Source organism: Lysobacter gummosus (assembly GCF_001442805.1).
Classification (GTDB): domain Bacteria; phylum Pseudomonadota; class Gammaproteobacteria; order Xanthomonadales; family Xanthomonadaceae; genus Lysobacter; species Lysobacter gummosus.
Genome location: NZ_CP011131.1, coordinates 2579577 through 2637247, shown reverse-complemented (window position 1 = coordinate 2637247; position 57671 = coordinate 2579577). Strand labels below are relative to the sequence as shown.

Below are 57671 nucleotides of genomic sequence, written 5' to 3'. Positions count from 1 at the left end.
GGTCGCGGGCACCGAGGTGTCGGCGTTGATCGATGCGGTCGAACGCGCCGGCTATGCGGCGGCCTTGGCCGATTCCGCACAGGCGGACGTCGAGCCTGCGGACGTCGCGGCCGCTGGCGACACCCACATCGCTGCGAGCGCGAATGCAGCCGCGACCTCGCCCGTCGCCCGCGAAACCCGCCACCTGTTGATCGCCGCATTGCTGACCGCACCGCTGATCGCGCCGATGCTGGCGCTGCCGTTCGGCCAGCACTGGATGCTGCCGGGCTGGCTGCAGTTCGCCCTGGCCACGCCGGTGCAGTTCTGGCTGGGCGCGCGCTTCTATCGCGCCGCCTGGGGCGCGTTGCGCGCGCGCAGCGGCAACATGGACCTGCTGGTCGCGCTCGGCACCAGCGCCGGTTACGGCCTGAGCCTGTATCACCTGCTGCGCGGCGACAGCGCCGCGCTGTACTTCGAAACCTCGGCCGCCATCGTCACCTTGATTCTGCTCGGCCGCTGGCTGGAAGCGCGCGCCAAGCGCCAGACCACCGCCGCCATCCGCGCCCTGCAGGCGCTGCGCCCGGCCAGTGCGCGGGTGCTGCGCGACGGGGTCGAACACGAGGTGGCGATCGCGCAACTGCGCGTCGGCGACCATGTCGTCGTACGTCCCGGCGAACGCATCGCCGCCGACGGCCGCATCGTCGAAGGCCGCACCCATGCCGACGAATCGCTGATCACCGGCGAATCGCTGCCGGTCGCGCGCGGCGAAGGCGATCGGGTGACCGGCGGCGCGGTCAACGGCGAAGGCCGGATCGTGGTGGAAACCCTCGCGGTCGGTGCGGAAAGCGCGCTGGCGCGGATCATCCGCCTGGTCGAGGACGCGCAGGCGCGCAAGGCGCCGATCCAGCATCTGGTGGACCGGGTCAGCGCGGTGTTCGTGCCGGTGGTGATCGCGCTGGCCGTGCTCACCCTGCTCGGCTGGGGCCTGTCCACCGGCGACTGGAACCGCGCCATCCTCAACGCCGTCGCGGTGCTGGTGATCGCCTGCCCCTGCGCGCTCGGGCTGGCGACGCCGACCGCGATCATGGCCGGCACCGGCGTCGCCGCGCGCCACGGCATCCTGATCAAGGACGCGCAGGCGCTGGAACTCGCCCATCGCATCGAGCGGGTCGCGTTCGACAAGACCGGCACGCTGACCGAAGGCAAGCCGGTGCTGAGCGAGTCGATCGCCATCGACGGCGATCGCGATGCGCTGCTGCGCGCGGCGGCTGCCCTGCAATCGGGCAGCGAGCATCCGCTGGCGAAAGCGGTGCTGAGCGCGTTCGACGGCGGCGCGGTCCCGGCCGCCACCTCCGTGCGCGCGGTGCCCGGACGCGGGCTGCGCGGCGAGGTCGAAGGCCGTTCGCTGCTGCTCGGCAGCACCCGCATGCTGGAGGAAGCCGGCGCCGATCTGTCGCCGCTGCGCGCCCAGGCGCAAGCGCTGCGCGAACGCGGCCACAGCCTGTCGTGGCTGGCCTGGCAGGACGGCGCCGCACCGCGCGTGCTGGGCCTGCTGGCCTTCGCCGACACGCCGCGCCCCGACGCCAAGGCCGCGATCGAGCGCCTGCACGCGATGGGCCTGCGCACCGCGATGATCTCCGGCGACCACGCCGGCGCCGCGCAGGCCATCGCCGCGCAACTGGGCATCGACGACGTGCGCGCCGATGTGCTGCCCGAACACAAGGCTGAAGCGGTGGCCGAATTCGCCCGCGAGGGCCGCGTGGCGATGGTCGGCGACGGCGTCAACGACGCGCCGGCGCTGGCCGCGGCCGATGTCGGCATCGCCATGGGCAGCGGCACCGACGTCGCCATGCAGGCGGCCGGCATTACTCTGATGCGTGCGCAGTTGGGCTTGATCGCCGATGCCATCGCCATTTCGCGCCGCACCACCGGCAAGATCCGCCAGAATCTGTTCTGGGCCTTCGGCTACAACATCGTCGGCATCGTGCTGGCGATGCTGGGTCTGCTGGACCCGGTGGTCGCGGCCGCGGCGATGGCCTTCTCCAGCGTCAGCGTGCTCGCCAACACCCTGCTGCTGCGCCGCTGGAGGCCGGCATGAACCCGATCAAGAGGAAGCCGCCCGTGAACCACAGCGCCATCGCCCCCGAACTCGCCCAGGCCAAGGCCGACGGCCTGCACAACATCGGCGAAGCCGCGCAGCTCAGCGGCGTGAGCGCGAAGATGATCCGCCACTACGAAGGCATCGGCCTGATCCCGGCGGCCCATCGCAGCGTCGCCGGCTATCGTCTGTACAGCGACAGCGATCTGCACCGGCTGCGTTTCGTCAAACGCTCGCGCTCGCTGGGGTTTTCGATCAAGCAGATCGAGACCTTGCTGGGCCTGTGGGACAACCGCTCGCGCGAGAGCGCCGAGGTCAAGCGCATGGCCCTGGATCACGCGGCGGAGCTGGCGGCGAAGATCCGCGAGATGCAGACGATGCAGCGCACCTTGGAAGAACTGGCGCGGCGCTGCCATGGCGACGATCGGCCGGAGTGTCCGATTTTGGAAGATCTGGCGCAGAAGCATTGATGCGCTTGGGCAGAATCGTGGCCGCCTCTTAACGCAGCTAAAAAAACAGCTTCTTCTCCCTCTCCCGCTTGCGGGAGAGGGCTGGGGTGAGGGGATGAGCGCCGAAGGCGCGATTGCTCTTGCTTGGAGTTCTGCTACTTCGCGTGCCCTCACTCCCCCCCCTCTCCTGCAAGCGGGAGAGGGGCTCAAGCACCGATCAGTTGAGCTTAGCCACCCAAGCCAACGGCATCCGCTTCATCAACCAGCCCAGCAGCGCCCACGGCCACCACGGCACGTAGGCCTTGGCCTTCTCGCGCTCGATCGCCCGCACCAGCAAACGGCAGCCGGTGGCTTCGTCGATGATGTACGGCGTCTGCTTGGCCGGGGCGCCGTCGTTCATTTCGGTACGGATGTAACCGGGGAAGATCGTGCTGACCTTGATCGCCGGCTTGCGCAGCATGTCGGTGCGGATGCCCTCGGCCAGCGAGGCCACGCCGGCCTTGCTGGCGGCGTAGGCGGTCAGGCCGCCACGCATGCCGCGCATCGCGCTCATCGAGGAAATCAGCACCAGATGCCCCTGCGACACCTCGCGGAAGATCTCCATCGCCGCCTCGCACTGCGCCAGCGCGGCGAGGAAGTTGGTTTCCACGATGCTGCGGTTCAAGGCGAACTGGCCCTTGCCGATCGGCGCGCCCTGGCCGATGCCGGCGTTGACCACGACCCGGTCGAGACCGCCGAACTCATCGCGCAGCGAACGGAACACGCGGAAGACTTCGTCGTACTGAGTGACGTCCAGACTGCGGATGGCGACGCGGATGCCCGGATGCGCGGTTTCCAGTTCCGCCTTCAGCGCCTGCAGGCGGTCGATGCGCCGCGCGCACAAGGCCAGGTCGCTGCCGGCGCGGGCGAATTCGCGGGCCATGCCGCGACCAAGTCCGGAACTGGCGCCGGTGATGAGGATGCGCTTGCGCATGAAAGGTCTCCGGCTCAGCGGTAAGTGACGAGGCCGTCGCGCCCATACAGATGGGCGTGGCCGTTGAAGGTGGACAGGCGCACGCCGCCGCGGGCGAGGTGCAATTGGGTGATGCCGGTGTTGACCAGGGTCCAGCTCAGGCGCATGGCCTGGGCATCGGACACGTCCAGCAGTTGTTGTACCACCGCCGCGATCGCGCCGCCGGAGGTGAACACCCATACGTTGTCCGCGCCGCCGGCGGCTTCAGCGGCGGCGTGCACCGCGGCCAGGCAGCGCTGCTGGAACGCGGACCAGGTTTCGTCGTAATCGGCATCGAAGTCGCCCGAGCACCAGCGTGTCATCGCCGCGGCGAACAGCGACTGGAAGGCACGGCGCGGATCGGGTTGGGCGCTCAGGTGGGCGACCAGGTGTTCGTGATCGGCGTAGTCGGGGGCGTGGCGGGCGATGATTTGCGCGTGGTCGAATTCGTTCCAGCGTTCATCGATGCGTGGGCTTGATCCGGATGACGCGGCGATCTGTGATGCCCTCACCCCAACCCTTCCCCGGCCCAAACGCGTTGTGTTTGGGCGTTCGTGGACGCGCGAGCCAATGGCTCGCAAGCCGCGTCCGCTCACCCCGCTCGCGGGAGAGGGGCTCTGTTCTGCTTGATCGGGTGAGGTTGCCGGCGAATGCGAGGACTTGGCTTCGCGCATCGCACTCAAACATTCCTCCGCCGTCTGCCGATGCCGCCGCATCCCGCCGCAGATCGCGACATCGCCCTCGCCCGCCAACGGCGCCAGCGCCGCGCCGAGCAAGCGCGATTGCTCACGGCCGCGCGCGCTGAGTTCGTCGTAATCGGCGGCGCCGAACGCGGCCTGGCCGTGGCGGATCAAATGGATCGTCGTCGCCATCTCAGCCGCGCTCGCGTGCGATCGCGCGCCGGCAACGCCAGTGCAGGTAATTCACCGACAGCCAGAAGCGCTTGAACGCAGGGTTGCGGGTCTGGCCGTGGTGATAGCGGTAATAGATCTGCTGCGCGATCGCCGACAGCCGGAACAGGCCGTAGACCTCGTAGAACGTCCAGCTGCGCGGACGCAGGCCGGTGCGCTCGCTGTAGTAGTCCATGACCTCGCGGCGAGTGAACATGCCGGGAAGATGGGTGGGTTGACGACGCGTGTCGCGGGCCAGGAAGTCGTCGTCGGCCTGGACCCAGTACGCGAGCAGATTGCCCACGTCCATCAAAGGATCGCCCAGCGTCGCCAGTTCCCAGTCGAGCACGCCTACCACCCGGGTCGGATCGTTGGCGTCGAGCACCACGTTGTCGAAGCGGAAGTCGTTGTGGGTCAGGCAGATGGTTTCGTCCTGCGGCAGGTTCGCCTGCAGCCAGTCGATGATCTTGCCGCCGGAGGGTACGTTCCAGGTGCGCGCGTCGCGATAGCGCTTGTTCCAGCCTTCGATCTGCCGCTGGGTGTAACCGGCGCCGGGCGCGAGCTGCTCCAGGCCGGCGGCGCGGTGATCGACCTGATGCAGCGCGATCAGGGTGTCGAGCACGCGCGTGCACAAGCCGCGTACCTGCTCTGACGACAACTCCAGCCCGCGCGGCAGGTTCTTGCGCAGGATCAGCCCGTCCAGGCGCTGCATGACGTAGAACTCCGCGCCGATGACCGACTCGTCCTCGCAGTGCGCGTACATCTCCGGCACGAACGGATACACCGGCATCAGCGCGCGCTGGATGCGGAATTCGCGGCCCATGTCGTGCGCGGACTTGGCTTTCTTTCCGGCCGGCGGGCGGCGCAGGATCAGGTCGTCGTTGTCGTACAGCAGCCGATACGTCCAGTTGGACGCGCCGCCGGTGTACTGCGTGACCTGCGGCGCGCCGCGCAGATGCGGCATGCGCGCCTTGAGCCAGGCATCCACCGCGGCGGCGTCGAGTTCCTCGCCGCTGCGGGCGGCGCGCGCATCCTCGCGCGACCCGTTGCCACCGGCGATCGCACTCATCCTTTGCTGCTCGCCGATTGCGGCTGCTTCCTGCCCGACCCGCCCTTGCCGGCGCGGCGCATCGCCGCTTCATACAGGCTGTAAGGCAGCAATCGTTTGAGCATCCAGAAACGCCGCGCCGAGGCGTGGGTGAGAATGCGGAACTCGCCCTTGGCGACACCGGCGCGGATCTTGGCCGCGATCTCTTCCGCACCGACCGAGGACTCATCGACCAGCTTGCGCATCCAGCGCGCGTAACGCGGATCACGGCTGCGCAGGCTTTCGCTCAGGTTGGTGCGGAAGAACGCCGGACAGGCCACGCTCACGCGGATGCCGGCCGATTCCAGTTCCGCCTTCAGCGTTTCCGACAAGGCCACCACCGCGGCCTTGGTCGCGTTGTAGGCGCCGGCGTAGGGAGGGTGGATCAGCCCGGCCATCGAGGCGATGTTGAGCAAGCTGCCCTGCCCCTGCTTGCGCATCAGCGGCGCGAACACCTTGCAGCCGCGCACCACGCCGAGCAGGTTGATGTCGATCATCCACTGCCAGTCGGCGATCGGCATCGCCTCGACCGGGCCCATGTCGGCCACACCGGCGTTGTTGACCACCAGGTCCACGCCGTTCCAGTTCGCCTGCAGCCAACCGGCGGCGGCCTGCAGGTCTTCTTCGCGGGTCACGTCGCAATGCAGGTAGTGCGCTTGCGCGCCGGCCTCGTGCAACGCCGCCAGGGTTTCCTCGCCGCGTGCGGCGTTGACATCGCCGATGCACACGCGCGCGCCTTCGCGCGCATAGCCTTCGGCGAGCGCGCGGCCCAGGCCGGAGGCGCCGCCGGTGATGAAGACTCGCGGTCCTTGGCCCGCGGCGCTCATGCGGCCTCCTTGCGGCTGCGGCCGAGGCCGTACTTCGCCAATTCCATGCGCGCGACCATCGCGCTGTGCACCTCGTCGGGACCGTCGGCGATGCGCAGCGCGCGCGCGATCATGAACAATCCTGTCAGCGGCACGTCGTGCGATACGCCGGCGCCGCCGTGGATCTGGATCGCCTGATCGACGATCGTCTGCAGCATGTTCGGCGCGATCACCTTGATCGCGGAAATTTCCGTCATCGCGTTCTTGACTCCGAAGTTCTGGATCTTCCACGCCGCGTACAGAGTCAGCAGCCGCGCCTGATCGATTGCCATGCGCGCTTGCGCCACGCGCTCCAGATTACCGCCCAGGCGCAGGATCGGCTGGCCGAAGGCTTCGCGCGAACTGCCGCGGCGGATCATCAACTCCAGCGCGCGCTCGGCCGCGCCGATCGCGCGCATGCAGTGATGGATGCGGCCCGGCCCGAGCCGGCCCTGGGCGATGGCGAAACCCTGGCCCAGGCCGAGAATCAGCTGATCGCGCGGCACCCGCACGTTGTCGAACACGACCTCGCCGTGGCCGTAGGGCGGATCGTATTCGCCGAAGGTCGGCAGCATGCGTTCGATCCGCACTCCCGGCGCGTCCAGCGGCACCAGCACCATGCTGTGGCGCGCGTGCGGCGCGGCCTGCGGGTCGGACAGGCCCATGAAGATCGCCAGCCTGGCCTCGGGATGGCCGATGCCGGTGGACCACCATTTGCGTCCGTTCAACAGCAACCAGTCGCCGTCCTCTTTGACCTCGGCCTGCATGTTGGTAGCGTCGGACGACGCCACATCGGGCTCGGTCATGCAGAACACCGAGCGGATCTGTCCGTCCAACAGCGGCCGCAGCCACTGCGCTTTCTGCGCGTCGCTGCCGAAGTGGTACAGCACTTCCATGTTGCCGGTATCGGGCGCGTTGCAGTTGAAGATTTCCGCGGCGAATTCGTAATGCCCCATCGCCTCGGCCAGCGGCGCGTATTCCAGCACCGACAGGCCGGCGCCTAGCTCGGCGTCGGGCAGGAACAGATTCCACAGCCCGGCTTCGCGCGCCAGCGCCTTGAGCTGGGCGATGCGCGGGTGCACCCGCCACTGTCGCCAGTCGGCGCCGGCGTTGGTCTGCGCGTTCTCGCGCCGGTACTGGGCATCGAAGGGGGCCACGTGCTCGGCGATGAAGGCTTGCAGGCGTTGCAGATACTCCTGAGTGCGCGCACTGGGTGCGAAGTCCATCACGGAAATCCCGAACGCCGGAACGGCCCGGCTGCGGACCATCCTAGGCGCCGGATCGGCATGAATGAAGTGATATTTGCTAACGTCCGGCTATGAACCAGATTCACAGCCGAACCGACCAGCTCGACCTCAACCTGCTCAAGGTGTTCGAGGCCGTGCACCGCGAGCAGAACCTCAGCCGCGCCGCGCAGTCGCTGTACCTGACGCCGTCGGCGGTGAGCCACGCGCTGACCCGGCTGCGCCAGCACTTCGGCGACCCGCTGTTCGTGCGCGACGGCCGGCGCATGAGTCCGACCCCGTCCTGCCAGCGCATCGCCCCGCAATTGATCGACACTCTGACCCGGCTGCGCGAACTGCTGCAGCATTGGGACCGCTTCGACCCGGCGCACACGCGCCAGGCCTTCCGCGTCGGCATGCCCGATGCGACCGAGAGCGCGTTGCTGCCGGCGCTGGCGCAGACCCTGCACGCGCACGCCCCGGGCGCGACCTTGGCGAGCGTGGCGGTGGCGCGGCGCGAGTTGGGCCGCGAACTCGCCGCCGGCCAGGTCGATCTGGCCGTGGACGTAGCCTTGCCGATCAGCGAACCGGTACGGCACCGGCCGCTGTTCCAGGACGGTTTCTGCGTGGTGATGCGCGAAGGCCATGCGTTGTCGAAGCGCCTGAGCCTGAAGCAGTATCTGCAGGCGCGGCATGTGGCGGTGTCCACGCGCGCCAGCGGACAGGTGATCGAAGACATCGCTCTGCTCAACCTGGGCCTGCAGCGGGTGATCGCGTTGCGCTGTCAGAACTACCACTCGGCGTGCGAAGTCGTCGCTCAATCCGACGCCTTGCTGACGATGCCGGCGGGCTTGGCCGGACGCATCGCGGCTAACGCGCATCTGCGGCGGGTGGCGGTGCCGTTCGCGCTGCCGGCGGCGCAGTTGCATTTGTACTGGCATGCCAACAGCGAGTTCGAACCGGCGAATCGGTGGTTGCGCGAGGTGGTGATCGGGGTGTGCGAGCGGGGGTTGTTTGGGTGAGGTGGATGAGCTTTTTTGATCTCTTGCTTTTGAAAGCACAACTTCAACCCGCCGACCATCGGCCGCATGCTTGGCAAGCAGCACCGCTACATTTTCGGACCACGACTGGGATCGTCCGGCCCGCGTTGTATAGCCTCCTGCGCCAGTTGTTGATTGAACACCTGGGTCTCACGCAAGGTGTCTTGCATCGCAGGTGCCGGCTGGTTCACCGAAACACCCGCCTGATAGCCGGGTGTCACTCCAGCCACCCACAATTTACCGTCCACGACTGCGGCTTTGTCGATTCGATCGGCATCTGGAATACCGTTGCGCTTGGCTTGCAACATCGCGTTCGCCACCGTTTCGTCCGGCACATATGCCGGCACGCTTCCACGGATTTTGGCGAACATGGCCTGGTCGCTTGGAGATAACTGGGACGAGCCGACTACCGGTTCGGGCCGAGCCGGCGCGGCGATTGGCTCCGCTGTCGGCACAATGGAACCAGGCTCGGCCGCGTGCGGCACGCGTTGCCCCGGAGCCGGCGCAGCCACTCCCGTCGGCGGCGAGCCTACATCTCGCGAATCAGCCGCCGTGCCCGGATCCAGGGGTGCACCGATATTGACGTTGGCAACAAAGTCACGCGAGGGCGCCCCCTGCGCCTGATCCATCGTTCGCTGGATAATCGCCAAACCCGCCTGAGTATTGATCGCAGCCAGCGTTTGTCGATCCGCTATGCCATTAACGTGATCCGCCCCGTGCCAGAGTTGAAATGCCTGCACTGCGCGCTGCGTGTCAGGGCCGAATACTCCGTCTGCCTTGATCGGCTGCTTGACATGACCGTTGATGCCCAGGTGGATCAGACTCTCCTGCAACCTGGCTACCTCGGGGCCGCGCTCGCCGATCTTTAGAGCGCCGTCCTCCAATGCACCTCGACCGTGTCGCGCTTCGTCGCGACCGGGATGCTTGCCAGGCGCATCGACCGCAGCACGCAGATAGTTCGGCAATCCCTGTTCATTCGTCTGCATCCAGTCGTCGCGGTGGCCCGGGGCCTGGTAGGGACGCGTGGACTTCTGAAGATCCGAAGCCACTTGCGCCGCCGATGCATGCATATGGATCGCCGTCAATGTGGGCCCGTCGGCGTTGCCTGTCATCGGCAGGTTGTGTTCACGTTGAAACGCTTCAATCGCATCCCTGGTGTTCTGGCCGTAGTCACCATCGGTAACCAACCTTTCGCCACGGTTGTTGGTGACGCCGATGTTGTTGAGATCCTTCTGCAGGTCTTCGACAGCCTGCCCCTTGGCCCCAGCGGCCAACGGCCGAGGCTCCGGAACTGCGTACGGCACCCCTTTGAACTCAAGAGACTCCTGGGCAGAAACACCGGTAGCAGCTATCCATGCGTCTTGCGGTGACAGCCCATTTGCGATGCTCTCGGCATACTCACGATGCATGTCTGTCAGGACCTGAACCACCTCGGCGTTGGATATGTGCGCGGCATTCGGCTTTCCGTAATAAGAGACATCCCCGGGCTTACTCGGGTCCGGAAAACTCGCCCATTCGAATGCCATCTGCCGGCGGGCGTTGTACAACGAGTATCGCTCGTCTCCCGTCACGTAGCCGTAAACCGCCTTCTGCTTCTCAACAAGAAGGTATCCAGTGAAAATCTTATCCTGCAGTTGCGGCGTAAATTTCTCATCCGGCTGAATGCCAAGATGATCAACCGCCGCCTGCAAGGTATCTGGAATGACTTGATACTTTCCGATCGCGAACACACGCTCGGTGGAGAAGTTTCCCGGCGTTCCCAGCGGCAAGCTCTGACGACGCTGAATCTCGGCGACCGTCAACTCGGAAAAATCAATCTCCTCCCGCCCGCCAATCGTGTCCTTGCCGTAAGTACCGCGGTTATAGGCGTTATAGCCCCTGGCACCCGACTCGCCCTTCTTCATCAGGTCAAGCAAAGTTACATCCATTTATGTCTCCCAGTCGTCCTGACTACCGCCCTTGTCCGTTCTCAAACGACCAAGCCTGCACGTAAAACTCTAGTTGGGGAGGCGCTTTGTTCCATGTAGTGACATTGCCGATGCCTGTGACGTTCAATTTCTCGCCTGAGCTTGCCTCAAAGACAAGCATGCATAGCCCACCCGCTCCGCAAGCCGACAACTCCGGCAATTCGGCACAAACATTGCAACGCGCGTCGCGCCCGTTCTTGCAACGTTCTTCAAAGTCCCCGCCGATGACTTGAGCCTTGCATTCGGGATCAACGACAGGCTTCCATCCATCGGACAAAACGATGGCCCTGAGCTGCTGGTAGGGCATCCCCTCCTTCAACTTTTCCTCAACCGACAGCGGCAGCGGTTTTTGACTGGCCGCGTTCGTGGAAATCGAAACCTCCGGTGTTGCCGGGCTGGTCGATGACTTACAGGCCGGGGTGATCGCAGCGAGCGTTAACGCTGCTACGACGGTCTTGATATCCATGGATTCCGCCTCTTGAGAGGTCTGTTGCGATTGGGGAACATACTGGCTCGGGGGCATCGTAGAGCGCGGCTTTCTCTTTGCCTGGGTCGGAATGCCTCTCTGCGGCAGTGGTCCTAGCAGGCGCGCCGTGTCTTGATTGATGCGGTATAGATCACGGTACAGCGCGGCGGCGCCGGCTTGCGCGATCAAATCACCGACTGACTTTGGACTGGGCTGGATATCGCTCATCAACCATCCTTGTTCAAATAGGCTTCCGCGCTTCGTCGTCTAGCGAGGACGATGGCTGACCTAGTGGAGCGCTCTCATAGTTAGCATCCATCAGAGCTCAAGGTCAGTCAATATCACATGCGCATGAGCAATTCGAACTGAGTACGCAAAAATTCCGTGCAAATGACGTTTAACCACTTCGACTGTCGCTTCGCGTCGCAGTTGATCAACACCACGGCACAATTGCGCAAATCAACCACGGCCAACATCGGGTCATCGCGTTACGCTGTCAGAACTACCACTCGGCGTGCGAAGTCGTCGCTCAATCCGACGCCTTGCTGACGATGCCGGCGGGATTGGCCGGGCGCATCGCGGCGAACGCGCACTTGCGTCGGGTGGCGGTGCCGTTCGCGCTGCCGGCGGCGCAGTTGCATTTTTACTGGCATGCCAACAGCGAATTCGAACCGGCGAATCGATGGTTGCGCGAGGTGGTGATCGGGGTGTGCGAGCGGGGCTTGTTTGGGTGAGGTGGGCGGGCGCGCTTGCGGCGAGGCGCCTGTCGGACCCATCTTTCGATGGCCGCTTGCGGAAAGCCACACTTGAAGTTGCGGAGCGGATTGCGGCTGCAGCGCGGCTCGTTGCCGTTGCCAGGAATGTGCTTCGCTTCGACTTTGCTGTTGCCGGGCGCCGCTTGTTACTCGCGGGACCAAGGACACCGCAGGGCGGCGCCGGCAAGAGCTAAAGCACGAGCGAAGGCAAGGCAAAGGCGGCAGCAACAGCAGAGCAAGGCGGTTGCGACGTTACGAAACTCATCAACGCCGCCCCCCCCTTTAAAACTTCCACCCCACCGTCACCGCCAACCTCCCATCCGCCAACTTCGCGTCGTCCAACGCCTCCGCCAACTCAGGCCCATAGCTGGATGTGTCCGTGTACTGCAACTCCGCATGCACCGGCCCGAAATCCTTCGTCAATGCCAGCAGGTAATCGTTGTAGCTGTCGCCCGCCGCATCCTCCAGATCGTAGTAGCCAACCTGCACCTTGAGCCCGAAACCGCTTCCGCCCAGCGGCCACTCGCCACCAACGTTCCAGTAGTAGCCCCTGCCGCCCAGACCGAAGATGTCCGGCGAGTACGCAAGCCCCACGTGGTAGTGCTCGGCGAAACTCAACGTGCCTTCCAGCTCGGTGTAGTCGTAGTCGAACCCCGAACGCGCGCCAGGATAGGCGGCGTGGGTCAGGACCACGTCCAACTCAAGGCCCGGGCGCAGTTCGCCGGCCCAGCCGATGTAGCCGTCGAGTTCGTAATCGATGCCGTCGTCCTCTTCGTCGGCGGCGGTGAAATCGATGCTCGAACCCCACAGGCCGACGTAGAAACCGCTGCGATGTTCCAGGTTGATCTCCGCCTGCAACGCCGGGTCTTCCTGGGTCTGCGATACGCCGCGCCAGACATAGTCGCTGAGCACGCTGACTCCTCCGCGCACCGCCCACGGCCGCGCCTCGCCGGTTTCGGCGGCGTCCTGCGCCGCGGCCCACGACGGCGCCAGAGCGAGGGCCGCGGCCATCAGCACGGTGAACACCTGCCGGCGCGGTCGCGGCGAACGGCGTTGCAAGACGATCGGCATCACGTTTTCTCCCTTCAACGCCGCCAACGGACGGCAGCCGATGACGATACTGCACATCAAACTCGCGCAAGGGAACGCGCCGGCGCAGCCTGCGAACGAAAATGAGGAGCCCGCTTGCGCAAGATCGTCCGCGGGTAACCCACCGGCCCGGCCCGGGCGCTCGCCGCCCCGCGATCGCCCCCTTCGCGTTGACACCGCGCGGACAGGCTCCGAACATCCTCGCCAGTACCCGGCCGCCCGTGCCTGCTTCCAGGAGATTCACCGTGAACCTGCGCCTCGTCCCGCTCGCCTGCGCCCTGTTGCTCACCGCTTGCGGCGGCGGCAAGCCGTCCGACGCCGACGCTCCCGCGGCCCCGGCCGGGGCCGAGCAGAAGCTGCTCAACGTCTACAACTGGTCGGACTACGTCGCCGACGACACGGTCAAGAACTTCGAGACCGCCAACGGCATCAAGGTCAACTACGACGTCTACGACGCCAACGAAACCCTGGAAAGCAAACTCAGCGCCGGCGCCTCGGGCTACGACGTGGTGTTCCCGTCGGCGCGGCCGTTCGCCCAGCGCCAGGTCAAGGCCGGGCTGTACGCGGCGCTGGACAAGAGCAAGCTGCCCAACTGGAACCATCTGGACCCGCAACTGCTGGAGAATCTGGCCGCGATCGATCCGGGCAACGCCCATCTGGTGCCGTACATGTGGGGCACCACCGGCCTGGGCGTCAACGTCGATAAGGTGCGCGCCGCGCTCGGCGCCGACGCGCCGCTGGACTCGTGGTCGCTGCTGTTCGATCCGGCCAACGCGGCCGAGTTGCAGAAGTGCGGGATCACCGTGCTCGACGACGATCAGGAAACCTTCGGCGCGGCGCTGATCTGGCTGGGCCGCGATCCCAACGCCGGCGCCGCCGACGAAATCGAGGCGGTGCGCAAGGTCTATTCCGCGATCCGCCCGTTCGTTCGCACCTTCAATAACGCCGAATACAAGGACGCTTTCGCCAACGGCGACGCCTGTCTGGTCATGGGTTATTCCGGCGACATCGCACAGGCCAGCACCGATGCCTTCGATGCGGCCAAGAAGGCCGGCACGCCGCTGCCGGACCTGCGCTTCGTCATTCCGAAGGAAGGCGCGATCCGCTGGGTCGATGTGATCGCGGTGCCCAAGGACAGCAAGCATCCGGGCAATGCCCACGCCTTCATCAATTATCTGCTCGATCCCAAGGTCGCCGCGCAGATCAGCAATCACGTCGCCTACGCCAGCGCCAACAAGGACGCGACCAGCCTGGTCGATCCGGCCATCGCGCAGGACCAGGGCGTGTATCCGCCCGAATCGGTGCGCGCCAAGCTGGTCGATCCCAAGTCGCTGCCCGAGGACGTGCAACGCCAGCGCGTGCGCGCCTGGACCAGCATCAAGAGCGGGCACTGAGCGCGTGTCCGCGCCCGTCCCCCGCTCCGCCGCCGCGCCGGCCGCGCGCGAACCCTGGCGCGATCCGGCCGCGCAGCCGTTCGTGCGCATCGAAGGGGTGACCAAGACCTTCGGCAAGGTCTACGCCTGCGACGATATTTCCCTGGACGTGTACCGCGGCGAGTTCTTCGCCCTGCTCGGCGGTTCGGGATCGGGCAAGAGCACGCTGCTGCGGGTGCTGGCCGGGTTCGAGTCGCCCGATCGCGGGCGCGTGCTCATCGACGGCATCGACGTGACCGATCTGCCGCCGTATCAGCGCCCGGTCAACATGATGTTCCAAAGCTACGCGCTGTTCCCGCACATGAGCGTGGCGCAGAACATCGCCTTCGGCCTGAAGCATTCCAGCTCCAGCGCGGACAAGCTCGGCGCCGGCGAAATCCGCGACCGCGTGCAGGCCATGCTGGAACTGGTGCGCATGCCGCAACTGGGCAATCGCAAGCCCGACCAGCTCTCCGGCGGCCAGCGCCAGCGCGTGGCCCTGGCGCGCGCGCTGGCCAAGCAGCCCAAGCTGTTGCTGCTGGATGAGCCGCTGGGCGCGCTGGACAAGAAGCTGCGCGAGCATACCCAGTTCGAATTGGTCAGCATCCAGGAACGTGTCGGCACCACCTTCATCATGGTCACGCACGACCAGGAAGAAGCCATGACCATGTCCTCGCGCATCGCGGTGATGGACACCGGCCGCATCGTGCAGGTGTCGACGCCGGCGGTGTTGTACGAATATCCCTCGACCCGCTTCGTCGCCGAGTTCATCGGCGGCATCAATCTGCTCGACGGGCGCGTGCTGTCGCACGACGAAAGTACCGGGCTGCTGCGCATCCAGTGCGACGGTGTCGGCGAGGAACTGCTGGCGCGCCACCCCGATCCGCTGCCGGAAGGCACCGCGGTCGGCATCGCGGTGCGGCCGGAAAAGATCGACGTGCACGAGACCCGGCCGGAGGGGATGGAGAACGCGGTGGCCGGCAAGGTTCGCGATATCGCCTATCTGGGCGATGTGTCGATCTATCACGTGCAGACCGAGGCCGGCGCGACGTTGCGCGTGCAGGAGACGCATGTGGCGCGCAGTTCCGAGCCGCATTACGACTGGGACGACACTTTGTGGTTGTCTTGGGATGCGGGCAGTGCGGTGGTGTTGACGTCATGATCGTTTCGGCCATGAGCGTCGATGCAGGTGTTTCTGGTGCAGGGGCTTTGCCGTGAGCGCGCGCGAGGACAGGCAGAAAGACCGGGGGATTTGGGGTTTCTGGGCTGAGGTCGTTTATAACCTCTTCGGTTGGTTCCGTTCGGTCGGCGACGAATTCCGCACCCGTCGCGGACGCCTGTTGGTCACCGCGATCCCGATGCTGTGGCTGGCGCTGTTCTTCTGCGTGCCGTTCCTGATCGTGCTGAAGATCAGCTTCGCCCAGGCCGTGTTCGGGCAGGTGCCGCCGTATACGCCGCTGCTGGAAACCACCGCCGACGGCGCGACCTCGCTGCGCCTGCATATCGCCAATTACGCCGCGCTGCTGGCCGATCCGCTGTACATCGCCGCGTATCTGAAATCGCTGTTGTTCGCCAGCATCTCGACCCTGTGCTGCCTGCTGCTGGGCTATCCCATCGCCTACGGCATCACGCGCGCGCCGCGCATGCTGCGGTTGTTGCTGCTGGTGCTGGTGATCCTGCCGTTCTGGACCAGTTCGCTGCTGCGCACCTATGCGCTGATCGGCCTGCTGCGCGCCAACGGCATCGTCAGCCAGGCGCTGGCGTGGCTGGGCGTGATCGAGCCCGGCGAGGCGGTGCTGCATACCGATCTGGCGGTGTACATCGGCATCACCTACAACTACCTGCCCTTCATGATCCTGCCGCTGGCGGCGACGCTGATCCGCCTGGACTTCACCTTGCTCGAAGCCGCCGCCGACCTGGGCGCGAAGCCCTGGCAGGCGTTCGTGCGGGTGACCTTGCCGCTGTCGCTGCCGGGCATCCTCGCCGGCACCTTGCTGGTGTTCATTCCGGCGGTGGGCGAATTCGTGATTCCCGACGTGCTCGGCGGCCCGGATGCGCTGACCATCGGCCGCGTGCTGTGGACGGAGTTCTTCACCAACCGCGACTGGCCGCTGTCGGCGGCGATCGCAGTGGCGATGCTGTTGCTGATCGTGCTGCCGACGCTGTTGTTCGAGTACGTGGAAAACCGCCGCGTGGCGCGCGAGGCGCAGTCGTGAACCGGCGTCCGTTCGCGCTGTATACGATGATGGCGCTGGGCTATGCGTTCTTGTACCTGCCCATCGTCTCGGTGATCGTGTTCTCCTTCAGCGGCTCCGATCGCGCCACCACCTGGGGCGGATTTTCGCTGCAGTGGTACGCCGCGCTGGCGCAGAACGAGCAGATCCTGGAAGCGGCGCGGCGCAGCCTGACCATCGCCGCGATCTCGGCCACCGCCGCGGTCGCGCTGGGCACCGCCAGCGGCCTGGCGCTATCGCGGTTCGGGCGCTTTCCCGGGCGCGGCGTGTTGAGTCTGCTCAACTCCGCGCCGATGGTGATGCCCGATGTGATGCTCGGCCTGTCCTCGTTGCTTCTCTTCGTCGGGCTGCAGCAGGTCTTCGGTTGGCCCGAGCGCGGCATGACCACCATCACCCTGGCCCACATCACCCTCACCGCCTGCTACGTGACCGTGGTGGTGCGCTCGCGCATGACCTCGATGGACGCGAGCCTGGAAGAAGCCGCAATGGACCTGGGCGCGAAACCGTGGCGGGTGTTCTTCGTCATCACCCTGCCCTTGATCGCGCCGGCGCTGCTGGCCGGCTGGCTGCTCGCCTTCACCTTGTCGCTGGACGATCTGGTGATCGCCAGCTTCGCCTCGGGTCCGGGTTCGACCACGCTGCCGATGCTGGTGTATTCGAAGGTGAAGATCGGGGTAACGCCGGAGATCAATGCGCTGACCACGATCATCGTGATCCTGGTGACGATCGGCGTCACCGTGGCCGGCGTGCTGATGCACCGGCGCGAACGCAAGCTGGCGCGCGCCGGCGACTGACCTCCGGCCCGCGCCGCACACCGGCAGCCGGCCGGCAGCGCGGATGTGCCGCATCGGCGCGAATGCCTGCGCGCTCACACGCATTCACGTGCATGCAACAGCATCGACACGTGCGCCTGTTCTCCTATTGGCGGGGAAAGGAGCGCCCGCGACACACCGCATTGCATTAACGGGCCGCCGCCGGCACGACGCGGCCCTTTGGCCACCCATCTGCAGCTATCTGCGGCCGCCCGACGCGGCCGTTGCCATGCCCGAACGTCTCCACTCCCCGGGATGCGACACATCCACGCCGGACTCATTCCAACTTCCTAAGGAGATACGCAATGGACTACGTAATGCGCGCCGCTGGCGCCAAGCTTCTCGTCATCGCCGCCGCGCTGGGCCTGGGCCTGCTGGCCGCCCCGCAGGCGCACGCCGCCGGCCAGTGCAAGACGGTGAACTTCTTCCCGGGCGTGGTGCAGGTGTACGCCACCGTCAAAGCCGATGCCAACGCTGGCGACAGCGTGCTGTGCAATGCCAGCGTGGCGTGTCCGGCCGGTTCGCGTCAGGTCGAAGTGTTCGGCGGCGGCTTGTCGTCCTCGCCGGCGGCGGTGGTGGCGGTCGAAAGCACCGCGCGCCTGAGCGGCGGCGAAGACATCACCGCCAACTGCGAAACCACCGCCGTGGGCACTCGCAATGGCGTCACCGCCAGCACCTGCAACAACAAGATCGCCGCTGCCGCCGACAAGGGCACCGCGTCTAGCGCGCAGTGCACGGTGTACGTGGACGCGCCGGCCGGCGCTTCGGTCGGCGCCAACGCGACCTGCTTCTGCGGTACCTGATCCAAGCCCGGGATTCGAGCGCGATGGTTCGCGCTCGATCGTGGTCGGCATCAAGCTCCCCGGTTCCGCCGGGGAGTTTTTTTTCGTTCGCTTCTTCCTCCAACCGCCCATGCGCGGCAACGCAAAACGGCCCTGCGGTCGCCCGCAGAGCCGTCGAAGCATGGCTTCGTTGTCGCCGCGGCGGCCGTGCAGTCCCTGCCCGGTCGCCGCATCCGCGTAAGTGCGGCGCGGCGGCCCATGCCGCCGCGCCTGTAGCCTGGATCAGTTGACGCAGTTGTTGATCGCGGTGTTGGCCTGGCCGCGGAACACGCTGTTCTGGTGCAGGTAGGAGTAGCCCTTCGGCAGATCCGGACCGCCCGGAACGGTGACGCCCCCCACGAGCTTGGTCGAGTAGAACACGCGCAGCAGGTTCTTCAGCGCGGTCGATTGCGTCGCCGCATGGCCGGTGTAGTAGGTGTTGATGTAGGTGTAGGCCACGATCGGATACGCGCCGGAGACGTTCGTGTTCGGCGGGATCAGCTTCATGCAGGTCTGCTCGGCGGCGCTGTGCGTGCCCGGGATGGCGTTCTGGGTGGCGCCGTCGAGAACCTTGTTCGAGACCAGGCTGGCGCCGGTCAGGTTGAGCCACACCGGCATGACAGCCGGGTCGAAGGTGTTGACCTTGGCGTAGGTGGCCGACTGCGCCAGGATTTCGGCGATGTCCGCATAGGCGATGGCGCCGGCGGTGTTCTTGACCGCGCTGACGACGCCGCCGTTACCGTTGGCGCCGACCCAGCCCGCGCCCGCGCCGCCGACGGCGGTGGCGAAGTTCTGGTTCGGGGTGATGCTGATGCCGAAGCTCGCGCAGGCGCTGCTGAGGTAGCTGGAGAACGCGAACGAGGTGCCGCTGCCGTCGGTGCGGTAGACCACGGTGATCGGGCCGCTGACGCCGCTCAGGCCGAGGACCGGATCGGACCAGTTGGTGACGACCTTACCGAAGATCTTGCAGACCTTCTCGGCGTTGAGGTCGAGCGAGGCGACGGTCGACTTGTTGTACGGGATGCCGATGGCGCCGGCGAGCACGGGGATCTGCGTGATCGCGCCGCGGGTGGCCTGCATGTTGGTGTTGAAGGTGGTGTAGTCGGCGGTGCTGGTCGGCGAGTCGGTGCCGATGAAGTCCGGGGTCGGCGACAGCGCGCTGAAACCGGTCGCGGCCGGGCTGGCGGCATCGCCGCAAGCGCCGTTGGCGGCGACGGTGTCCTGGTTGAGCACCTTCTTGCCGGTGCCGCTGCCGGTCTGGCAGTACGACAGGCCGTCGGCGACGAAGGCGAACACCGGGGTCTTGCCGGCGCTCGGGCCGGTGGCGCTGTTGCTCAGGCCGGCGACATTGAAGCCGACCGCCGGAGCGGTGATCGACGCGGCGCGCGACAGGCGGGCCTTGTTCGGGGTGGTGGCGTTGTAAGCGTCGCCGACATAAGCCGGAGCCGGGAAAGTGGCGCCGCCGCCGTACAGATCGGCGGCCGTGGCGGAACCGGCGGCGATGACCAGCGCGGTGGCGAAAGCGATGCGGGAAAGCGAGAGCGTGTTGCGATGCACGTGACTTCTCCTAGAAGAGGTTATGTGGCGTGTATCCGACTAATCCATTTAGCGATGTGTTGCGTCCATTAATTTGCTATCCGACGCATCTCCAGATTCGCTGACGTGTGTTCCATGGCGACGACGGCGCGGGTACACATTTGTTACTCAGGAAACCTCGCATTCAACCTGCGACGCGATACGCATTTGCGCAGCATTTTTCTGTCGAATTATTTTTAATGTCATGCGCCCGGGGCTTGCGTGACAGTGGGCATGACCGCTGTCATCTCACGACCGAACGCGTCCAGGATCGTCATGGGATTGACGTGTCGTTTCGCGCTGCGACTGTGCGCTGATTACGCATGGTTTTGCCGAGATGCGACAGTCGTGTGCGCGCAGCGGTGGAATGCGGCGTGCGGTGATATCGATAAGCCACGGTTGTTTTTGCGTGCAACTGCCATTTCGAGTAGTACGCGGCTCAATTAGTCAGAACAGTCTTTTGGCGCGGCCGGCGTTGCGACATGAAGTGCGTGTGATGACGGCGCGGCGCTTGTAATTTTTCTATGCGGCGCTGTCGGAGCGGTTGACCGGTCTGTTGTTGCAGTTGCAGTTGCAGTTGCAGTTGCAGTTGCAGTTGCAGTTGCCGTTGCCGTTGCCGTTGCCGTTGCCGTTGCCGTTGCCGTTGCCGTTGCCGAGATTCTGCTTTGTCTCGGTTTTGCTGTGGCTCGGCTTTTCTTTTGTTGTTGCCGTTGCTGGGCGCAGCTAGTAACTCGCGAGACCAGGGACACCCGGAGGGCGGCGCACATGGACGTGCGCCGGGTGCCACCTTGGGCAGGATGCCCAATGTGGGACCTGCCTGCGTCGGCATCGCACTCGTGGCTTTTGATTCGAAACAGTTAAAGCCTTTTCTTTGGTTACTTTTGACCGAAGGAAATCCCGTGGGACTTTGTGGCTTTGGACAAAGAAAGTGACCCGCCGCTCCATGGCGGAAGCTTTAGGCGTTTGCTCTCGCTCTCGCTCTTGCTCTTGCTCTTGTTTGAGGCTTTTGCTTTTGCTCGTCATTCCCGCGAACGCGGGAATCCAGTGCCTTTCGTGCGAGAACGCTTGAAGTCGCTGGATTCCCGCTTTCGCGGGAATGACGGTAGGAGGAGTGCGCAGGACTGGTTGTTTCGATCAGGGGCTTCAGGTTCGTTAAGAAGCCCTAGAAGCCTTAGAAGCCTTAGAAGCCTTAGAAGCCTCAAGCAAGATCAAACGCTAAACGCTTCCGCCATAGAGCGGCGGGTCACTTTCTTTGTCCAAAGCCACAAAGAAAGTAACCAAAGAAAAGGCTTTAGGCTGTTTCGAGTCAAAAGCCACGAGTGCGGTGCCTGCGCAGGCAGGTCCCACATTGGGCATCCTGCCCAAGGTGGGACCCGGCGCACGTCCATGTGCGCCGCCCTTCGGGTGTCCCTGGTCTCGCAAGTAACAAGCCGCGCCCAGCAAAGGCAATGCCGAAGCGAAGAAAAAGCTTGGCAACAGCAACAGCAACAGCAACAGCAATAGCAATAGCGGCAGCGACGGCGACGGCCACGACGACGACGACGACGGCATGGTCAGAAGCAAAGCCACCCGAAGCGACTGCGCAACAACAGTCGCGACCAGGATCTGCAGCTATCGCGACAGCCCCCCTAGCCGCCCACCCCGCTCACGGAGGCGGAGGATTCATGCACCGACTGTCGTCCACCCCGCACCGCCCGAATCCGATCACCTGCACCGAAATCAACGCCGGAATATCCCGCGTCGCCACCGCCGGCCGCTGCTGCGCCATCGAATCGGCCGCCGCGTCCACGCCGGCATTCGCCGACGATGCCGCCGCCAACGCGCCACCGTCCACGCCGCGCGCCACCGGGATGCCGATCGAATCGCCATCGACCTGGATGTTGTCCGCGTTCGCCACCGTCTGCGCCGCCAGGATCAGATTGCCGCTGATGCGAATGCCCGCATCGCCCGCGTCGATGGTGCCGCGCGGCGCCACCAGCACCGCGTCGGCGGCCTTGCCGCCCGGCACGGTCTGCAAGGTCGCGATGCCGGCGCCGGTCACCAGACCCTTCGCGTCGATCCGGCAGTAATTGTCCAGATCGCAGTCGTACGCCACCGGCGGCTTGTCCGACGAAGTCTTCGCACCCTTACCCGCGTTGATGTCGCCGTTGGAACTCCAGATCAGCATCTTGCCGCCTTGCTGGGTGAAGATGCGGCTCTGCGCCAGCAGCACGCTGCGGTCGGTGAAGATACCGATGTCGCCCTGCTCCAGAGCCAGGATGCCCTGCTGGTTCGGGCCGATCCGCACCGCGCCCAGGCTGTCGCGCACCAGCGGCGGCGCGCTCACGCTGCCGACCAGCACGTCGCCGCCCGGGCCGAGGATGCGGATGTCGCCGCCGCGCTGGGTCTGGATGGTCGAGCCGCGCATGTCCAACTGGCCGGTCGCGACCAAACGATCGGCGCCGTTCGCGCCGCCTTCCAGACGATTGGCGGTGTAACCGGCCGCGGCCGGAAACAGCGTGTTGATCGCCTGATAGCCGAGCGCGTATTTGCCGAAGTTCGGGCTGGCCGGATCCTTGTTTTCCTTGCCGGCGCGTTCGAGCACGTCGAGGAACACGCGATCGACCAGCAACTGGCGTTGCTCGGCCGGCTGCCGCAGGAACGCCTGCCAGGCCTGTTCGGCGCTCATCGGCGCCACGTCCCCACCGGCGCCGTCGCGCTGGCGGCGATCGGCGTCGAGCTGGGCCACGAAGGCCACCAGCCAGTCGCGGTATTGGTTCGCATCACTGCTGGACGGGTCCAGATAGCGTTGCGCGAACGCGTCGGTGGCCACGCCCGGGCCGACGCCGAAGCGCACCACGATGTCGGCGCCTTCGTTCGGCAAGCCGGCGTTGTCGCGATTGCCGATGGTGCGCACGCCGCCGCCGTCGCTGTTGAGCGAACCGTTCTGGAACGCCTCGTTGGCCGAGGTGATCCGGCCCAAATTGCGCCCGGCCTGCAATTCGAAGGTGCCCGGGCCGCCGAGCTGCAGCCACGAGTAATTGGTGTTGACCGCGCCGCCGACGTTCGGACGCAGCGGGTTGTTGTACAGATCGCGGCCGGCTTGAATCCGGGTCAGATCCGATTCGCGATAATTCTGGCCGCGGAAGTTGAGATCGACGATGTCGCGGCCGGCGCGGATCGAGGCCGGCTTGGGCACGTCGATGGTCAACGGATTCAGGCTGACGCCGTCGCGCTGGCGGCCGCCGACGATGTCGCCGCCGGCGTACAGCCGTACCAGTTCGCTGTCGTCGCGATGCAGGTTGGCGCGGTAGCTGCGTTCCTTGCCGTTGCTCAGCACCATTTCGGTGAAGTCCAGCGGCCCGTTGCCTTCGCCGAGCACCTTGCCGATCTGGTTGTCGGGCGTCGGCATCCAGCTCGGGGCCAGGTCGATCAGGCTCAATCCCTGCCCGCGCGGCAAGCGGTCGGCCGACAGCAGCAGGTCGCCGCCGGCGAGCAGGCTGAGCTGGCCGCGCTTTGACGGAAACAGCGCGCCGCCGTTGTTGAGCACGATGTCGCCGTCCATCGCCGTGGCCAGCACGCGGCCCGGCAAGGCCTGCATGAAGATCGGACGGCTGCGCACTTCGTAGGGCTTGCCGGCGAAACCGTTCATGCGCAGGCCGTAGGAGAACAGCGCGTCGCCGACGTCGAGGGTGTCGAAGGCGATCGAGCCTGCGACCGAGAACACGTTGAGCTCGGCGTCGGCGCCGTAGGCCTGCGAATCGCCGCTCACGCCTTCCGGAGTCTTGACGTAGGAGGGATTGAGCACCCGGCCCAGTTCGACGTCCTGCGCCGCCTGCACGCGCAGGCGCGCGTCCTGCAGCGCCAGGATCGGCGCCACCGGCGTGTGCAGTTGCAGGAAATCGCCGCTGCCGCTGAAGAACACCGCCGCGTCGAAATCGAAGGCCGAACCGATGCGGCCGCCGGCGCTCAACTCGCCTTCGCCCTTGGCGAGGAAGTAATCGCCGCCGAGCAGATCGCGCCCGGCGTTCACGCGCAGATCGCCGCCGCCATAGGTGCGCACAGCGCCGCCGCCTTCCTTGCTCCAGGTGGTCGGCAGCGATACCGACAATTCGCGGATGTCGCGGCCGGCCTGGATCGAGACGTTGCCGCCGACGCTGAGCAGGCCCTGGGCGAAGCCGCCGAAGTTGATCGAGGACGCCAGCACGGTGCGGCCGTCGTCGGCGACGGTGTTGCCGCTTTGCATCCACGGCCACCAGAACTGGCCCAGATAGGTGCCGGCATTGCCGCTGCGGGTGCCCTGCTCATTGTCGAAGATACGGCGGTTGCCGAGGATGTCGCGGCCGGCGCTGACGAGCAGATCGCCAGCGGCTTCCGGATTGACCTGACCGGTCACGACCAGATCCGGGCGGCCCTCGCCGAGCGGGCGGATCTGGCCCGGGTCCTGCGAGGTGCGGCTGCCCTCGCCAGGGCGGCCGGCGGTGTAGACGCTGGCCGGCGCGTCGGCATCGTCGAAACGGATGTCGCGCGCGGCGACCAGTTCGATGCGGCCGGTGCCGGTGCGCAGCACGTTCGGCAACAGCAGTTCGCGTCCGCTGGCGCCGCGATTCACCGTGGTGTGGCCGTCGAAGCGGATATCGGCCGCCGCGGCCCGCGCGCGCAGCGCGGTCGGCGCGGCGCTGGCGCTGTCGGCGCCGGCGACCAGGCGCAGCCAGCTGCTGTCGCCGCCGGCCAGAGTACGGGTGGCGAACGGGGCCGGATCGGCGGCGGAGGCCTGCAGGCTCGGGGTGCGATCGTTGGGGCCGATGCGCGGCAACAGTTGCCCCGGCACCGGCAGCTTCGGCGGTTCGTAGGCGAAGAACTCGCCGGTGCCGTAGAAGGCGTTGTTGGCGATGGCGACCACGTAGTTGCGATAGGCCAGAAGGTAGGCGTCGTAGTCGGCCGGCGAGGTCGGCGCCGGCGGCGGCTGCAACGCCGGGTCCGGCGAGGTGCCGGCGGAGAAGTCGTACACGCTCTGGACCCACTGCAGCAGGCTGCAGGCGAAGCCGCAGAAGTTGCTGTCGGCGGCGAAGGTCGGATCGGGCTTGGACAGTTCCTGCATCAGCTGGTCGTACTGGCCGTAGTACTGCGCGATCTGCTCGGCGTTGTACTGGCCCGGATCGGGTGCTTGCGGCAGGGTGATGAACACGCCGTCCAGCGAGCTCAGGCCCTGGCCATCGACGATGCCGCGATATAGCGCGTTGCTGCCATCGGGCGTGCCGCTGACACCGCCGGTGAGCTTGCTGAAATCGTAGAAACCGTCCGACACGCTGGCGGCGACTTCGATCTCGCCGGCCGCGCGCAGGCCCAGCACCGGCGCGTTGTCGCCGTAGCGGAAGTCCAGGCGCTGGTTGGTGCCGGAGTTGAGGTTCCAGTTGGTCAGCACGCGGATCGCGCCGCCGTTGATGCCTTCGTCGGGATTGCGCAGTTCGATGCCCGGACGCGCGCGGAAGTTGCTCACGCCTGCGAAGCGTTGTTCGAAGGCGAAGCCGGGGCTCTGCACGAAACCCATCAGCGTGCCCGGCAACGGCGCGTCGGCGGGACTGCCGTCGCGATAGCCGTAGAAGCTGCGGTGGGCGGCATTGGCCGCGTCCGGCGCGAAGTAATGCTTACTCAGGTACCGGGCCAGTTCCTGCGCGTTCTGCGGCGCCGCCAGGACGTTGCCGGCGGCGTCGGTCCATTGCCCCGCCAGCAGCTTGCCCTGCGCGTCGTACCAGCCGGCCGGATCGACGATGCCGTCGAAATGCAATTCCGGATGCGCCGGGTCTTGCGCGTCGGCCGCGCTCCACACCGCATAGGCTTCCAGGCCGACTTCGCGCGCGCCGCGGATCGAGGCCGGATCGGCGATGTCCACGCGGACCTCGCCATCGGTGAGCAGCGGCGCGCGCAAATCCACGCGCCCGCCCGACAGACCGCCGGCACTGCCGCCGGACACGTCCAGTACGGCGCCGGCGCCGATGCGGATCGCGCCGGAGTCTTCGCGCTGCACGTTCTGGTAGCCGTAGTTCGAATTCAGCGAGCCGTCGCCGACGCCGCTGACGCCGATGCGGATTTCGCCGCCGCGGCGCTTGGCGTCGCTGCCGGTGGCGATCAGGCGCCCGTCCACGTCCACGCCCTGGCGGCCGTAGAGTTCGATCGTGCCGCCGGACGTGCCGGAGGCATCGATATCGCCGGCGATAGTGACGTGGCCGTTGCCGGCATCGCTGCCGCGCACGCCGGCGCCCGCGTCGGCGATCAGGCTGACCTCGCGCGCCTTCAGGCGGTGTCCGGCCGACAGGCTCAGATTGCCGCTGCGAGTGCGCACGGCGATGCGCTGGTCGATGCCGCTGGCGGCCAGGCGCTGCGCCAGCGGGTCCAATGCCAGCGCCTGCGCGCTGTCGAGTTCGATGCTGCCGCCGCGGCCGTTCGCGCTGCCGCCGCGCAAGGCGCCGGCCAGATCGATCGCGCCTTCGCCGGCGATCGCGCGCAACCCGCCGGCATCGCCGCCGGAGGGTGCGGAGAAGTCCAGCAGCGTGTTCGCGCCCAGGCTCAGCGAGCCGTGGTCGGAACTCAATTCGATACGGCCGGCCGGCGGCAACAGCGTCTGGTCGAACAGGGTCTTGCCGCGCGAGGACACGTCGAGCGTGGCGGTGCCGTCAAGGCGCACCTCGCCGCGGGCGTTGAGCTTGATGCGGCCGGCATTGGCGCGGATCAGCGCGTCGCCGACGATGCTCCCGCCTGACAGTTCGATCGCCCCGCCCTGCGCGCCGTCGGCGGCGACCGCGCCGGCGCCGCGCGCCAGCGAGATCTCGCCCTGGCTGCTCAGGCGCCCGTCGGCGCCCGCCTCGGCCTGGATCACCGGCGCGCGCAGGCTCAGCGGCGCGGCGCCGAAATCGAAGCCGCCCTTGCCGCTGACGGCGATGCGTTGATCGGCCTGGACATCGACCCGGCCGAAACCCTCCAGCGATTTGTCGCCGCTGCCGAACACCACTTCGCGTCCGGACAGGCTCAGCGTGCCGCCGCTGCCGGACTTGGCCGCGACCGCGGCGCCAAGTTCGTTCGACAGGCTCAGGCGATCGGCGCGCAGATGCACGTCGCCGCCGTCGCCGGCGAAGGCGGCCGCGCTCAGGGCCAGTTCCTGCGCCACGTTCACATCGACCTTGCCGTGAAATTCCATGCGCCCGTAGCTGCGCAGGCCGATGCGCTGCGCATCGGCGAAACCGGCCAGGGTGTTGCGGCCGATCACGAAGCCGTCCAGATCGGCGGCGGCGCCGTCGCCGGCGAATACGATCAGGCCGCTGTTGGCCTGCACGTCGCGGCCGTGCAGCAGGGCCTGGCTGTCGATCAAGGTGTTGCGGGCCGCGTCCAGGGTCAGCGAGGCGCCGCCGTCGATGTTCGCGCCGGCGTCGATAGCGAGCACGCCATGGCTGTTGCCGAGCGTGGACAGATTGCGCCGGCGCACTTGCGCGGGGCCGGCGTTGGACACGCGCAGCAAGGCGCCGTCGCCGCTGCGTCCGGCTTGTCCCGGCCGGCCCGGCTGAGCGGCGACGGCGTCTTCGCCGATCAACAGCGGCTTGTCGCTGCTGCCCGGAAGTTGGCCTTGCGCGCTCAACACGCTGCCCTTCGACACTCGCACGTCCTGCGTAGCCACCAGGGTGATCTCTGGCGCCTTCAGCGCGGAGCCGGCGTCGTTGTCGAGCAGCACGCTGTCGGCGCGCACATCCACCGCCACGCCGTCGGCGCGATCGCGGCGCTGGCCGCCGATCAGCAGGCTGCCGGCGCCGAGGCGATTGAGTTTGTCCGCGTCGAGTTGCACATAACCCTCGCGCGCGGCGTGGCCGGCGCCGAGGATCTGGATCGCCTTGGCGGCGATGTCCACCTGCGCGGCGGCGCCGCCCGGCGCGGCCGCGGCTTTCAGGCTCGCGCCCAGGTCCAGGGTCTGGCCGGCGTTGAGCACCAGTTGTCCGCCGTCGCGCGGCAGTTGCGGCGCGACCGCGCCGGCGCGCTGGGCGCGATCGGCGAAGAACTTGTCCGCGCTGGTGGCGGCGTACTGCGAGTAGCGGCTCCAGGTGTCGTGCGACTGCACTTCGAAGCTGCTGGCCAGCGCATCGCGCGCGCCGCTCAGCGCATCGACCATGTAACCGGCCACCACCGCGGTGCCGTCGGGCGCGATCACCGCAGGTCCCGACTGGCTGTCGCGCGCGCCGCTGCGCTGGACCACGCGGAACGCGCCCGGCAAGGTCGCGTAGCGGCCCGGCAGCAAGGTGTAGACGCCGTCGGGCAGGCCCGGCACGCCGCTGATCTGCACTTGCTTGCCGACCGCGACGCTGCCGAAGTTCGGATCGTTCGGCGCCACCAGCGGCTGCGCGCCCGGCACGATCGCGTAGACCTCGCGTTCGTCCGGATACAGCGGCACTTGCTTGGGCGTGCCGTCGGCGTAACTGGTGTTGTAGCGCGACAGCACGTCGCGGCTGCCGCCGGTGCCGGGCACCCATTCCACCGCCTGCAGGTCGCCGCCGCCGGACAGATCGATGACGGCGCCGTCGGCCAGCGACATCGACGAAGCGTCCAGGGTGATCTGCTTGCGCGGCGGCGCGGCCAGATCGGTCTGGGTGGCCGAGGCCTGCCATTGCAGACCATCGACGGTCACGCCGTAAGGCACGACGCGGCCGTCCAGCGAGACCGAGGTCAGGCTGCCGGGCTTGAGTTCCACGCGCCCGGTGGCGGTGAGGTTCACGTTGCCGAACGCGGCGCGGCTGTCGGCGTTGTCCGGATCGGCGACGCCGAGCAGGATCTGCCCGCCCGGCGCGCGCAGCACGCCGCCCTGCTCGATCGCGGTCGCATCCAGCAGCAAGGCGCCGCCGGCCGACAGCGGCGCGGCCGCGGCGACGCCGTTGCCGGCGATGCTGATGCGGGTGGCGTCGCGTCCGCCGGCGCCGTCGGACGCGCCGAGCGCGCGGATGATGAAACGCTCGCCGGTGCCGGGATACAGCTGCGCGGCGCGGAAGCTCAGGTCGCCGCCGGTCAGCAGTTGCCCGGGCAGATCGGCCGGCAGGGTCGCGCCCGGCGGCACGAAGGTGCGGAATTCGGCTGGCGTGTAGAAACGGATATCGCCGGCGCTGTCGAAGTTCGCGACCTTGATGCCGTCCAGGCGCACCTGACCGGCGAAGTCGATGAACCCGGCGCTGACGTCCAGGCGGTTGTCGCCCGGACGCGCCGGATCGGTCAGCGGCGCGGCGCCGCGGCCGATGCTGCGCAAGCCGTTGAAGGCCACGTACTGCGCGCTCAGCTTCGCCTGCGCGGCGGCGGCATCGGCGGCGGCGGTGCCGGCCGGCGGCGGCGCGGGACGCACGCTGTAGCCGCTGCCGTTCAGGACCAGCGCGCGGTCCAGGTGCAGATCCACATTGCCTTCGAACACGATCGGCACGAAGGCGATGCTGCCGGGACGGCCGATCTGCAAGGTATCCACGCCGCTGTCTTGCAGGCGGTCGGCGCCGAAGCGCAATTGCCCGGACGGCGCGGCGCGGTCGGGCTCGATCGCATCCCCAGGACGCGCCGCGGCGGTGACGTGCGAACCGCCGGCATCGATCACGAACTCACTCGCGTTGAGCACGCTGAAGCTGCCGTCGCCGAGCGGACGCTGGTTGTCGCCGAGCGCGACCAGTTCGAGCACGCCGCCACGCGCCTGCGCGGCGCCGCCGTGGGCGCTGATGTCGCCGTCGAAGAACAGGCCGCCGGCGGCGCCGATACTCAGGCTGCCGGCATCGCTCCACACCGCGGTCGGGCGGAACGGATCGCGGCCGGGCGCGGCGACGCCATCGCGCACTTCGAAACTGTCGGCGGCGCCGTCGAGCTTGAGCTGCGCGCCTTGCTCGACCACCACGTAGCCGCCGTCGTTGCTCAGGACGATCTTGCCGCCGTCGAGCAGCTTGCCGTCGCGCGGCACGCTGCCGTCGGCGCGCGGCTTCAGGGTCGGATCGATCAGGGCGATGCCGGACACGTCCAGCTTGCTGTCGGCGCCGAGCCAGACCGATTTGTCGCGCGACCAATACTCCTGCGCGATCTCGCCCAGCGGCCTGGACAGGCCGTCGGTGGTGGTATCGCCCGACAGCGTGATGCTGCCGCCGCGCGCGCTGATTTCGCCGAGCACGGTGACCTGGCCGCGCGAGCCCAGGCGCACGTCGCCGCCGGCATCCACGCTCAGACGCGCGCCCTGCTCGACCCGCAACTCGTCGCGCAGTTGCGTCAGCGGCACGCTCGGCGAAGCGGTGCCGACCGAGCCGCCGGCGGCCATGGAGAAATCCGCCGTCGGCCGATGCGCATCGTCGAGGCGGCCGAACGCGCCGAAACCGCCGGCGTAGATATCGCCGCCGCTGGCCAGTTGCCGCAGCGCCCCGGCATCGGCCAGGAAGCTGCGCTGCGACACGCGCACGTCGCTGCCGGCGGCGATGCTGCCGTCGAGTTCGGCGCGCAGGTCGTAGGCGCCGAAGTCGCCGTCGGCGAAGAAATCCGCGCCCAGGTGCAAGCTGCGCGGATCGCTCGGCGCGTCGCCGCCGATACGGATGTCGCGCGCGTCCAGGCGCAGCGTGCCGCCGCCGCCCAGGTTGCGCGCGACCAGCGAGTCGCGCGAGAACTGCAGGCGGCCGGCGCCGCCGGCATCGCCGTAGTAGGCCGGCGGGAACGTGGGCTGTATCTCGGTGCCGGCGCCGACGTAGGTCCGCAGGCTGATGTCGCCGCCGCGGCCGAGCGCCACGCCGTCCTTCTGCGCCAGTCGTCCGTTGGGCAGGATGCGTCCGCCGCCGGACACGTCCAGGCGCGCGTTCGGATCGATCAGGATCGAGCCGCTGGCATCGACGATCGCATCGCCGCTACCGATGAGCTGCTCATGGGTGCGCAGGCTGATCGCGCCGCCGTCGATGTGCGCCGCGCCAGTGCGGCCATCGTCGAACGCCGCGCCGTCGTTGACCCACGCGCCGCGCGCGAGCAGCCGCGCCTGCGCACTGAGCACGATGTCGCCGCGCTCTTGCGGACGCTGCTGGATCGGCCGCGACTGCGCTTCCAGATCGATCTTGCCCGACACCGCTTCCAGGGTGCCGTCTACCTGCACCTGGCGGCCGTTCAAGGCGATGCTGCCGCCGTCTTCGACCTTCAGATGCGCGTCGGCGGCGACTTCGATGCGGCCCCAGCTGTCGCTGAGCGTGATCGAGGAGAACCCGGCGGCGCCGAGGCGATCGCTCGACAACACCGTGGTGCGCAGGCCGAACGCGTCCTTGGCCGCGGCCGCCAGATCGGCGAAGCGCGAACTCATGTCGAAACCGTCCGGCACGTCGGCCACCGGCGCGTTCCGCAGCCGCCAGCGGGTGAATTCAAAACCGTCGCCGGTGGCGATCTTGAGCGAGCCGCCGTGGGCCAGTTCGCCGTTCTTGATCTGATAGCGGCCGGATTCGGCGTCGGCGTGGATATCTCCCGCCAACACCAGGCCGGCGTCGATTTTGGCCAGGTTGGCGTCGGGGGTCAGGGTTACGTTGAGTTGGCCGCCATCGCCGCCGTGCGCATAGTCCGGGTCGAAATAGCTGTCGGCCGCGGTCATCGGCGAAATGAACAGTTCTTTGACGCCCCAGCGCTGGTGATCGAGCAGGTAGTCGCCGGCGAAGCCGACGTAGGCCATGTTCGGATCGGCGTCAGCCTGACGGTAGATGCGGCCGTCGGCGCCGAGCAGGCGCGGCGCGGCGATCATGCCGCCCAGGTAATGCACGTAGCCGCCGGACAGATCCAGCGTGGAGCCCGAGCGCGCGATCAGCTCGCGGCCCTGGATGTTGATGCTGCCGCCGTCGATCAACATCTGGTCGATCCCGCGCGGCACCTGATCGGCATAGCCGGCGGCGTTGAGCAGCGGCGTGCCGACCCAGGCGCGGCCGTCGGCGGTCACGCCCTTGTTGCGCACGTCGATGGCGGTCGATTGGCGATACAGACCGCCGCCGCGCAGCAGCGGCGAATCGGCGAGTTCGTTTTCGCCGATGCGCGGAATCTTCACGATGTTGTCCGACATCGGCCGCTGCACGTCGGCGATGCCGGCGACATTGATGGTCGCGCCGCGGTCGATCAGGATCCGCGAGGCGCTGCGCGCGCCGGTGTCGACGAACACCGCCGCGTCGAGGCCGAACACATCGAGCTTGGCGCCGGGCATCAGCACCAGCGAGTTTTCCTGGAAGAACATCTGCGCCGCGGCCAGGCGCGCGCTGGGCGGCTGGAAGGCCTGATCGGCGCTCTTGGCGCTGGTGGTGGTCTCGCCGTCGTGCTCGGGCAGGATGGTGGTGGCCGACGCCGTGCCGAAACGCAGGCGGCCGCCCTTGCTCTGGGTGAAGGCTTCGTCGTCGGAGGAGCGCGCGTATTCCAGCGCCAGGATCGACAGCGTGCCCGGGCGGCTCACGCCGGTGGTGGTACCGACGTAACCATCCTGGGCGATGTCGTAGCCGGTCAGCGTGACGTCGCCGCGCTTGCTGGCGATGATGCCGGTGTTGGTCAGGCGGCCGTAGCCGATTTCGTCCGGCGCTTCGCGCCCCAGGGCGGCGCCGATCAGGCCGAATTCCAGCGCGACCTTGTTCTCGGCGGCGAGCTTGGGATCGCCGTATTGCGCGCCGATCACCGCCGCCAACTGCACCTGCCCGTCTTCGGCCTGCACGCTGCCGGCGTTGTCGATGTTGGGCGCGGCGATCAGGGCGTAGCCGCCGGCGCCGGTCTTGATCTGCGCACCGGCCTCGATGCGGATGTCGCCGGCCATCGCCGGACGCGCGCCGCCGCTGTACGCGGCCGCCTCCGAGGTCAGGACGAAATCCGTGCCGTTGCCGCGGCCGATGCCGCCGCTGATGAAAGTGCGATTGCTGCGGGCGATATCGTTGTTGAACAAGTTGAGCGAGGACGCCAGCAGCGAACGCGTGTTGACCTGGCTGGTGCCGCCGAACAGCACGCCGTTGCGGTTGAGCAGGTAGACACTGCCTTCGGCCTTGATCCGGCCGAAAATCTGGCTGGGGCGGCCGCTGGGATCGTCGATGCGGTTGAGCGCGATCCAGTCGTTGCCGCCGCCGGCCAGATTGCCGCCGCGCTGGTCGAAGTAGACCGTGGTCTGCTTGCCGACGTTGAACGTCTCCCAGCTCAGGATGGCTTTCTTCTGCGTCTGCTCGATGGTGACGGTGGTGTTGCCGGCATCGACGTTCTGGGTCGGGCCCTTGGCGCCGAGCCACAGCTTGGATTGGCCCAAGCGCGGATCCTCGGCCGAGATCGCGCCGGGTTCGAACCTGACCCCGGCGGCGACCTTGAGCCCGCCTTCGCCCAGCCCGTTGGGCACCCGATTGGCCGCCGCCGAACTCGCCGCGGCCAGGCGCGCGGCCACCTGCGCGGTATCGAGCGCGGCGCGCACCTGCGCGGCCTGCCCGAACGCGGCCAGCGAGCGCTGCGCCATCTGCTGCGCGCGCACCGACTGCAGGCCCTGCTGCTGTGCGTTGCGCGCCGCCTGCGCGGCCGGATCGACGCCGCGCCGCGCGAACGGATTGGGATCGGCGTGAGCTGCGCCGCCGAGCAGCGCCAGCGAAATCGCCGCGCTCAGCGCGAGCAGTCGTACCGGATTGCGCGCACGCAGGGAATGGCGGGATTCGGCGGGCTTGCGGGTCATGACGGCTTCCTTTGCGTGCGGCGTGACGGCGCGGCGATGACGTCGCGCGATGCGGCGACGCGGAGATGGGGGACAGACGCGGTGGTGCGGGCGCGGATCAGAGCGTGGGCGGACGGTTTCGCATCACGGCTCGGCAAAGCCGCCTGCCGTTGCCCCCTTTGAAAAAGGGGCCGGCGTTCGCGGAGCGGACGCGGGGGATTTGCTGTTGCTGTTGCTGTTGCTTGAATCGTCGCTGTCGTCGATGGCGGCTGATACAAGCAAAAGCAAATCCCCCCTAGCCCCCCTTTTTCAAAGGGGGGAACTGTTTCGGCGCGAGGTAAAGACCGCGCCGCCTGCTGTTGCCCCCTTTGAAAAAGGGGGCGGCGTTCGCGAAGCGGACGCGGGGGATTTGCTTTTGATTTTGCTGTTGCCGTTGCCGTTGCCGTTGCTCGAACAAACGCCCCCGCAGCACGCCGACGCCCTCCCAACCGGGCGCTAGCAAAAAAGCAGATGGCTGTTCGACTAGACATACCCTCAGCGCACCGGTTTCGGAAACGAAGCTGGAAACTGCTGCGCCGGCCGCTGCGGCCGGACCGACTTGCCGTATTGATCCCCCAACCGCTGCCGCGTCGCCGCCGGCGTCGCCAAGCCCTGCCCGATCGGCGCCAACCGTTCGCCGGGCGAATCGGTATTGACCACCGGCGCGGTCTTATCGACTTCGGCTTTCAAGGCTTCGTTGAGGCAGGACCAACGCCCGGCCTCGTCGTTGCCGATACGCACCTGCACGCACGGAGTAGCTTGCGGCTGCGAGGCCGGCAGCATGCGCTTTTGCGCCTGCGCCGACCAAGCGAACACCGCGCACAAGCCCAGCAACGACAACACCGCACGAATCGATCGCCCGCACGAACGCCGCGCGAACTCGCGCGGCTTCATCGCAACCCGGGTGGCCGCACGCCTCATCAGCTCGACGCCGTCCCGTTACCGGCCGTGCGCGCGGCAGCATCGCCGCTGGCGCATTGCGCCGCCTGATCGTGCTGTTGGTCGAGTTTGTCCTCCAGCTCGCGCACGCGGTTCTCCTTCTTCACCCGCTCCAGCCCCAGCGGCGAGAACCCACGACTGCGCACCGAATCGATGAAGTCCGGATCGCGATACAACTGCGCCAGCTCGCGCCCGGCCTGATACACCGCCTCGGTCGCCGCCGCGCAACGCGCCGACTGCGCCTGCACGCTTGCCAGCTGCGCCGCCAGCGCGGCGCGTTCGTGTTCCTTCTGCTGCGCGGCCTGGGCGGCTTGCTGCTGCGCGCTCTGCCACTTCTGCGCATCGGCGCGGGCTTGATCGGAGGCCGCCGAGGCCTGCCCGAGTTGCCGCTGCAGCGCCGTCAGCCGCGCGCCGTCCTCGCGCGCGGGCGCCTTGGCCGAGGCGGCCTTGAGCGCGTCGCGCTCGCGCTCGACTGCCGCGGTGGCGGCCTGTTGCGCGGCCAGCGCCGCTTCGGCGCTGCGCAGGCGCGCGCCGGTGTCGCGCAACGCGTCGCGCAGGCGGGTTTCGTTGCCGTTCTGCGCGTGCGCGCCAGAAGCGGCGAACCACAGCGCGGCCAGCAACGGGGCGCTGCGCAGTGCGCAATGACGGATGGGTCGCAGGCTCATGATCCGGGCTCCGTGCTCAGAATTCGGTGTTCAAGTCGATCTGCACCACATCGACCGAGTACGGCGCGCCGCTGACTTCGTTGGCGCTGAGCCAACGCAGTCCCAGCCAGGTGTTGCGCGCCAGGCCCAGCGCGCCGCCGAGGATGAAGCCGCGCGAGTTGGTGCCGCCCAGATGGAAGTCCGAATCGGTGAAGGCGTCCGGCACCGCGTCCGATTCCAGGCGTTTGTAGCCGATGCTGGCGTTCCAGTCCCAGGCCTTGGCGATCTTCGGCTGGCCGACCAGCAGGTTGATGTAGTAGCCCATGTCGCCGCCGTCGAAAATGAAGGTGCGGTCGTTGGGATCGCGCAGCGGCTTGAAGTTGTTCAACGGGCCCAGCGCGCGGATGCGGTTGGCGTCGTACTTGAGGTTCTTGACCACGTCGGCCTCCACCACGACCTTGACCGGATCGAAGCTGGCGATCTCCAGCGCCGCGTGCAGGTTGGCCACGCCGAATTCGCTCGCGTAGCCGAAGTACTGCAACTGCGGGCCGTCGGGCGCACCGCTGGCCGGGACGATGTCGCGGATCGCGAACATGGTGTTGCCGAACTGCTGGAACTGCGGCCGCGACAGATCGGTATCGCACACGTCCTTGGAGGTCGGCGCCACGCACGGCGTGGAGCGCTCGCCGTTGATCTTGTCGAACAGGAAATAGCCCAGGCCCAGCTTCAGGTTGACATCGTCGCTGAACGTCCAGTTCGCGCCGAGCTGCGCGCCGTACAGCCACTTGTCGCGGCTGCTGGCCTTGTCCAGGCGCTGGGTCGAGCCGAAATCGAAATCGGTGTTGAAGATCGGGAATGCGCCGAGGTTGACGAAGGGCTTGAAGTCGCCGCCGGTGTCGAACTCGGTCTTGATCGCCACACCGTCGAAACTCAGGTCGTTGTCGAACAACAGCTCGCTGGTCCAGAACGGATTGGGCGCGCGGCCGATATCGGCGGTCAGCCAGTCGCTGGGCTTGAGTCGGATGTAGGCGCGATCCAGCCACAGCGAGTATTTGGACAGATTGCCGCCGGCGCCGAGGGTCTGGTTGGTGGACACCGGGCTGCGATCGCTGCCGGTGGCCAACCGCAGATCCGCCTCTACCCAATCGGCGATCTGCGCATGCACACCGAGCCGCGCGCGCAAACGCATGCGGCCGCGGTTCTTGGTCGTGTTGACGGTGGGCAGCGGATTGTTGAGCGGATCGTTGACGTCGTAGCCGCTGCCGGCGTTGAGCGCGCCGAAGTTCGGGAAGTCGGTGTAGTTCTCGCCGTCGTTGAGCACGTCCTCGGCGCGCGCGCGCACGTCGCCGTAGACGTTGATGCGCTGGGTCCACTCCGGCAGCGCGTTGGGCGCCGCCCAGCCTTCGCTCTTGGCCTGCTGAGTGACTTCCGCGCGCAGTTCGTCCTTGATCTGCTGGCGCACCACTTCCGGGATGTAAGGCACGACCACCGCGCCGGGCTGAGTCTGATACGCCGGTTGCGCCGCGAGCGCCGGCGCCGGACGCGCGGCCGCGCTGGCGGTTGCTTCGGCGATCATGTCGTCGGCCTGCTGACGCGTCATCACGCCCTTGGCCACCAGCAGATCGATGAGCTTGAGGGTGACTTCCGGGCTGATCTTCGACGCGTCCACCGGCGTTGCGGCCAGCGCCGGCGCCGCGCACAGCGCGGCCAGAGCCAGGGTCAACACGCGAACGGACGTGCGGCGATGCGGATTGGGCGATGCGGTCATGCGTAAAGTCCCAGTAAGCGAAACAGATAAGCGAAGCGTTCGGGCGTGGATGTCGGCGCGGCCGGTCATCCCGGCGCGATCGCGCCGATGCGCAAATTGATCGGTTGCGGCATTTCCGCCGGCGGCGGCTGCGGCAGCGAGCGGCCCTGCAGCGCGGCGACGATGGCGGCATCGAGCTCAGGTTTTCCGGTAGAGGCGATCACCTGCGAACGCTGGATCGTGCCGTCGGCGTTCAACCACATCGCCACCGTGGCGCTATAGCGGCCCTTGCGGGTCTTGTCGGCTTGCTGCAGGTACTGCTGCACCGCGCGCTGCACCATCGAGGCGTAGCCGGCATACGGATTACCGCCGCCGCCCTTGCCGCCGATGCGCGTGCCGCCGCCGCTGCCGGCCTGCAGACCGAATTCGTTGCTGCCCGGCCCGGCTTCGGCGGTGAGCGGATCGCCGGGCGGCTCGGGCGAATCTTCCTGAGGCTTGTCCAGGGATTCGAACGGCGTGTTCTCGACCAGCTTTTCCTCTTCCTGCACTTTGTCCGGTTGCGGCGGCGGCGGCGGCGGAGGCGGCGGCGGCAGGATCACCTGGGTGATGCGCGGCGGCGTGCGCTTGGGCATCGGCCGGCTGTCCTGCATCAGCGACCACACCAGCCAGGCGAGCACGGCGAACACGCCGAGCGCGCCGGCGACGCCGAGCGCGCGCGACAGCCTGGAGGGACGGCCATAGGTCGTGGGTGCGGACATGCGCGCGCGGACCCGCTCAGCCCGCGGCCTGGCGCTGCGACGCCAGTCCGATCGAGGAGATGCCGAGCTTGCTGCACAGGTCCAGCACCGCCATGACCTTTTCGTATTGCACGGCGCGATCGCCGCGCAGGATCACCGGCAACTCGGCGTCGTTGGCCAGCGCGTTGCGCAGTTGCTGTTCCAGCTCGCTCATGCTGACCGGCACCGCATCGATGCTGACCTGCCCCGCGTTGTCGATCGCGATGACCTTGGTCTTGGGCACCGACAAGGGCTGGCTGGCGCTGGCCTTGGGCAGATCGACCTTGATGCCCTGCACCGCCGCGGTGGTCATGATGATGAAGATCACCAGCAGTACGTACGCCAGATCCAGCATCGGCGTGATGTTGATGTCGTCGTAAGGCTTCTTGCCCTGGACCTTCACGGCAGCGACTCCGTGGACACGCTGCGCGACAGGTGCGCGGGCACCGGCGCGTCGCCGGCGTAATCTTCCGCGATGCGCTTTTCCAGTTCGTCCACGAACACCTGCATGTCCGCGCCGATCGCCTCGGTGCGGCTGAGCAGGTAGTTGTAGCCAAACAGCGCCGGGATCGCGACGGCCAGACCGGCCACCGTCGCCAGCAGCGCGGCGGCGATGCCGGGCGCGATCGCGTTGATGTTGACATCGCCCGCCGCGGCCACCGCGGCGAAGGTGATCATCACGCCGACCACGGTACCGAGCAGGCCCAGGAACGGGCCGCCGGAGATGGCGATCGTCAGCAGCACCATCAACTTGTTCAAGCGTTGGCTCTCGCGCACCGCGGCGGCGTCGAGGGCGGAACGGATCGCGGCGATCGACTGCGTGCGCACCACCGAACGTCCGCCGGCGGCGGCGACGCGGTTGCGCAGTTCGTCCAGGCCGATCGCGAGCAGCCGGGCGAGATTCGATTTCTCCCCGTTGAGCGGCCCGTCGCCTTCCGCGCCCTTGACCCAGGCGATGTCGTGCAGCGGATATTCGCCGGCGTATTTGCGGAAGGCTTGCAGGAAGCGCTCGTTGGCCTTGGAGGTGACGTTGACGAACACGCCCTTGCCGATCATCACCCACCACGAGATCGCGGCCATGAAGCCCAGGATCACGATCACCACCCAGGCATCGACGGTCAGCGCGCTGAACAGGATGCCGAAGTAGTTGTGGCCGCCGTCGCCGGAGCGCTGCTCGACCGGCTGGAAGGTCAGCAGGCGCGCGTCCAGGCCCTGGCTGTGCGCGGCGGCCTGGATCAGGCCGAGCGGACGCGCGGTCTTGGACACTTGCAACTCGTCGATCAGGCCGATGAAGTTCGGCCGCGCCGCGGCGCCGGCGGCGACGCGTTCGCCGCCGATCAGCAGACCGGCGTTGGCCAGCGGCAAGGCCGCCGCGACTTCGCCGGCCGGCGCGCCGTTGACGTAGACGGCGAGCTTGTTGTCGGCGGCGCGCACGGCGATGTGGGCCCAGCCTTCGCTGGTGAGCGGTGCGCCGGCAGAGGTGCGCAAGGCGCCGTTGGCGCCGGGCGTTTCGGCGTAGATGACGCCGGATTCGATTCCGACCGTCAGTGCACCCGGCAGCGACGCGATTATTCCCGTCGCGCCGGCTCCGGTTGGTTTAATCCACGCCGACACCGTCAACGGCTGCGCCGCGGCGAGATTCAGCGACGACGACGCCGGCACCGTCACCGGCGCCTGACCGTTCAATTGCAGGCCCGAACCAATCAGCGCCGATTCGGCCAGGGTCAGCGGCGCCTGCGCGTTGTTGGCGTAGGCGGTCTGATCGTTGCCGGCCGCGCCCTGGTTGGCGAAGTGATAGACCGCGATGTTGTCCGCGTCGTAGCTGCCCTTGGCGTCGCCGCCGGGCGTCGCCTCGGCGTTGCCGAAATAGACGTAGACCGACGAAGCCGCGTTGGCTTCCAGGTTCGGCACGTCCACCCAGGCCAGCGCGACCTGATCGACCAGTCCGTCGTATTTCTCGAAGTGGTACTTCAGCGGCGTGCGGTCGTCGGCGGCGATGAAGCGCACGTCGCTGCCGTCTTCCTTCGCGTCGGCGAAGTTGAAGTTGCCCGAATGCAGGCGCACCAGGACCTGGGCGCGGCCGCCGGGCTCGCTGACCGCGGCGCCGGCCGAGGTGGTGTTGAGATCGATCTTGGCCCGGTAGTTCCATTTACCGTCCCACCACGACGCCGCCGATGCCGGCAACGAGATCAGCGACAGGAACAAGCAGACCAGCAACACGCGCAATTGAGTCACGACACTTTCCCCGGAAATATTCGGTATGGCCTGGATGGGAGGGCCTTCAGGCCCGACGCCTTTCGATCCGCCGCGACATCAGACTTCCGGCGAGCTGAAACAAAAGCGTCGGGGCTCAAGCCCCTGCCACAGGGTTTTCCTTGCCTGCTTAAAACTCGCCCCAAACCCGCACGCCGAGTTCGATCGAATCGGGCTTGCGGTCCTTGCCGTTCGGACTGGACAACGGGTGGGACACATCGATGGAACCGTTGAGATGCTCGAACATCTTCAGCGAGGCGCCCAGGCCGGCGCTGACCAAGGTCTCGCTGCGCAGCTGATCCGACAGCCGGTCGTTGATGCGCGCATAACCGGCATCGACGAAAGCGCGCAGACGCATTTCCTGGAACGCCTCGCCGAGCGAATCGGCGAACGAGGGCGTGCGCGCTTCCAGCGTCGCCGCCGCGCCCGTGTCGCCGAGCGATTCGGATTCGTAATAGCCGCGCGCACTGTCCAGGCCGCCGATGCTGAATTGCTCGTTGCTGATCAGCGGCTCGCCGGCGAACTGGGTCTGCATGCGCAGCATCAGTTGCGCGTCGTTGGCGAATTTCCACGTATGCGAGCCCGAAGCGCGCAGGTAGAAGAAATTCGGCTGGGCCTGAAAGCGCTTGGCGTCGAAAGCGGCGCGGCCGTCGCCGACGCCGCGCAGGTTGAACACCGCCGACAAGGCCAGGTCGCTGACCGAATGCTCTTTGATCCAGTCGGCGTTGTAGTTGACGCTGAACGGGAAATACTCGATCGGCACCGAACCGCGATCGGCGCCCTGCACCAGCGCTTCGTTGAAGTCCTTGTAGTCCACGCCCACGCTCAGCGAATGGAAGAAGCCTTCGCGCGCGGCGAAAGAGCGCATCAGGCGCACGCCGGCCAGGGTGCCGTTGCCGATGACGTTGAGGTCGCCGACCACGGCGATGTCGCTCTTGCTGCGCACCGCGTAACCCAGCAGCGACCACGGCGATGAGCCGAAGCGCGCCAGATAGGAAGCCGAGAATACTTCCGCGTCGGCGCGCCGCTGCGGCGCCAGTTGCACCGACAGGCTGGCGCTGTGGCCGCGCTGCCACAGATTGTCGTAGCGCACGCTGGCGGCCACGCGTTGCTCGGTGGTGTTGGCGCTGTTGCGGTTGTTGATTTCGAGCGAGCCGTGCAGCGGCAGCGAATCGTCGACGTTGAGATCGACATCGACGGTATTCGGCGTGGCGCCGGCCTTGATCTCCGGCGTCACCCGGCGGTCGGGCAACTGGTTGAGGGCGACGATGTCGCGCTGCACGTCCTTGAAGTTGGGCACCGAGCCCTGCGCCAGCGACGGCGCGGCGCGCTCGATGTCGTCGGGCGAGAAATAGTCCGCGCCGTTGACCCGCAGGCGGCCGACCTTCTGTTCGTTGACCTGCAGCGTGACCAGGCCGGTGGACGCGTCCTGCTCCGGGATCACCACGCTGACGGTCGGATAGCCGCTCTTGTCGTACAGCGACTGCAGCGCCGCGCGCGCAGCTTCCACGTCCTGCTCGCTGCGCTGCGGGCCCAGGTGCGGATACACCGCTTTCTCGATATCGAGCGTGGGCAGCTTGGTATTGCCCAGCACCTGATAGGCCATCACGTCGAAACGCGCGAGCGTCGGCGCGGCCTGCGTGCCTTGGGCGGTTTCCTGCGCGTGCAAGCCCGTCGGCCCGAGGAACGTCAGACCAACGGCTGCGATAAGGCGTAGATGCATCGACCCGGAACCATCCCTGTTGCGCCGACCCGGCGAACGGGGTCGGCAGACCGCGTCACGTTAGGTGCGCTATGTGACGATGTTTGAACTACTGCATGACAAGGCACACGAATGTGGTCATGCACTTCTCCATCGCGCGCATCGAATGTCACAAGTCGCTGCGATGACATGGAAATTACGCAGCACGTCACTTGTCATCTCATCTTTGGATGAGCGGTATCACACAGGTGAGAAATGTTGCGCGTTGCGGTTGCACGCTTTCGCTGTCGATCGGCTGCGTTGGCGGTTGCGTGGTTCGCGCTTGCGTCTTCGGCGTTGTGCACCCGGGTTCGATCGCGCGGATGTGAGTGGCGCGCGCTGATTCGTTGGAGTAGATGCGCGATCGTCGGCGCATCGGTCGCATGTCGCGCGGGCGAGAATCGAAGACGATCGATGGCGTTGGCGAGGCGGTTGTCGATAACGGTCGCCGTCGCGAACATCGCCATCGTCGCCGGCATCGACTCTCGCCATCCGCAATCGCAACGCGCACCGCGCGCTGTCATGCAGGTCGGTTCGCAGACCCGTTTTGGCGCAACAACGTCACCGCGGCACGCGCGGTCGGCCCAATTTCGATAAGACAAAGCCAAGTCCGCGACGAATGCCGTCGACGTCTTGTTTCATCAGCGGAACATATTCGTGAAGGCATCGATCGTGCAGACACGATCGGCAAAGATGCGATCGGCGGCCGCAAGCCGCCGAGGCGGCGCGACCGTCGCGGTCGCGCCGATGAAGCCGGGTCCGCCCGCGAACCGGGCGGCGGGCTCAGTTGACCGCGGAGGGAGCGGCGGCGGACTTGGCCGCGTCCTGCTGGGCGAGTTCGGACAGGCGGTCGAGATTGCGCATCGACACCAGGTGGGTATAGATCAGGCCCATCGCGCCGGAGCGCAGCAGTTCCGGCAGCACCGCGTCGTCGAGCTGCAGCAGGCGCTCTTCCGAGACCACGTAGACGCCGCCCAGCTCGCGCTGCGGTTCGCCTTCGCCGCCGAAGCGGATCACCTGCTGGTCCAGCAGGTTCAGTTCCTTGAGCTTGGCGGTGAACGCGGCGGTGCGCTTGAACTCGCCGTGCAGGTCCTGCAGGAAGGTCATCGCGCGGCCGAGGTTCTCGCTGTCGTCGCCGTTTTCCTGGAACAGCGCGTCGCCCTCTTCTTCCGACAGGCCGTCGTAGGCCATATCGACGCAGACGGTGACCGTGCCGCTGTCGCGGTCCTCGGCGAGCATGAACGGATATTGGCGCAGGAACGCCGGCACATAGCCGCGCTTCCAGCGCGCGTTCTCGTCCACGTACAGGTTCTGCTGGTTGCGCAGCCCGACCACGACCGCCGGCAGGAAGTCGCCGTTCTCCAGGCGCGCGAACACGATCGCGTACTCGGAAGCGGCGTGCGGGAATTCGACCGTGGTCAGCGGCACCGAGTTGAGCTCGGCGGCGAAACGGGCGTTGTGCTGGGCCGAGCGCAGGCGCAGGCGGCGGTGGGTGTGGCGGTTGAGCGGTACGACGCGGTCGTAGATCAGCATGAAGGTCCGGTTCCTGGTGGCGGCCGCCCGGGGTCAGCCCGGGTCAGCGGCGAAGATGAGCCATCGGCGTGACAGTTACAAGCAGCGCCGGCGGCACTGCCCGCACACTATGAGTGCCACTTTGACGCGCATTAAGCCCTGTCAAAGCTGTCATCACACCGCTTCCCATATCGTGATTTCAGGCACACAAAAGACAAGTGCCGAGTGCGGATAGGGGAAAGTATTTTGTTCAAGGTGTCACTGCGAGAGCACGCTCTGCTAAGCGTCCTGGTGGGGTTGCAACGCGGGGTGCAGCCGGAAACCAGCCATATGAAGCATGCGTTGATCGAGGACGGACTGGCGTTGAGCCTGGATGGCCGCCTGAGCCTGTCCGACGCCGGCTCGACCCTGCTGCAGGCACTGCAGCACATGATCTGGGCCGAGGTCGAATCGCTGCAGCAGGTGTTGTCCAACAAGTCGTCGGCGCCCAGCGATGAGGTGCTGCGGATGACCCGGCTGCCGGTGAATCCGCGGGCGGAGTAGATCGCGTCTGGGCGGCACCGGGTCGGATTCGTGGTGGTTCAGATAAGCGCCGATTGAAAGTCACGCCGTTGCCGGATCGGCAGTCGCCCGATTCCTGCTGGTCCGAATCGGTTTCGGCTCAGATCCGCCCCGGCCAGGCCATCTGCCCCAAGCGCCAGCCGGCGACGATCGCCAGCAGGCCCAGGCCGACGTGGGCGGCGATGGTCAGCGCCAGCCAGTCGTAGCGGGCCGCGCGCAGCAGCGCCAGCAGGTCCACGCCGAAGGCCGAGAACGTGGTCAGGCCGCCGAGCACTCCGGTCAGCAGCAGCGCGCGCCAGAAATCGGCGTCTTCGCGGCCGCCCAGCCACACCAGCAGCAGGCCGGCGCACAGGCAGCCCACGACATTGACGCACAGGGTGGACAGCGCCGGCCACGGCGCGGCCGAGCGTGGCAGCAGCAGGTTGGCGCCGTGGCGCAGCATCGCGCCGAATGCGCCGCCGAGGCCGACGGCGAGCAGTTGCAGCAAGGCGGCGCGGGTCATCGGTTGCGGACTCCGTGAAGTGGCATGCATGACGGCGCCGGTTGCGGCATCGATGCAGGCATAAGCGATGGGCTCGATACAGACAATGGCGCCGGTGCCGACCGCCGCACAAGTCCGAGGTCTTTTGTGGGAGGGGCTTGAGCCCCGATGCCTTTCGATCAGAAGGGATCGATTCCGGCGATCTGAGCGAAAGGCATCGGGGCTCAAGCCCCTCCCACAATAAACTGCGAAGCTCCGCGCGGGCCTGAAACCCTTCCCACAAAAGACCTCATGCAGCCCGGCTACGGGCTCACCCGCCCTCGCCGCCCTCGCCGCCCTCGCCGCGCGCCTGCGCGCGTTGCGCCCGCAACCGCGCGAGCTTCTCGCCGAGCTTGAGCTCCAGCCCACGCTCCACCGGCTGGTAATACACCCGCTCGCCCATCGCATCCGGGAACCCGGTCTGATCCAGGGCGATGCCGCCGTCGGCGTCGTGGTCGTACTGGTAACCCTTCGAATACCCCAACTGCTTCATCAGCTTGGTCGGCGCATTGCGCAGGTGCAGCGGAACATCCTGGGTGCCGTGCTCGACCACATCGGCCTTGGCCGCGTTGAAGGCGGCATAGGCGGCGTTGGACTTGGCGGTGCTGGCCAGATAGATCACCACCTGCGCCAGGGCCAGATCGCCTTCCGGGCTGCCCAGGCGGTCGTAGGTATCCCAGGCATCGACCGACATCTGCAGCGCGCGCGGATCGGCCAGACCGATGTCCTCCACCGCCATGCGGGTCAGCCGCCGCGCCAGGTAATGCGGGTCGCAGCCGCCGTCGAGCATGCGCGCGAACCAGTACAACGCGGCGTCGGGGTTGGAGCTGCGCACGGATTTGTGCAGCGCCGAAATCTGGTCGTAGAACTGCTCGCCGCCCTTGTCGAAGCGGCGGGTGCGGTCGGCCAGCACCTGCGCCAGGGTCGCGGCGGTGATCTGCCCGTCTTCGTCGGCGGCCAGTTCGGCGGCGATTTCCAGCAAGGTCAGCGCACGGCGGACGTCGCCGTCGGCGGCGGTGGCGATCTGCAGCAGCAAGTCGTCGCCGACCTGCACCGGCTGCGCGCCCAGGCCGCGCTCTTCGTCTTCCAGCGCGCGCCGCAGGCTGTGGCGGATGTCGTCGGGCGAGACCGCTTCCATCACGTGCACGCGGCAGCGCGACAGCAGCGCCGAGTTGAGCTCGAACGACGGGTTCTCGGTGGTCGCACCGACGAAGATGATGGTGCCGCGCTCGATATGCGGCAGGAACGCGTCCTGCTGGGTCTTGTTGAAGCGATGCACCTCGTCCACGAACAACACCGTGCGGCGGCCGTCGGCGAAACGGTGCGCGGCCTCGGCCAGCACTTGCCGCACTTCGGGCAGGCCCGAGAGCACGGCCGAGATCGCCTTGAACTCGGCATCGGCGTAGCGCGCCAGCAGCAACGCCAGGGTGGTCTTGCCGCACCCCGGCGGGCCCCACAGGATCATCGAATGCACGCGTCCGGATTCGACCGCGCGGCGCAGCGCCGAGCCGGGCGCGAGCAGGCGGCGCTGGCCGACCATTTCATCCACGCTGCGCGGGCGCATGCGCTCGGCCAGCGGACGCAGGCCGTCGTTATCGACGCTGAGCAGATCGCGCGAGTCCTGCGAGGGGGCGGTTCGACGGGCCACTTACGGGGAATTTCCGGTCTGAGTTTCGACCGCCACGATACCAAGATCGCGCCGGCGGCGAATCGCCCGCGTCCGCAACAGCTTGATCCAACGGGATTTTGCAAACCGTCAGCCGGCGGTAAGGCGGTGCGGACGCGATCGCGGCAAGCTCGGCCCCGGCCATGGGCGCCTCACAAGGCCCGGGCGGCCGCGTTTGCCTCAACAGCGCGGCCTTGCGGCCCTGCTGTACCGCGCAATCCCCGTTTTCCCATCATCCGGCGGACACGATCGCGTCCGCCGCACCCACACCTGCCGGAGACCCGCGATGGCCGACTTCAACGACTACTTCCCGCAACTGCTGATCTTCGAGGGCGGCTATGTCGATGACCCCTACGATCCGGGCGGCGCGACCAATATGGGCATCACCCTGCAAACCTTTCAGGCGCACGCGCAGACCTTGCTCGGCGTCGCCCCGACCCTGGCCAATCTGCAGGCCCTGAGCCCGGAGCAGGCCGCGGTGTTGTACAAGGCGCTGTACTGGGACGCGATCTACGGCGACTCGATCGCCGCGCAGGACCTGGCCGCGATCGTGTTCGATTTCTACGTCAACGCAGGCGTCCACGCGATCTTGCTGCTGCAGAACCTGCTCGGCCCGCCGTTGGCCGCCGACGGACATTTCGGCCCGGAAACGCTCGCCGCCATGCAGCACGCCGATCAGGCCTGGCTGTACGCGCTGTATCGCCAGGGCCGGATCAACTACTACAACAACCTGGCCGCGAACCATCCGCTGCTGCATCGCTTCCTGTCCGGGTGGCTGGCGCGGGCGAACTGGTTTCCGGCGCAGTTGCCGGCGGGGACTTGATCGATCGGCGACCGAACGCCGCGCGGCGGCCGCGCAACCGCCAAAGGATCGCTACATCCGCAGTGGTGCGGCCGGCGATACTGCCTCGGCGCCGCGCCATTGCATCGGCTGCGCTCGCAGCCCTGCCCGTTCCAACACGCCTCCCCCAATGAACCCAGCGCCCGCCGCCGTACTGATCCGCCCCGCCGCCGCCGAAGATCGCACCGCGCTGCTGGCGCTGCTCGCGGAAACCTTTGCCGACACATGGCGCGAGCAACTCACCGCGCAAGCCATCGCCGATTACCACGAGCGGCAGGTCGCGGAACGTTTCGTCGCCGCGCAATGGCCGCGTTTCGTGGTCGCGCAGATCGACGGCGAAGTGCTGGGCTTCGCCCATCGCGACGGCGGCTTCGTCGATGCCCTGCACGTCGCCGCGCGCGGCCGCCGGCGCGGCGTCGCGCGGGCGTTGATGGATACGCTGGAAACGGCGATGCGCGCCGAAGGCCTGACGCTCGCCAGCCTAGAAACGGATACCTTCAACACCGGCAGCCAGGCGCTGTACCTCGCCCTGGGTTATCGCGAAGTCGCGCGCTATCCGGATGAAGAATGGAACAGCGGCCTGACTACGATCCGCTACGAAAAGCCGTTGTAGACGCGGTTTAATCCGCGTCCGTCGCTGCCTCGCCGCGGACGTAGCGCGTGCTGCGCTGTGTTATCGAAATTCAAACGCCACACGCAGCAATTCGCCGCGATTTCAAGCCGGCATCAACCCTCGCCGATCACGTCCACGCCCTTGCCCGGCGCGTACTTGAACGTGCTGGCCGGGAAGCTGGGATTGCGCTTCCAGCCGCTGAAGCTGATTTCGGTCTTCTGCCCGAGCGCATCGACGATTTCCATCTTGCTCAGGCCGGCGGCGTCGAAGCCCAGCTTGGCATTGCGGAAGCTCGCCTCGCCCTGGTTCTTCGGTTCCAGGGTCAGCCAGTTGAGGCCGCCGTTGCTGCCGGCGTCCTTGACCACGAACATGCTGTCGAGCTTGCCCGGGTCGATCAGCGCCGCCAGCGGGCTGTTCTGCTCTTCCGCGCCCTGCGGACGCACGCTGACTTGCTGCAGGTCGGGCTCGTACACCCACACCTTCTTGCCATCGGCGACGATCAGTTGCGGGTACGGCTTGACGTACTCCCAGCGGAACAGCCGCGGCGCCGACAGCGCGACCTGGCCGGTCGAGGATTCCTTCAGCTTGCCGTTGGTGTCGAACACCTGCTGGGCGAACTGGCCGTCCAGGCCCTTGAGGCCGCGGGTGAACGCGCCCAGGTCGTCGCGCGCGCCGGCGACGGCGGCACCGGCGAACAGGGCCGTGGACAGCGAGAGCGCGATGGCGGCGTGGCGGACGAGACGGTTCACGGCAAGCTCCTGATAAAACGATGGCGGCAGTGTGCGCAGGGAATCCTGAACACGGTATCGACGTGGGGTGGAGCCAACCGCAGCGGTTAATACCGCCGCACCATCCGAGGCCGATATATCCCAGCGCTGCGGCCTTGAACGCTTGCGGGGCGCCGGCTGCGGCCGGCGCGCTTGCGTACGCCGCCGCAGTTACTTCGGCGGCGGCGGCGCAAGCACGCTGCGATCGCCGTTGTGCTCCGGCGGGGTCACGATGCCGGCCGCTTCCATCGCCTCGATCAGGCGCGCGGCGCGGTTGTAGCCGATCTTCAGGCGCCGCTGCACGCCCGAGATCGAGGCGCGGCGGGTCTCGGTGACGATGCGCACGGCTTCGTCGTAGAGCGGATCGGATTCGTCGCCGCCGCTGCTGGCGGTTTCCGGCAGGCCGGTCGCGCCGACCACGGTGCCGTCGCCCATCGTCTGCACTTCGTCGAGCACGCCTTCGATGTAATCCGGGCGGCCGCCGATCTGCTTGAGGTGCTCGACCACGCGATGCACTTCCTCGTCCGAGACGAACGCGCCGTGCACGCGCTCGGGCATGGCGGTGCCCGGCGGCAGGTACAGCATGTCGCCGTGGCCCAGCAGGGTTTCGGCGCCGGACTGGTCGAGGATGGTGCGCGAGTCGATCTTGCTCGACACCTGGAAGGCGATGCGGGTCGGGATATTGGCCTTGATCAGGCCGGTGATGACGTCCACCGACGGGCGCTGGGTCGCCAGGATCAGGTGGATGCCGGCCGCGCGCGCCTTCTGCGCCAGTCGGGCGATGAGTTCTTCCACCTTCTTGCCGACGATCATCATCATGTCGGCGAATTCGTCGATGAAGATGACGATGAACGGCAAGGTCTCCAACTGACGCGGCGCTTCGTCCAGGTCCGGGTTGGGCTTGAACAGCGGGTCCATCATCGGCTGGCCCGCTTCCTCGGCGTCGCGGACCTTCTTGTTGAAGCCGGCCAGGTTGCGCACGCCGACCATCGACATCAGCTTGTAGCGCCGCTCCATCTCGGCCACGCACCAGCGCAGGCCGTTGGCGGCTTCCTTCATGTCGGTCACGACCGGCGCGAGCAGATGCGGAATGCCCTCGTAGACCGAGAGCTCGAGCATCTTCGGATCGATCATCAGCATCCGCAGTTCTTTCGCCGACGCCTTGTACAGCAGGCTCAGCACCATCGCGTTGACCGCGACCGACTTGCCCGAGCCGGTGGTGCCGGCGACCAACAGATGCGGCATGCGCGCCAGGTCGGCCACGGTGGGCCGGCCCGCGATGTCCTTGCCCAGCGCCAGCGTCAGCGGGCTGCCGGACTTGTCGTATTCCTTCGAGCGCAGCAGCTCGGACAGGAAGATCATCTCGCGGGTGGTGTTCGGCGTTTCCAGGCCGATCACCGACTTGCCCGGGATCACGTCCACCACGCGCACGGATTTCACCGACAGCCCGCGCGCGATGTCCTTGTCCAGCGAACTGATCTGGCTGACCTTCACGCCCGGCGCCGGCTGGACTTCGAAGCGGGTGATGACCGGGCCCGGATAGGCGCCCATCACCTGGGCGTCGATACGGAAGTCCTTGAGCTTGAACTCGATCTGCCGCGACAGCGTTTCCAGGGTTTCTTCGCTGTAGCCCTTGGGCTGCGGCTTGGGATCGTCGAGCAGCGCCAGCGGCGGCAGGCCGCTGCCGTCGCCGGTGTTGAACAGCGGGATCTGGGTCTCGCGCTTGGCGCGTTCGCTCTTTTCCACCACCGGCGCCGGCGGCGGCTCGATCTTGACCTTCTCGCGCTTGGAACGCAGCTCGGTATCGACCTTGCGCGCTTCCTCGCGCTCCTCGCGCATGACCTGGGTCTGGCGCCATTCGGTGGCCTGCTGGCTGCCGCGGCGGAACAGCTTGCTCAGCACCGGGCCCAGCGCCAGGGTCCAGCGGCCCAGCCAGTCCATGACCGCGAACCACGACACGCCCGTGGCCAAGGTGAAGGAGATCAGCAACAAGGCGGCCAGGAACAGGTTGCCGCCGACCGGACCGAAGCCGGAGTACAACGAACGCCCGACCAACTGGCCGAGGATGCCGCCGCTGCCGGCGGAGAAATTTTCCGCCACGCCGAAACGCAGGTGCGCCAGCCCGGTGGACGAGACCAGGAATCCGACGATGCCGACCAGGCGCAGCGCGGGACCCAGATCGGCTTCGCCATCGCCGTCGGTATCCATGCCGAACAAGGCGATCCAGGCGATCGCGCCAAGCATGAGCGGCAGCAGGAAGGCGATATAGCCGCACAGGTACAGCAGCACGTCGGCGATCCAGGCGCCGACGCGCCCGCCCAGGTTGTGCAGCGGCGCGGTGATCGAGCCCGAATGCGACCAGCCGGGGTCGCTCGGCGAGAAGGTGACCAGGCTGGCCAGCAGGTACAGCAGCAACGGGGCGATGACGATCAGCGAGATATCGCGCATCAGGCGCTGTCGCTTCGGCGACGGTGCGCTGACCGTCGCTTCGGTTGGCTTGGCCTTCTTACGACTGGCGGTTGGAGCGGATGCCACCGTGATGTGCTGCCTTAGGTTGGTACCGTTAGTCGTTGAATATACAGCGAAATAGCGCAATATGGGAAGAAATTGACAAAAAACGGCAAGGTTGGAACGGTCCGGCGCCCCGCCGGCTCAAGCCGGCCGCCGGCTTATTTCTTCGTTTCCTTGGGCTTTGAGTACCACAGGGCGTTTACGATCACCCAGCGGTCCCCGAATTTGCCCAGGTGGAAAAAATCCACGAACCACGGCGTTTCCGCCCGCGCCACCGCCACGTTGCCGGCGACATCGAGCACCTTGCACGAACGATCCCATTGTTCCTTCGGCGTCTTCAATGCGCCGCGCCGGGTCAGATCGATCAGCTCTTCGCGGGTCATGCGCCGCAGGCCCAGTTTTTCGTCAGGCGTCTCGCCCAGCACCCGCCGCTTGGCGAGGTCGGGATGCAGCGAACGGGCGACGCGTTCGGGATCGCCTTCCAGCTGACCGTCGACATAATCGAAACAGGTCGCCTCGATCGAATCGCGGACGCCGCGCTCGATCGTATCGGGCGAAGCCATCGCCGCGGTCGATGCGGTGGCGAGGGCGAAGGTCAAGGCCATTGAACGCATGTATTTCCCCGGCTTATGGCGCGTTGTCGGTATGGAGGGTGGTGTCGGTAAAACGAAAAACGGGAACGGCCCGCGAACGGTAGCACTCAATGCCATCCGCCCGCCTGACCGCTCCCGTTCGCGCGGTGAATCGGGATTCGACCGAATCCCGAATCCCGAATCGCCAATCCCGGCTCTTACAGCTTCATGCCCTGCAGCGCCGGATGGATCAGCTTGCCGCCTTCGACGTTGATGCCGCGCACCAGCGCCTGGTTGCCGCGCCAGTCGCCGCCGGCCAGCTTGTTGACCCACGGCAGGATCGCCGCGCAGATCGCCTGCGAGGAGGTCTGCGGCACCGCGCCGGGCATGTTGGTCACGCAGAAGTGGGTCACGCCCTCTTCCACATAGGTCGGCTCTTTCCAGGTGGTCGGACGCGAGGTCTCGAAGCAGCCGCCCTGGTCGATGGAGATGTCCACCACCACGCTGCCGTCTTCCATGCCCTTGAGCATTTCGCGGGTCAGCACGTGCGGGGCGCGCGCGCCGGTCACCAGCACCGCGCCGATCACCAGGTCGGCCGAAGCCACTTCGCGCGCGACCACGTCCACGTACGGGAACAGCGTGGTGACGTTGTTGCCCAGGCGCATCATCTGCTCCATGCGGTCCTGGCGCATTTCGAACACGGTGACGTTGGAGCCGCCGGCCGCGGCCAGCGCCGCCGAGGCGCCGCCGGCCTGGCCCGCGCCGAACACCACCACCTTGCCGCGCTCGGTGGACGGCAGGCCGCCCAGCAGCTTGCCCTTGCCGCTCATGGGCTGGTGCAGCAGGTGGGTGCCGACCTGCACGCCGATCTTGCCGGCGATGATCGACATCGGCGCCAGCAGCGGCAGGTCGCCGTTGGGCAGCTCGACGGTCTCGAAGGCGACGCCGGTCAGGCCGATGTCCAGCAACTGCTTGGTCAGGGTCGGCTCGGCGGCCAGGTGCAGGTAGCAGAACAGCAGGTGATCCTTGCGCAGGTGCTGCAGGTCGCCGGCGATCGGCTCCTTGACCTTGACGATCAGCTCGCCCTTTTCGTACAGCGCCGCCGCGTCCGGCGCGATCTTCACGCCCAGACGCGTGTAGTCGGCGTCCTTGAAGCCGCTCTTGATGCCCGCGTCCTGTTCCAGCCAGACCTCGTGGCCGCGCTTGACCAGGTCGCCGGCCGCGGCGGGAACGAGCGCTACGCGCCCTTCGAGAGTCTTGGTTTCCTTCGGTACGCCGATACGCATTGCTATCTCCAGTGCGGCCCAGAAAAAACGCCGCATATGCGGCGCCCCAAGCCATGTTGTGTTTTAAGCGGTTGTCGTGAGGGTGAACGTGCTGCGTTGGATGGTGTAAGGCGCGGTGCGTGGCCCTGAACCGGCCCGCGACTCGCGTCGACCCGGGCTTTGTACGCCCGCGCCCGCCAATGCGCCAGTTGCCGTTTGGCGGTTCGCGCAGCCGCGCACGCTACGCAACGTTGCATCCGCCGGCCATGCCTTGTTTTGCCGGGACGTCGCCTCCAAGCTATGCCCTGCTTCGGAATGTTCAACACGCAGGCGTATGGCCCTGATGTGCTTGAAGATTCCTTCCGTGCGCAGCGCACTCCCAACTGGCCGCGATTATATACATGAGCCCTACCAAGCACTCCCGCGTCGTCATCCTCGGTTCCGGCCCGGCCGGCTGGACCGCCGCGGTCTACGCGGCCCGCGCCAACCTGAAGCCGCTGGTCATCACCGGCCTGCAACAGGGCGGCCAGCTGATGACCACCACCGAAGTGGACAACTGGCCCGGCGACGCGCACGGCCTGATGGGCCCGGACCTGATGACGCGCATGCAGGCGCATGCCGAACGCTTCGACACCGAAGTCGTGTTCGACCACATCCACAGCGCCGACCTGTCCAAGCGCCCGTTCCGGCTGACCGGCGATAACGGCGACTACACCGCCGACGCGCTGATCATCGCCACCGGCGCAACCGCGAAGTATCTCGGCCTGCCGTCGGAAGAAGAGTTCAAGGGCCGCGGCGTGTCCGCCTGCGCGACCTGCGACGGTTTCTTCTACAAGGACCAGGACGTGGCGGTGATCGGCGGCGGCAACACCGCGGTCGAAGAAGCGCTGTATCTGTCCAACATCGCGCGCAAGGTCTACCTGGTGCATCGCCGCGACACGCTGCGCGCGGAGAAGATCATGCAGGACAAGCTGCAGGCCAAGATCCAGGCCGGCAAGATCGAGCCGGTATGGCATCACACCGTCGATGAAGTGCTCGGCAACGATGCCGGCGTGACCGGCCTGCGGGTGAAGTCGGTGCAGGACGGTTCGAGCAAGGACCTGTCCATCCACGGCTTGTTCATCGCCATCGGCCACACCCCCAACACCAGCCTGTTCGAAGGCCAGTTGGAGATGAAGAACGGCTACCTGACCATCCAGACCGGTCTGGACGGCAACGTCACCCGCACCTCGGTGGAAGGCGTGTTCGCGGCCGGCGACGTCGCCGACCAGGTCTATCGCCAGGCCATCACTTCCGCCGGTTTCGGCTGCATGGCCGCGCTGGATGCGGAGAAGTTTCTCGACAAGGACGCCTGAGTAATGGCGCATCGGCGCATGAAACCGCTGGCGATCCCGGCCTTCGGGTCGGGATCGGCTGCGGTCGCACACGCCGTCGCCGCGCGTGCCGATGACATCCGGCGCCGCGGCGAAGCCACGACCGCCTGATCCGATGGCGTCGATGGCCGATTCCAAGCACGGCGACAGCTCGCTGCAACTGCGTCTTTCGGGCTCGCTGGGCGAGATCGAAGCGGCGCAGTGGGACGCTTTGCACGACGGCGGCAATCCCTTCGTAGCGCACGCCTTCCTGCACGGCATGGAAACGCAGCGCTGCGTGCGCGAAGACTGGGGCTGGACCCCGCATCATCTGACCGTGTGGGACGGCGACTCGCTGATCGCGGCGATGCCGGCCTACCTGAAGCAGAACTCGCACGGCGAATTCGTGTTCGACCACGCCTGGGCCCATGCCTACGCCCAGCACGGCATGGACTACTTCCCCAAGTGGCTGGCGGCGGTGCCCTACTCGCCGGTGACCGGCCCGCGCCTGCTGGCGCGCACGCCCGAGCACCGGCGGTTGTTGCTGGCGGCGATGGCGCAGTTGTGCGAACGGCAGAAGCTGTCGTCGGCGCACATCAACTTCCATCGCGACGAGGAAGACGGCGCCTTCGACGACGAGGATGCCGGCGGCGATTGGCTGCAACGCATCGACGTCCAGTACCACTGGCGCAACGAGCCCGATGCCGACGGCCGGCGCTGGCAGGACTTCGACCAGTTCCTGGCCGCGTTCGACCACAAGCACCGCAAGAACATCCGCCAGGAACGGGCCAAGGTCGCGCGCGCCGGGATCAGCTTCCGGGTCGTGGAAGGCCGCGACGCCAGCGACGCGGACCTGGCGACGATGCATCGCTTCTACCTCACCACCTTCGCCGAATACGGCAACCATGCCGCCCTGACCCTGGAATTCGTCCGCCATCTGGCGCGCGAGATGCCGCAGTCGCTGGTGATCTTCCTGGCCCAGCGCGAGGGCGAACCGATCGCCGGCGCCCTGTGCCTGCGCGGCGGCGACACCCTGTACGGCCGCTACTGGGGCGCGCAGGAGAACCTGCCCGGCCTGCATTTCGAGACCTGCTACTACCAGGGTATCGAGTACTGCCTGCGCGAAGGCCTGAGCGTGTTCGAGCCCGGCGCGCAGGGCGAGCACAAGCTCGCCCGCGGCTTCCTGCCGACCCTGGTGCGCAGCCGCCACTGGATCGCCCACCCCGGCTTCCGCGACGCGCTGCGGCCGTGGTGCCGCGAAGAAGCGGCCTCGGTGCGGCGCTACGCGCGCACGCTGGCGGAGCATTCGCCGTTCAAGGCCGTGAGTGGGGATTAGGGATTCGGCATTCGCAAAAGCAGGTTCTGCTTTAGGCTTCGACGAATCCCCAATCCCGAATCCCCCATCCCGTCCCGATGAGGCGTCTTCCGTTCCTGCTCTCGCCCGACTCCGACGCCGAGTTTCCGCCCGGCGGGCAGGCGCTGGCCGATCCGGACGGTTTGCTCGCAATCGGCGGCGACCTGACGCCGCCGCGGCTGCTCAACGCCTACCGCCACGGCATCTTCCCCTGGCCCAGCGACGGCTATCCGCTGCTGTGGTGGTGCCCGGACCCGCGCACGGTGTTCCGCACCGACGGCGTGCGCCTGTCGTCCAGATTCCGCCGCGGCCTGCGCCGCTGCGACTGGACCGTGCGCGCCGACACCGCCTTCGAAGCGGTCATGAGCGCCTGCGCCCAGGCGCCGCGGCCCGGCCAGGACGGCACCTGGATCAGCGATGAGATGCTGCAGGCCTATGCCGAGATGCACCGCCTGGGCCATGCGCATTCGGTCGAGGTTTACGACGGCGAAGAACTGGCCGGCGGTATCTACGGCATCGCCATCGGTCGCATGTTCTATGGCGAAAGCATGTTCAGCGGGCGCTCGGGCGGGTCCAAGGTGGCGCTCGCGGCTTTGGCGCATTGCCTGCATCGCTGGGGCTGGCCGCTGCTCGACGCCCAGGTCGAGAATCCGCACCTGCTGAGCCTGGGCGCGATCAGCCTGCCGCGCGAGCTGTTCCTGGCCCGGGCCGGCGAACTCGCGGCCCAGCCTGGGTTTGCGCCCGGTTCGTGGACCGCCCGGTTCGGCGAAATGCGGGCCGCGCAGCTGGCCGAGCCGCCGCCCGCGCCGTCCCCGGCCGCGCCCCAACGCCGGCCCGATTAACGGTTTTTTGCTCCCGGGGCGCTCACGTGGCAGAATGCGCGGCTTCGCGGGCGCGCGACGCCCGATCCTTGCGGACCTCTCCGGTCCACCTTTTTGAGAGACACATGGCAAAAGACGACGTGATCGAATTCGAGGGCACGGTGGCGGAAACTCTTCCGAACACCATGTTCCGCGTGCGTCTCGAAAACGGGCACGAAATCATTGCCCATATCTCGGGTCGCATGCGCAAGAACTACATCCGCATCCTGACCGGCGACAAGGTCAAGGTTGAGATGACGCCCTACGACCTGACTAAGGGCCGCATCACCTACCGCATGAAGTAAGCGCGGTAACTCGTTGAAAAAAGGCGGCCTATGGCCGCCTTTTTCATGCCCGAAGCACCGTGGACCTGTGGACGGGCCCGCCCGGCTTATTCCAGCGGACAGCCGTTCTCGGCCCGGCAACTGTTGTATTCCACCAGGCATTCGGCATCGCGCTGCCCGTGGCCCTCGTACAGGCACACGTTGTAGGCGATCCGGCATTCCTGGCAGGGAGTGAGCTGCGGGCCAGCCAGGGCGGCGGTGGCGCCGGCAAAGACGAACGCGGCGACGGCCGCAACGACGAGCTTGCGTAACTTCATGGTGTTGCTCCTTTTCCATGGATCGACGCGGGACGGGGGGCCCGCATTGAGTGACTGCGCCGCGCACGCGGACGCAGTGGCGAGCCTCGGCGACACGGGATCGGCCGAGACGGTTCCGGCCCGCGCACCGCGCGGGCCACGGCGACGCTAGCACCGGCCCCTCGCGCCGATCGCGCTGCGCCGCGACAACCGCTGAAGATGTGCGCGAGGTCGCAGCGCGCGCTAGCAACTGCCGATTGGAAACAGCGGATCGCGCGAGGTGTGCGCGATCGCGCGCGTCCGCGAGGCGACGCGCGCGCGGGTTCGCGCCGCGCATCGGGTGGCGCGAACAACAAATAAATACATCGCATCGCGCGCGCCCATGACTTTCGACCTAGACGATTCGTCCTCCGGCGTCATCCGTATCGATGTGCTCGCTTCGAGCCGCAAACGAGAACCCTATGCCGACTACCGGAATTGTTCTGGCCGCCGCGCTTTGTCTGTCGGCGGGCCCTACCTGCGCGCAGGCGCTCGATGCCTGCATCGATCTGGATCGCTCTTCGCAGATCGCGCGAGGCTACGACTCGGTCTTGCTCAAGCACGGCGAAGACCGATATCGACTGCGCTTGCAGGATGGATGCGGCGGCGATCTGCGCGCATCGCCCACGCTCGAAGTCGTCGCCGAGCAACGCAAAAATCGACTGCGCCCAAGCGGCACGCACATCCGCACCCGACGCGGCGATTGCGCGGTCGCCGGCATCGAAACCATCGATGCCGAAGCCTTCGAACGTTATCGGCGCCATCGATGAAACCGTGTCGCGCATGCATCGATTAAGAACAACAGATGCGCGCCGGCATCGAACGGTTTAGGCCGAAGGTCATGCCATGACGAAGGTCACCACGACTTATTCCAGATTTGCGCGCTCGCAGCGATCGATACATTGCACTGCGAGCTCATTCCGAGCCCCTGCTGAGGATGCCCCCATGTTGTTGCCCACAAGGATTGCGTTGGCCACGTTGCTTACTTTCGCCGCGAGCGCGGCATTCGCCGACCCGATCGATGCCTGCGTCGATCTGGGCGCCAAGCCGAAGATCTCGCGCCTGGGCGACAAGGCCGTGCTGGTCAAGGACAGCGACAGCTATTACCGATTGAACGTGAAGTCCTGCTACGACCTCAGCT

47 protein-coding genes and 1 pseudogene (2 of these 48 cut by a window edge) are annotated in these 57671 nt (G+C 67.1%); 20 read left to right on the top strand and 28 right to left on the bottom strand.

The window, feature by feature from the left end; translation table 11 throughout:
* Both LG3211_RS10900 and cueR read left to right on the top strand, forming a co-directional pair.
* Positions 1 to 2077 carry the 3' portion of a heavy metal translocating P-type ATPase gene (locus tag LG3211_RS10900; RefSeq protein WP_083512460.1) on the top strand. It extends 368 nt beyond the left edge of the window, so 2077 of the gene's 2445 nt are visible here — the last part of the coding sequence; its start codon lies beyond the left edge, outside the window; it ends in the stop codon at positions 2075 to 2077.
* A 23-nt stretch (positions 2078 to 2100) separates the two neighbouring features.
* The gene (cueR, locus tag LG3211_RS10895) at positions 2101 to 2547 is read left to right on the top strand and encodes a Cu(I)-responsive transcriptional regulator (protein ID WP_240003992.1); all 447 of its coding nucleotides are present in this window, start codon (positions 2101 to 2103) and stop codon (positions 2545 to 2547) included.
* Between the two features lie 196 nt (positions 2548 to 2743).
* On the opposite strand, the gene LG3211_RS10890 is transcribed toward cueR, so the two are convergent.
* From LG3211_RS10890 to LG3211_RS10870, 6 genes and pseudogenes are all read right to left on the bottom strand, one after another.
* Positions 2744 to 3499: an SDR family oxidoreductase gene (locus LG3211_RS10890; RefSeq protein ID WP_057942865.1), complete on the bottom strand. Its 756-nt coding sequence runs from the start codon at positions 3497 to 3499 to the stop codon at positions 2744 to 2746.
* A 14-nt stretch (positions 3500 to 3513) separates the two neighbouring features.
* Positions 3514 to 4029 carry a histidine phosphatase family protein gene (locus LG3211_RS27050; protein ID WP_237049867.1) on the bottom strand — a complete coding sequence of 172 codons (516 nt, stop codon included), beginning with the start codon at positions 4027 to 4029 and terminating at the stop codon, positions 3514 to 3516.
* Positions 4030 to 4248: 219 nt separating this feature from the next.
* Positions 4249 to 4389 (bottom strand): annotated as a pseudogene (locus LG3211_RS27295) (hypothetical protein); the annotation flags it as partial.
* Position 4390: 1 nt separating this feature from the next.
* Positions 4391 to 5476, bottom strand: a complete 1086-nt coding sequence (locus LG3211_RS10880) for a phosphotransferase family protein (protein WP_057942863.1) — start codon at positions 5474 to 5476, stop codon at positions 4391 to 4393.
* Complete coding sequence (locus LG3211_RS10875; protein ID WP_057942862.1) at positions 5473 to 6321, bottom strand: SDR family oxidoreductase; 849 nt, start codon at positions 6319 to 6321, stop codon at positions 5473 to 5475. The genes LG3211_RS10880 and LG3211_RS10875 overlap by 4 nt, the downstream gene beginning before the upstream one ends.
* A complete protein-coding gene (locus LG3211_RS10870; RefSeq protein ID WP_057945410.1) occupies positions 6318 to 7565 on the bottom strand; it encodes an acyl-CoA dehydrogenase family protein in 1248 nt (415 codons plus the stop codon). Before LG3211_RS10870 ends, LG3211_RS10875 begins: the two co-directional genes overlap by 4 nt.
* Before the next feature lie 92 nt (positions 7566 to 7657).
* Here LG3211_RS10870 and LG3211_RS10865 point away from each other — a divergent pair, with 92 nt between their 5' ends.
* The gene (locus LG3211_RS10865) at positions 7658 to 8584 is read left to right on the top strand and encodes a LysR family transcriptional regulator (RefSeq protein WP_057942861.1); all 927 of its coding nucleotides are present in this window, start codon (positions 7658 to 7660) and stop codon (positions 8582 to 8584) included.
* A gap of 86 nt (positions 8585 to 8670) precedes the next feature.
* Here the strand turns inward: LG3211_RS10865 and LG3211_RS10860 are convergent, their stop codons facing one another.
* Together LG3211_RS10860 and LG3211_RS25625 are read right to left on the bottom strand one after the other, a co-directional pair.
* Positions 8671 to 10530: a peptidoglycan-binding protein gene (locus LG3211_RS10860; RefSeq protein ID WP_083512458.1), complete on the bottom strand. Its 1860-nt coding sequence runs from the start codon at positions 10528 to 10530 to the stop codon at positions 8671 to 8673.
* A 22-nt stretch (positions 10531 to 10552) separates the two neighbouring features.
* Positions 10553 to 11263, bottom strand: coding sequence for a hypothetical protein (locus LG3211_RS25625; protein ID WP_148648849.1), 711 nt, complete (start codon positions 11261 to 11263; stop codon positions 10553 to 10555).
* Positions 11264 to 11445: 182 nt separating this feature from the next.
* Here LG3211_RS25625 and LG3211_RS24850 point away from each other — a divergent pair, with 182 nt between their 5' ends.
* Positions 11446 to 11769 (top strand): LysR substrate-binding domain-containing protein, encoded by a 324-nt coding sequence (locus tag LG3211_RS24850; RefSeq protein ID WP_083512457.1) that lies wholly within the window; start codon positions 11446 to 11448, stop codon positions 11767 to 11769.
* A gap of 303 nt (positions 11770 to 12072) precedes the next feature.
* On the opposite strand, the gene LG3211_RS10850 is transcribed toward LG3211_RS24850, so the two are convergent.
* Entirely contained in the window at positions 12073 to 12861 is a 789-nt protein-coding gene (locus LG3211_RS10850) for a TorF family putative porin (protein WP_187313169.1), read from the bottom strand.
* Positions 12862 to 13124: 263 nt separating this feature from the next.
* Between LG3211_RS10850 and LG3211_RS10845 the strand changes: the two genes are divergently transcribed.
* The 5 genes from LG3211_RS10845 (at position 13125) to LG3211_RS10825 (ending at position 18140) form a co-directional block, all read left to right on the top strand.
* Entirely contained in the window at positions 13125 to 14273 is a 1149-nt protein-coding gene (locus LG3211_RS10845) for a polyamine ABC transporter substrate-binding protein (protein ID WP_222837598.1), read from the top strand.
* A gap of 4 nt (positions 14274 to 14277) precedes the next feature.
* Positions 14278 to 15453, top strand: coding sequence for an ABC transporter ATP-binding protein (locus LG3211_RS10840; RefSeq protein WP_057942857.1), 1176 nt, complete (start codon positions 14278 to 14280; stop codon positions 15451 to 15453).
* 196 nt (positions 15454 to 15649) lie between these two features.
* Complete coding sequence (locus LG3211_RS10835; protein WP_057945408.1) at positions 15650 to 16507, top strand: ABC transporter permease subunit; 858 nt, start codon at positions 15650 to 15652, stop codon at positions 16505 to 16507.
* A gap of 26 nt (positions 16508 to 16533) precedes the next feature.
* Positions 16534 to 17319 (top strand): ABC transporter permease subunit, encoded by a 786-nt coding sequence (locus LG3211_RS10830; RefSeq protein ID WP_057945407.1) that lies wholly within the window; start codon positions 16534 to 16536, stop codon positions 17317 to 17319.
* Positions 17320 to 17642: 323 nt separating this feature from the next.
* Positions 17643 to 18140 (top strand): hypothetical protein, encoded by a 498-nt coding sequence (locus LG3211_RS10825; protein WP_057942856.1) that lies wholly within the window; start codon positions 17643 to 17645, stop codon positions 18138 to 18140.
* 261 nt (positions 18141 to 18401) lie between these two features.
* Here LG3211_RS10825 and LG3211_RS10820 read toward each other — a convergent pair whose 3' ends face one another.
* Complete coding sequence (locus LG3211_RS10820; protein ID WP_057942855.1) at positions 18402 to 19715, bottom strand: substrate-binding domain-containing protein; 1314 nt, start codon at positions 19713 to 19715, stop codon at positions 18402 to 18404.
* Positions 19716 to 20277: 562 nt separating this feature from the next.
* On the opposite strand from LG3211_RS10820, the gene LG3211_RS10815 reads away from it, so the two are divergent.
* Positions 20278 to 20460, top strand: coding sequence for a hypothetical protein (locus tag LG3211_RS10815; RefSeq protein ID WP_057942854.1), 183 nt, complete (start codon positions 20278 to 20280; stop codon positions 20458 to 20460).
* A 488-nt stretch (positions 20461 to 20948) separates the two neighbouring features.
* Here LG3211_RS10815 and LG3211_RS26785 read toward each other — a convergent pair whose 3' ends face one another.
* Entirely contained in the window at positions 20949 to 21302 is a 354-nt protein-coding gene (locus LG3211_RS26785; RefSeq protein WP_222837597.1) for a hypothetical protein, read from the bottom strand.
* A gap of 76 nt (positions 21303 to 21378) precedes the next feature.
* Positions 21379 to 33399, bottom strand: coding sequence for a filamentous haemagglutinin family protein (locus tag LG3211_RS10810; RefSeq protein WP_057942853.1), 12021 nt, complete (start codon positions 33397 to 33399; stop codon positions 21379 to 21381).
* A gap of 205 nt (positions 33400 to 33604) precedes the next feature.
* Between LG3211_RS10810 and LG3211_RS10805 the strand changes: the two genes are divergently transcribed.
* Positions 33605 to 33877, top strand: a complete 273-nt coding sequence (locus LG3211_RS10805; RefSeq protein ID WP_148648848.1) for a hypothetical protein — start codon at positions 33605 to 33607, stop codon at positions 33875 to 33877.
* Positions 33878 to 33912: 35 nt separating this feature from the next.
* Here LG3211_RS10805 and LG3211_RS10800 read toward each other — a convergent pair whose 3' ends face one another.
* The 7 genes from LG3211_RS10800 to LG3211_RS10770 form a co-directional block, all read right to left on the bottom strand.
* The gene (locus LG3211_RS10800; RefSeq protein ID WP_148648847.1) at positions 33913 to 34260 is read right to left on the bottom strand and encodes a hypothetical protein; all 348 of its coding nucleotides are present in this window, start codon (positions 34258 to 34260) and stop codon (positions 33913 to 33915) included.
* A 77-nt stretch (positions 34261 to 34337) separates the two neighbouring features.
* A complete protein-coding gene (locus tag LG3211_RS10795; RefSeq protein WP_148648846.1) occupies positions 34338 to 35021 on the bottom strand; it encodes a hypothetical protein in 684 nt (227 codons plus the stop codon).
* A 16-nt stretch (positions 35022 to 35037) separates the two neighbouring features.
* Positions 35038 to 36768: a putative porin gene (locus tag LG3211_RS10790; RefSeq protein ID WP_057942849.1), complete on the bottom strand. Its 1731-nt coding sequence runs from the start codon at positions 36766 to 36768 to the stop codon at positions 35038 to 35040.
* Positions 36769 to 36833: 65 nt separating this feature from the next.
* Positions 36834 to 37505: a TonB family protein gene (locus tag LG3211_RS10785; protein ID WP_057942848.1), complete on the bottom strand. Its 672-nt coding sequence runs from the start codon at positions 37503 to 37505 to the stop codon at positions 36834 to 36836.
* 16 nt (positions 37506 to 37521) lie between these two features.
* Positions 37522 to 37926, bottom strand: coding sequence for an ExbD/TolR family protein (locus LG3211_RS10780; protein ID WP_057942847.1), 405 nt, complete (start codon positions 37924 to 37926; stop codon positions 37522 to 37524).
* Positions 37923 to 39758 carry a DUF2341 domain-containing protein gene (locus tag LG3211_RS10775; RefSeq protein WP_222837596.1) on the bottom strand — a complete coding sequence of 612 codons (1836 nt, stop codon included), beginning with the start codon at positions 39756 to 39758 and terminating at the stop codon, positions 37923 to 37925. Before LG3211_RS10775 ends, LG3211_RS10780 begins: the two co-directional genes overlap by 4 nt.
* A 148-nt stretch (positions 39759 to 39906) precedes the next feature.
* On the bottom strand, positions 39907 to 41499 hold the full coding sequence (locus LG3211_RS10770) for a ShlB/FhaC/HecB family hemolysin secretion/activation protein (protein ID WP_083512453.1): 1593 nt from the start codon (positions 41497 to 41499) through the stop codon (positions 39907 to 39909).
* 374 nt (positions 41500 to 41873) lie between these two features.
* Here LG3211_RS10770 and LG3211_RS25620 point away from each other — a divergent pair, with 374 nt between their 5' ends.
* Positions 41874 to 42308, top strand: coding sequence for a hypothetical protein (locus LG3211_RS25620; protein WP_148648845.1), 435 nt, complete (start codon positions 41874 to 41876; stop codon positions 42306 to 42308).
* Here LG3211_RS25620 and LG3211_RS10765 read toward each other — a convergent pair.
* A complete protein-coding gene (locus LG3211_RS10765; protein ID WP_057942845.1) occupies positions 42301 to 43050 on the bottom strand; it encodes a SapC family protein in 750 nt (249 codons plus the stop codon). The two genes, LG3211_RS25620 and LG3211_RS10765, sit on opposite strands and share 8 nt — an antisense overlap.
* Positions 43051 to 43359: 309 nt before the next feature.
* On the opposite strand from LG3211_RS10765, the gene LG3211_RS10760 reads away from it, so the two are divergent.
* Complete coding sequence (locus tag LG3211_RS10760) at positions 43360 to 43572, top strand: hypothetical protein (protein ID WP_057942844.1); 213 nt, start codon at positions 43360 to 43362, stop codon at positions 43570 to 43572.
* 118 nt (positions 43573 to 43690) lie between these two features.
* Here the strand turns inward: LG3211_RS10760 and LG3211_RS10755 are convergent, their stop codons facing one another.
* A complete protein-coding gene (locus LG3211_RS10755) occupies positions 43691 to 44092 on the bottom strand; it encodes a fluoride efflux transporter FluC (protein WP_057942843.1) in 402 nt (133 codons plus the stop codon).
* Between the two features lie 289 nt (positions 44093 to 44381).
* Positions 44382 to 45674, bottom strand: coding sequence for a replication-associated recombination protein A (locus LG3211_RS10750; protein WP_187313190.1), 1293 nt, complete (start codon positions 45672 to 45674; stop codon positions 44382 to 44384).
* A 388-nt stretch (positions 45675 to 46062) separates the two neighbouring features.
* Here LG3211_RS10750 and LG3211_RS10745 point away from each other — a divergent pair, with 388 nt between their 5' ends.
* Together LG3211_RS10745 and LG3211_RS10740 are read left to right on the top strand one after the other, a co-directional pair.
* Positions 46063 to 46599 (top strand): glycoside hydrolase family 108 protein, encoded by a 537-nt coding sequence (locus LG3211_RS10745; protein ID WP_057942841.1) that lies wholly within the window; start codon positions 46063 to 46065, stop codon positions 46597 to 46599.
* A gap of 148 nt (positions 46600 to 46747) precedes the next feature.
* Positions 46748 to 47230, top strand: a complete 483-nt coding sequence (locus LG3211_RS10740) for a GNAT family N-acetyltransferase (RefSeq protein ID WP_057942840.1) — start codon at positions 46748 to 46750, stop codon at positions 47228 to 47230.
* A gap of 113 nt (positions 47231 to 47343) precedes the next feature.
* On the opposite strand, the gene lolA is transcribed toward LG3211_RS10740, so the two are convergent.
* The 4 genes from lolA to LG3211_RS10720 form a co-directional block, all read right to left on the bottom strand.
* On the bottom strand, positions 47344 to 47979 hold the full coding sequence (gene lolA / locus LG3211_RS10735) for an outer membrane lipoprotein periplasmic chaperone LolA (protein ID WP_057942839.1): 636 nt from the start codon (positions 47977 to 47979) through the stop codon (positions 47344 to 47346).
* Between the two features lie 189 nt (positions 47980 to 48168).
* Complete coding sequence (locus LG3211_RS10730) at positions 48169 to 50532, bottom strand: DNA translocase FtsK (protein WP_057942838.1); 2364 nt, start codon at positions 50530 to 50532, stop codon at positions 48169 to 48171.
* A 134-nt stretch (positions 50533 to 50666) separates the two neighbouring features.
* Positions 50667 to 51122: a nuclear transport factor 2 family protein gene (locus tag LG3211_RS10725; protein ID WP_057942837.1), complete on the bottom strand. Its 456-nt coding sequence runs from the start codon at positions 51120 to 51122 to the stop codon at positions 50667 to 50669.
* A gap of 176 nt (positions 51123 to 51298) precedes the next feature.
* Positions 51299 to 52366: an alanine dehydrogenase gene (locus LG3211_RS10720; protein ID WP_057942836.1), complete on the bottom strand. Its 1068-nt coding sequence runs from the start codon at positions 52364 to 52366 to the stop codon at positions 51299 to 51301.
* Between the two features lie 380 nt (positions 52367 to 52746).
* Between LG3211_RS10720 and trxB the strand changes: the two genes are divergently transcribed.
* The 4 genes from trxB to infA all read left to right on the top strand — a co-directional run bounded on the left by trxB (position 52747) and on the right by infA (position 56216).
* Positions 52747 to 53700, top strand: coding sequence for a thioredoxin-disulfide reductase (trxB, locus tag LG3211_RS10715; RefSeq protein WP_057942835.1), 954 nt, complete (start codon positions 52747 to 52749; stop codon positions 53698 to 53700).
* 142 nt (positions 53701 to 53842) lie between these two features.
* The gene (locus LG3211_RS10710; protein WP_057945405.1) at positions 53843 to 55033 is read left to right on the top strand and encodes a GNAT family N-acetyltransferase; all 1191 of its coding nucleotides are present in this window, start codon (positions 53843 to 53845) and stop codon (positions 55031 to 55033) included.
* Positions 55034 to 55110: 77 nt separating this feature from the next.
* The gene (gene aat / locus LG3211_RS10705; protein WP_057942834.1) at positions 55111 to 55893 is read left to right on the top strand and encodes a leucyl/phenylalanyl-tRNA--protein transferase; all 783 of its coding nucleotides are present in this window, start codon (positions 55111 to 55113) and stop codon (positions 55891 to 55893) included.
* A 104-nt stretch (positions 55894 to 55997) separates the two neighbouring features.
* Entirely contained in the window at positions 55998 to 56216 is a 219-nt protein-coding gene (infA, locus tag LG3211_RS10700; protein ID WP_031372296.1) for a translation initiation factor IF-1, read from the top strand.
* Between the two features lie 86 nt (positions 56217 to 56302).
* Here the strand turns inward: infA and LG3211_RS10695 are convergent, their stop codons facing one another.
* Positions 56303 to 56512: a hypothetical protein gene (locus LG3211_RS10695; RefSeq protein ID WP_057942833.1), complete on the bottom strand. Its 210-nt coding sequence runs from the start codon at positions 56510 to 56512 to the stop codon at positions 56303 to 56305.
* Positions 56513 to 56907: 395 nt separating this feature from the next.
* Entirely contained in the window at positions 56908 to 57315 is a 408-nt protein-coding gene (locus LG3211_RS25615; RefSeq protein WP_148648844.1) for a hypothetical protein, read from the bottom strand.
* Positions 57316 to 57475: 160 nt separating this feature from the next.
* On the opposite strand from LG3211_RS25615, the gene LG3211_RS10685 reads away from it, so the two are divergent.
* Positions 57476 to 57671, top strand: partial view of a DUF6491 family protein gene (locus LG3211_RS10685; protein WP_148648843.1) — the 5' portion only. The gene runs 149 nt beyond the window's last position; 196 of the gene's 345 nt are visible here — the first part of the coding sequence; the start codon lies at positions 57476 to 57478; its stop codon lies off the right edge, out of view.

Excerpts from the sequence above, each read along its gene's own strand:
- LG3211_RS10890 (WP_057942865.1), bottom strand. The coding sequence starts at position 3,499 with ATGCGCAAGCGCATCCTCATCACCGGCGCCAGTTCCGGACTTGGTCGC.
- LG3211_RS10880 (WP_057942863.1), bottom strand. The coding sequence starts at position 5,476 with ATGAGTGCGATCGCCGGTGGCAACGGGTCGCGCGAGGATGCGCGCGCC.
- LG3211_RS10875 (WP_057942862.1), bottom strand. The coding sequence starts at position 6,321 with ATGAGCGCCGCGGGCCAAGGACCGCGAGTCTTCATCACCGGCGGCGCC.
- LG3211_RS10870 (WP_057945410.1), bottom strand. The coding sequence starts at position 7,565 with ATGGACTTCGCACCCAGTGCGCGCACTCAGGAGTATCTGCAACGCCTG.
- LG3211_RS10865 (WP_057942861.1), top strand. The coding sequence starts at position 7,658 with ATGAACCAGATTCACAGCCGAACCGACCAGCTCGACCTCAACCTGCTC.
- LG3211_RS10860 (WP_083512458.1), bottom strand. The coding sequence starts at position 10,530 with ATGGATGTAACTTTGCTTGACCTGATGAAGAAGGGCGAGTCGGGTGCC.
- LG3211_RS25625 (WP_148648849.1), bottom strand. The coding sequence starts at position 11,263 with ATGAGCGATATCCAGCCCAGTCCAAAGTCAGTCGGTGATTTGATCGCG.
- LG3211_RS10850 (WP_187313169.1), bottom strand. The coding sequence starts at position 12,861 with ATGCCGATCGTCTTGCAACGCCGTTCGCCGCGACCGCGCCGGCAGGTG.
- LG3211_RS10835 (WP_057945408.1), top strand. The coding sequence starts at position 15,650 with ATGCTGTGGCTGGCGCTGTTCTTCTGCGTGCCGTTCCTGATCGTGCTG.
- LG3211_RS10830 (WP_057945407.1), top strand. The coding sequence starts at position 16,534 with ATGATGGCGCTGGGCTATGCGTTCTTGTACCTGCCCATCGTCTCGGTG.
- LG3211_RS10825 (WP_057942856.1), top strand. The coding sequence starts at position 17,643 with ATGGACTACGTAATGCGCGCCGCTGGCGCCAAGCTTCTCGTCATCGCC.
- LG3211_RS10810 (WP_057942853.1), bottom strand. The coding sequence starts at position 33,399 with ATGACCCGCAAGCCCGCCGAATCCCGCCATTCCCTGCGTGCGCGCAAT.
- LG3211_RS10795 (WP_148648846.1), bottom strand. The coding sequence starts at position 35,021 with ATGAGCCTGCGACCCATCCGTCATTGCGCACTGCGCAGCGCCCCGTTG.
- LG3211_RS10790 (WP_057942849.1), bottom strand. The coding sequence starts at position 36,768 with ATGACCGCATCGCCCAATCCGCATCGCCGCACGTCCGTTCGCGTGTTG.
- LG3211_RS10785 (WP_057942848.1), bottom strand. The coding sequence starts at position 37,505 with ATGTCCGCACCCACGACCTATGGCCGTCCCTCCAGGCTGTCGCGCGCG.
- LG3211_RS10770 (WP_083512453.1), bottom strand. The coding sequence starts at position 41,499 with ATGCATCTACGCCTTATCGCAGCCGTTGGTCTGACGTTCCTCGGGCCG.
- LG3211_RS25620 (WP_148648845.1), top strand. The coding sequence starts at position 41,874 with ATGCGCGATCGTCGGCGCATCGGTCGCATGTCGCGCGGGCGAGAATCG.
- LG3211_RS10765 (WP_057942845.1), bottom strand. The coding sequence starts at position 43,050 with ATGCTGATCTACGACCGCGTCGTACCGCTCAACCGCCACACCCACCGC.
- LG3211_RS10760 (WP_057942844.1), top strand. The coding sequence starts at position 43,360 with ATGAAGCATGCGTTGATCGAGGACGGACTGGCGTTGAGCCTGGATGGC.
- LG3211_RS10755 (WP_057942843.1), bottom strand. The coding sequence starts at position 44,092 with ATGACCCGCGCCGCCTTGCTGCAACTGCTCGCCGTCGGCCTCGGCGGC.
- LG3211_RS10750 (WP_187313190.1), bottom strand. The coding sequence starts at position 45,674 with ATGCGCCCGCGCAGCGTGGATGAAATGGTCGGCCAGCGCCGCCTGCTC.
- LG3211_RS10745 (WP_057942841.1), top strand. The coding sequence starts at position 46,063 with ATGGCCGACTTCAACGACTACTTCCCGCAACTGCTGATCTTCGAGGGC.
- LG3211_RS10740 (WP_057942840.1), top strand. The coding sequence starts at position 46,748 with ATGAACCCAGCGCCCGCCGCCGTACTGATCCGCCCCGCCGCCGCCGAA.
- LG3211_RS10725 (WP_057942837.1), bottom strand. The coding sequence starts at position 51,122 with ATGCGTTCAATGGCCTTGACCTTCGCCCTCGCCACCGCATCGACCGCG.
- LG3211_RS10720 (WP_057942836.1), bottom strand. The coding sequence starts at position 52,366 with ATGCGTATCGGCGTACCGAAGGAAACCAAGACTCTCGAAGGGCGCGTA.
- trxB (WP_057942835.1), top strand. The coding sequence starts at position 52,747 with ATGAGCCCTACCAAGCACTCCCGCGTCGTCATCCTCGGTTCCGGCCCG.
- LG3211_RS10710 (WP_057945405.1), top strand. The coding sequence starts at position 53,843 with ATGGCCGATTCCAAGCACGGCGACAGCTCGCTGCAACTGCGTCTTTCG.
- aat (WP_057942834.1), top strand. The coding sequence starts at position 55,111 with ATGAGGCGTCTTCCGTTCCTGCTCTCGCCCGACTCCGACGCCGAGTTT.
- infA (WP_031372296.1), top strand. The coding sequence starts at position 55,998 with ATGGCAAAAGACGACGTGATCGAATTCGAGGGCACGGTGGCGGAAACT.
- LG3211_RS10695 (WP_057942833.1), bottom strand. The coding sequence starts at position 56,512 with ATGAAGTTACGCAAGCTCGTCGTTGCGGCCGTCGCCGCGTTCGTCTTT.
- LG3211_RS25615 (WP_148648844.1), bottom strand. The coding sequence starts at position 57,315 with ATGCGCGACACGGTTTCATCGATGGCGCCGATAACGTTCGAAGGCTTC.